Raw genomic sequence first — 57164 nt, 5'->3', positions numbered from 1 at the left:
ACGACACACGCACGACTCTCGGCGCGAAGCACGTCCTCAACACCGTCGTCCTGGCCCAGGACCCCCACACCTCCGTGCTGGTCATCGCACCTTCGTTTGGAAGCTGCGCGGACCTGGAGGAAGAGTGCAGAGCAGCAGGCAATGCGCTAATCCTGCCGATGGACGCGCTGCAGCTGCACCGGCATCGGATCTTGCGCCCGTTCATTGCGATCCTTACCGGGCATCCCGACGAGACGAATGCGATTCCGGGCGCCTTCCGCGTGATCGAGATCGAAATCCATAGCGCCAAGGTGGAATGCCGGCTCGGAACGGGTGAAGACGGCTCTCCGATGCTTCGCTGGAACACCATCAGCGATCTCGATGACCTCAAATCTGCCGCTCAAACCTACGCGCGCGATGAGATGCCGCTGAACAATTGGCTCGGCCAAACGCGGGACATCGGGACCCGCTTGTTCAAGAGCTTCGTTGTAAAAGCGATCGGCGAACATCTGTTCTCGCAGATCGAAAAGTCGGCAGGCGGGCTGGTGGGACTGTCGTTCCGGTTCGTCATCAGCGATGCCGGCTTTTATTCGGTGCCCTTCGAGGCGAGTGTACGTTATCTCTCGGAGGAAAATGGGCCATTCGTGCTGCTTTATGCGCCGATCGTCCGGCGCATTCCATCCTTTGTCCGCGGAAGGGCCAGTGAGCGCGCGCGGATCAAACCGGGCGCAAAACTGATGTTCGTTCGTTCTCAGATCGGTGAACATCCCGATCTGAAGCTCGACAGCGCGATCTGCGATGGCAAGAAATTCGACAAGCTTGGCAATATCGATACCGAACTGAAGCACGTGACGGAGCTGGGTGCCGCGGGCTGCTTCGATTTGAAGATCGTCAACTTGTCGGACGCCCCTCCGGGCGAAGCCGCCCCCTATCTGCTGAAGCAGCTCGATGCATTTAGGCCGACCATTCTCCACTACGCCGGTCACGCCTGGAGCGATGGCCAGCAAACCGCGACCCTCGTCCTTCCCGGACTGCAGCCGGAGCAAGCGGTCGGCTTGAAGCTCGACAGGGTGGCGGCATCCGACGGGCTTTCAACGACGACACTGGTCTACCTCTCGGCCTGCCGCGGCATCTCGAAGGGCTGCGTTCAGCAACTGGTGATGAACGGAATCCCCTACGCCTTGGGCTTCCGCTGGAATGTCGAGGACGAACGCGCGCCGCAGTTCGCCAGGGAGTTCTATGACGAACTCCACAAGACGCGGTCCGTTTGCGTCGCGTTCCGCAAGGCCTGTCGCGCATCATGGGAAAGTCTGAACTACGACGAAGAAAGTCCGATCTGGCTCTCACCGATCTTGCTTGCGCAATCGACCGATTGGGCGGCTCGCTGCCAGTGAGCAGCTTGGAGTGGAAGGATGTCATGACAGTCTGGACCACACTCAAGAACGTCGTGGAGCACTGGGCGAGCCGCGAGTTGCGGCGCCCATATGTCGGTTATGTCGCATCGAGCGGTGGCAATGCGATGACAGCGGGACAGACCTTCCTGCCCGAAGCGAGCTATTTCGGCGTGCGCATGGTCGAAATGGGCTTGCAAGAGGGCGGCAAGTTTTTCAACTCGTTCCTTCCGCTCGGCGTCGTGCTCACCGAGTTCAGCTTCGGCGACGGGCGTCAGCGCCGACCCACGATCCTGAGCAATGACGAGATCGCCGCTCAGCTGAAGGCGGCCGGTGCCGCCCCGGGTTATGTCGACTTCAAGAATATCTACGCGGTCAGGCGCGCGCCCATGAAGCAGGACAATTTGTCCCTGTTCGTCGGGCTATTCCGCCTTCCGTTTCACGACGTCGCGCAACAGGTCCTGCAATTGGCCGCCGACCTGACCACACAGACCGGGCTCGCGCCGGGTGTTTCCGACGGGTTGCGTGTGGCTGAAAAGATCTACGACCGGGTCTCCGGCCTGTTCGGGCTCAACATCGTCACGCCCTTGTTCTCCTATGCCGACGGCAACGCGCTCGGCCGCAGCGCCTATCTCCTGGTTGCCGGTTCCGATCTCGACGAAGCGGTTGCCAAGCGACTGGTGGTGACCGACGACAGATTGCTGCTGGACGGTCAGCGTGTGTCCGGATTGGACTATTGCCTCCTGGCCATAGAGTTCACGGCCAGCCTGTTGCCTGAGGGGCCTGATACGATCAACCCTCTCACGCAGCTCGGATTTCATCGACACTGGCAGGGTGTTGCAAGCAGCATCATGAAGCGGGAGCTGGAGCGTGCGGACGAACAGATGCTGACGCTGCGCTCCGAGGTGATCACTTCGCCTGAACTCGCCGAGAACGATCGTCTCGTGGCCATCGGCGCCTACCAGACCAGCTACGACAAGCTCGTGGAGCGCGTGACGCCGAAAAATACTCACCGCGGCTGGGAAGAGGCACTCCTGGCCGCCCCCAACGACAAGACAATCGCCAACCCGGCCGTGACAGAGCTCCTGAAGGGCATGCAAATCCGCCTGCTCACCGGCATCAAGGACGCCCCTGATGATCCGGACAAGCTTTTTGCGTCCGAGGCGTTCGCACTGCGAAAGACAGTCGGCAAGGCCCCTCTGGTCGATACAAACTCCGCCGTCTCGCTGGCGCGCGTGATCAATCGCACCGCGAAAGCAAGGTGATGGCGCGAACGCCTGCTTTCACGCCTCTGCCAGACCGATGCGGCGACGCTAGGACACGATCGCGTTGGACCGTCCGACCGCATCCGTGACACCCCTCACATCGGTCCGCCCCGCGTCGTGACACGATTTCCCCCAGGTTCAGCCAATGGGGCGTGTCATGCGACTTCTTTGCAAGGGTATCTTTGCCGCGATCTCGGCCATCGCCCTGCTCTGCGGACAGGCAAATGCAGCTTCGACCAGCTTCGACGGCGCCTGGAACGTGCGGATCTCGTCCTCGAGCGAGACCTGCGGCAACGGCGCCACCGTCGCGATCGGTATCAACAATGGGCAGATTGCATCGACCAGCGCCGCGGTGACGGCATCGGGCCGTGTGGCGGACGCCGGAAGCATCAACGTCACCTTGAGCACCGGCATCAAGCGCGCTGTCGGCTTCGGCCGGCTCAGCGGCACCTCGGGCTCCGGCACCTGGCGCGGTGCGCTCTGCACGGGCACCTGGACGGCGGAACGGATGTAGGGCTTGTGTCCCGGACAAGCAGCAGCGCGAAGCGTTGCTGCGCCGAGCCGGGACCCAGCTTCCTTGCTCGTTCGGCAGTTCTGGGTCCCGGATCGGCGACGCATCGCCTTCGGGCGATGCGTCTTGTCCGGGACTCGAATGCCTCAACCCAGCGCCGCGCCGTACTCCGCGTCGGTCACCGGCTCCAGCCAGGTCGAGTAGACGCCGTCGAGCGCTTCCTGCATGGCGATGTGGCACATGCCGTTGGTCGGCGAGGCCCCGTGCCAGTGCAGCTCCCCCGGCGGAATCCAGACGGTGTCGCCGGGGCGGATTTCCCTGACCGGACCGCCCTTGGTCTGGACGCGGCCGACGCCGGAAATGACATACAGCGTCTGCCCGAGCGGATGGTGATGCCAGTTGGTGCGCGCCCCCGGCTCGAACGCGACGCGCGAGCAGTTCAGCCGTGCCGGCGCGGGCGCCATGATCACGGGGTCCTGCCACACGGTGCCGGTGAAGTTTTCGTTGGGCGCGCGGCGGGTCGGTCGCGTGCCTGCTACAGTGATCTCCATGGGGATGACCTCGCTTCTTTCCCGATTACTTCTTGCTGGCGGCGTAACGCGCCTTGGTTTCGGCGTTCATGGGATAGAGGCCCGGCAGCACCGCGCCATTGTTCACCTCGTTGACGATCCAGGCCTCCATCCGCTCCTGCTCGACCCCCTCGTTGAGCACGTGCTCGAGCATCGCCTGCGGGATCAGCACGCAGCCGTCCTGGTCGGCGACCACGATGTCGTTCGGAAAAACGGCAACCCCGCCGCAGCCGATCGGCTCGCCCCAGCCGACGAAGGTGAGGCCGGCAACGGAGGGCGGCGCGGCATAGCCGTCGCACCACACCGGCAGGTTGGTGCCGAGCGTGCCCTCGACGTCACGCACGACGCCATCGGTGACGAGCGCGGTGACGCCGCGCTTCATCATGCGGGCGCAGAGGATGTCGCCGAAGATGCCGGCATCGGTGATGCCCATGGCATCGACCACGGCGATGCAGCCTTCCGGCATCGCCTCGATCGCGGTGCGGGTCGAGATCGGCGAGGACCAGGATTCCGGGGTCGCCAGATCCTCGCGCGCCGGCACGAAGCGCAGCGTGAAGGCCGGCCCCACCAGACGCGGCAGGCCGGGGCGCAGCGGCCGCGCGCCCCGCATCCACACATTGCGCAGGCCCTTTTTCAGCAGGACCGTGGTGATGGTGGCAGTGGTGATGCCGGCGAGGATCTTGCGGGCTTCGGGGGACAGCGACATGGAAACAGACGAGCTCCGGATGGGCGGGAAAGAACGGGAGCATCTTGCGAGCCGGGCGCTTTGCGTCAAGGGCCAAGAGGCTATCAATAATGCAGGGCCGGTGGGCTGTTATGCGACGCGATAACAAAGCCTTATCGTGGCCTCCTGCATTAATTTATTGGACTTGCGGGCGCATTTACGCGAAGCAGGGGTGAGGCGGAACTTCGAGCCCGCTCCTGCAAAAGCCCGATTTCGACAGCTCTTCGACAGCTCAATGGCCGCGACGCTCCCCCCGCCCCGCCTTCTGCCCAGTGGCGACAGCGCCGTTACGGTCGAGTTCAGCCGCACCATCGACGACGACGCAAACCAGCGCGTGCTGGCGCTGGACAAGGCGCTCGCAGCAAATCCTATCGATGGCATCACCGAGACCGTGCCGACCTATCGCTCGCTGCTGGTGCACTACGATCCCGGCAAGATCGGTTTCGACGCGCTCGGCGACAAGCTGCTGCCGATCGCCATTCAGCCGCCGCCGCCGGTGACCAAGGCGCGGCGCTGGCGCGTCCCCGTCGCCTATGGTGGCGAGCATGGCATCGACCTCGAGGATGTCGCCAAGGCGCTGAACACCACGCCCGACGACATCGTCGCCCGGCATGCGGGCGGCGACTACAAGGTCGCCATGATCGGCTTCACGCCGGGCTGGTCCTATCTCAGCGGCCTCGACAAATCCCTGCACATGTCGCGCCGGCAAAATCCGCGACTGTTGACGCCCGCCGGCACGATCTCGATCGGCGGCGTTCAGGCCGGGATCCAGTGCCTCGCCGCCCCCAGCGGCTGGCATCTGCTCGGCCGCACGCCGGTCAGAACCTATCAGCTCCACCGCAATCCGACCTTCCTCACCGAACCCGGTGACCGCGTGACGTTCTTCCCCATCGACCACAAGACCTTCGAGGAGCTGGACCGCGCTGCGGAAGCCGGAGAGATCGTGGCCGAGCAGGTGGACGCATGAGCCGGCTCGTCGTCGCCAGCATCGGCCCCGCAAGCTCCGTGCAGGATGGCGGGCGCCTGGGGGCGCAGCGCTACGGCCTGACGGTCAGCGGGGCGATGGACCGGCTGTCGCTGGCGGCTGCGAATACGCTTCTCGGCAACGAACCGTTCGCAGCCAGCGTCGAGATCGGTCCGTTCGGCGCCGCCTTCACCGCGCGCGATGGCGCCGTGCGCGTGGCGATTTCAGGCGCGCCGCGCAATGCGGACATCGCTGGAAACCCGGTTGCGATGGACACATCGGTGACGGTGAAGGACGGCGAGACGCTGACGTTGGGCTTTGCCCGCGGCGGCGCGTTTACGTATCTCGCCATCGAAGGCGCCATCAAAGGCGAGCCTGTGTTCGGCAGTCTCGCGGTGAATGCCCGCGCCGGCCTCGGCAGCCCCTACTCGCGCCCGCTCCAGGCGGGTGACGAATTTTCGGTCGATGCCGCGAGCGGCGCGGGCGAACTGCGCATCGAACTGCCCAAGCCCATGAGCGGTCCGATCCGCGTCGTGCTGGGTCCGCAGGACGACGAGTTCGACGACGCCAACAAGGCGCTGTTCCTGGGCAGCGAGTGGAAGATCTCGGCGACCTCCGACCGCATGGGCTACCGGCTCGAGGGCCCCGCCATCAAGCATCTGCACGGCCACAACATCGTCTCCGACGGCACCGTCAACGGCAGCATCCAGGTGCCCGGCAACGGCTCGCCGATCGCGTTGATGATGGACCGCGGCACCTCCGGCGGCTATCCGAAGATCGCAACCGTGATCACGGCCGATGTCGGCCGCCTCGCCCAGACCTCGGCGGGAACCGCGTTCCGCTTCAGGGCGGTCAGCATGGCCGAGGCGCAGGACGAGGCGAGGAAGTTTGCGCAACTGATCCGCAACCTGCCCGACCGTCTGCGCTCTGCCGACAGCGTCGCGCTCAACATCGAGGCGCTCAGCGATGCCAACGTCGCGGGCTATGCTGTGAGCGCCATGGATGCCGGAACCTGGCAGGTGACGGCGGAGCCATAAACGACACGACGACCAGAGGCGGAGAGCAACCCATGAAGACGATCGATCTCAATTGCGACCTCGGCGAAGGTTTTGGCGCGTGGGAGATGGGCAACGACCCCGCGATGATCGAGCTGGCAAGCTCGGTCAACGTCGCCTGCGGCTTCCATGCCGGCGACCCCGACATCATGCGCCGGACGGTGGAATTGGCGAAGGCGCGCGGCGTCTCGGTCGGCGCCCATCCCGGATATCGCGACCTGCACGGTTTTGGCCGCCATCCGATCGCAGGCCTGAAGGCGTCCGAGATCGAGAACCTCGTCGCCTACCAGATCGGCGCATTGCAGGCGATTGCGACCGCGGCCGGCCACAAGGTCACCCATGTGAAGGCGCACGGCGCGCTCTCCAACGTCGCCTGCGAGGACGACATGACGGCAAAGGCGATCGCCGCCGGCATCCGGGCGGTCGACCCCAGCCTGATCTTCGTCGTGCTCGCCAATTCGAAGCTGGTGAAGGCTGGTGAAGACGCCAATCTGCCGATGGTGCACGAGGTGTTCGCAGACCGCGCCTATGAGGACGACGGCAACCTCGTCTCGCGCAAGAAGCCCGGCGCGGTGCTGCACGATGCCAAGGCGATCGCCGACCGCGTGGTGCGCATGGTGCAGGACGGCGCGGTGGTTTCGGTGACGGGCAAGGTGATCAAGATGCGGACGGACACGGTGTGCATCCACGGCGACACGCACGGCGCCGTCGAGATCGCGCGGACCTTGCGTCAGGCCCTGAAGGATGCGGGGATCGAAGTGGCGCCGTTCAAGCGCGGGTGAAGCAGGCTCGGTGCCGTAGGGTGGGCAAAGGCGCATAGCGCCGTGCCCACGATCTCTGGATGATTGAGACAGGCGGTGGGCACGCTTCGCTTTGCCCGCCCTACGAGACCGAGCAAGATCTTAGAACGGGTGTATCGACAACGTGCCGAACACGATCGCCGCGATCACGGCAAACGCGCTGTAGAGCGCGAAATGATGCATGCTCGCCCCGGTCCGCCGCGAGAGCGAGCGCGCGTAAAAGTGCAGCCTGGCTTCCGCCGATAGTTCGCGCATGGTCGATCTCCAACGCCCCATTTGCGGGATTATGAGGGATCAACCAGGGCGGGAGGCAAGATGCCGGAGGAAATAGCGATGCGCCTCCTTTGAGGAGGCCGCATCGCAGACGTAAATTCTCTCCAGGCTCAGGTTCCGAGAATCTTATTCGTTCAAATCCGAGCCAGTTGGAACTGGCTCGGATGACGGTAGCGTGACGATAGACCTAGTACACGTCAGCCTGGAAGCGGCCGGTCTTCTTGAGCTCGGCGACGAAACTGACGGCTTCGTCGGTCGAGCGCGCCCCGAACTGGGCGACGATGTCGACCAGCGCGCGCTCGACGTCTTTGGCCATGCGCTTGGCATCGCCGCAGATGTAGAGATGCGCGCCTTCGGCGAGCCAGGTCCAGACCTCGCGGCCGACTTCGCGCATGCGGTCCTGCACATAGAACTTCTTCTCGCCGTCGCGCGACCAGGCCAGCGACATGCGCGTCAGCAGGCCCGAGGTCTTCATCGCATTGAGCTCCTCCTGGTAGAAGAAGTCGCAATCGCTGCGCTGATGGCCGAAGAACAGCCAGTTCTTGCCGGGCGCGCCGGTCGCCTTGCGATCGAGCAGGAAAGCGCGGAACGGCGCGATGCCGGTGCCGGGACCGATCATGATCACGGGCGTCTTCGGGTCCTGCGGCAGGCCGAAACCGTGCGCCTTCTGCACATAGACCTTGAGATTCTCGCCTTCACCAATGCGCTCGCCGAGGAAGGTCGAGGCGACACCGAGGCGCTTGCGCTTGCCGACGACGTAGCGCACGGAATCGACCGTCAGCGACAGCTTTCCGGGCGTCGCATTGTGCGAGGACGAGATCGAATAGAGCCGCGGCTGGAGCGGCTCCAGCGCCTCGACGAAGGCCTCCGGATGCGGCCGCGTGCCGGAAAACTTCTGCAGCGCCGCCATGACGTCGAGCGTGGCGGCATCGCCGTCGGGATCCTCGCCCTGCGCCAGCGCCCGCGCCTTCTCGCGCTGCGCGCCGCCGGTGATGAAGGAGATCAACTCGAACAAAGTGTCGGGCGCCGGCGACAGCGAGACGTCGTCGATCAGCACCTCGCGCAGCGTCTTGCCGTTGACTTTGGTGGTGTGGGAGGCGCCGAGCAGCGCGATAATCTGGTCGACGAGGCCGACCTCGTTGCGCGCAAACACGCCAAAACTGTCGCCGACGACGTAGTCGAGCTTGCTCTCGGAGAGATCGAACTCGACGTGATAGGTCTCCTTCTCGGACTTGCCCTTGTTGAGAAGACGGCGCGACAGGAAAGTCGCGGCAACCGGATTGTCGCGCGAGCGGCCCGGCTCTGCGATCGTCACGGTCACGGCCGGCGCGGCCACCGCGTCCGTCTTGTCAGACGCCTTGGCCGCCGGAGCCTTGTCCAGCTCCTCATACAGCGACTTCAGCATCCGCGCGGTTTCCTTGCCGCCGGGAACGCAGAGATTGAGTCGGGCTTCGCTGCGGCCCGCGATCGCTTCCGAATAGTCGTGGCAATTGTAGCCGCACTGCCCGCAATCCTGCTGCGCCATCGCCGCCATCATCTTGCGACGCACCGGGCGACCCTCGGCGAGCTTCATGCGGTCGGCAATCGGCATGGTCTGGTCGTGCCAGGGCGCCTCGCCGTCGTCACCGTCGCCGGCTGCGCCTTGCATGACGGCGGCGCCCTGCTCCGCCGACAGCGGCGCGGCGACATCAGGCGACAGCAGCCCGGCAAAGAAGCCGTTCAGCCAGGAGCGCTGCGCATCGGAAAACGGTGCGCTGGCGGGAATGATATCGAGTTTCGGCGGAGGCGTGATCTGGTTCATGCGGACACCTGTGCATCGGCAAGCTTGCGCAGCGTCTCGCCGTCGTGGCGGCGCGCAAAGGACAGGAAGGTTTCGTCAGGCGACGAGCGATGGGCGATATAGGCCTTGAGCAGTCCTTCGACCGTCTTTGGCGCGTCCTCGGCCTTGAGGTCGTGATAAACCTCCTGCCCGACATCGGCGTCGGGGCCGAACCCGCCACCAGTGAAGAGGTGATAGCCCTCGACCGTGTCGTCCTCATTCACAGGCACGCGCGCACCGATCAGTCCGATATCGCTGATGTAATGCTGTGCGCAGGAATGGTGGCAGCCGGTGACGTGGATGTTGACCGGCTTGTCCATGGCGACGCGCGGCTCGCACCAATCACCGATCTCGGCCGCGCTGCGCTTGGTGTTGGACGCCGCGAAACGGCAGCCGGCATTGCCGGTGCAGGCGATCAGGCCGGCACGGATGTGCGAGACCTCGACCGCGAGCCCGATCTGCTTGATCGCCGCGATGGCGAGTTCGACGTTCTCATCGCGCACCCCCGATATCAGCAGGTTCTGCCAGACCGTCAGGCGGATCTCGCCGTCGCCGAGGTCGCGCGAGACCTTGGCAAGACCGCGCATCTGATCGCAGCTGAGCTTGCCGAGCGGTAGCGAGACGCCGATCCAGTTGAGGCCGTCCTGCTTCTGCTTGTGCACGCCGACATGCGCCATGCGGTCCGCCGCAGGCCGAGGCGTGAACGCCTCCTCCGGCACGCGCGTGAACGGCGTCTTCAGCCGTTCCTCGACGAGCTTGAGAAAGCCGTCATGGCCCATGGCGTCGAGCACGTATTTCAGCCGCGCCTTGTTGCGGTTGGTGCGGTCGCCATGGTCGATGAACACGCGCACGATGGCGTCGGCGACGGCCGTCGCCTGTTCCGGCTTGACGATGATGCCGGAATATTTCGCAAAGTCCTTGTGGCCGGTAATGCCGCCGAGGCCGAGGCGGAACCAGATTCCGGGCTCGACGCCGAAGCCCTCCTTCACCTCATACGCCGTGAAGGCGATGTCGTTGGTCTCCTCGAGCACCGCGATCCTGCCGGCACCGTCGAAGGCGACGTTGAACTTGCGCGGCAAGCCGTAGAGCGAGCGATCGTTGAGGATGTGGTAGTGCCATTCGCGAGCATAGGGCCGCGTGTCGATGATTTCCTGCGGATCGACGCCCGCGGTCGGCGTGCCCGTCACGTTGCGGATGTTGTCGGCGCCGGAGCCGCGCGAGCACAGGCCGAGGTCCTGGATACCCTCGATCAGCTTCACGGCGTTCTTCGGCGGGATCTCGCGAAGCTGGAGATTGGCACGCGTCGTGACGTGGCTGTAGGGACCGCAGAGCTCGTCGGCGAGATCGGCAAGGCCCGACATCTGCCAATGCTTCATGATGCCGTTCGGAATCCGCAGGCGGCTCATGTAGGAGTCCTGCGTCGGCGCGACATAGAAGATGCCGTAATAGCGCCAGCGGAAATTATCCGCCGGGCTCGGCGGCGTGTTGTCGAGCGCTTGCTGGCGAAGCCGCGGATAAGCATCGAAGGGATGCTCGTCGCGCTTGAACTTCTCCTGGTCGGCGAGCTTCTTGCCCGACGCGATCACCTTGTCCTGCGCCTTGATGTGCAAGGCATCGGGACCAACAGGCTCGGCGTTCGCCTTGCCGGCGCTGCCTCCACCGCCGAGACCACGACCGACCCGGCTGATCTGCAGACCGGTCGTAAAACCTTCGAGATAGCGTTTCTGCTCGTCGGTAAAGTCGACTGCGAGCGTATCGATTTTCATGGTCGGTAACGAAGCTCCTGCGGCCACCTGGGTGGCATCGACGGACATTGGCGCGACCCGCGAGGAACTGGGCTGGCCCTTAGGAGCCGGCTTCGTTACCCGACGGTCCGATCAGCTTCGTTGCTGCGGGACTCGGCTCAGCAGGCACCTGTGACAAGCTGGCCGCACTGCAAGATTCAAGTTGCGTGCCAAAATGGAAAATGTCGCTATTTCAGATGATTAGGCGCTCCCCCGGGAAATCCCGGGCGGCGCACTCTAACGAAATTCGGGCAGCCGGACCAAACTTTGGGCAATGAGATGGATTGCCTAAAAAAGGCGCAGTCTCGAATCAGGCCTTCCAACGCCCGACCTCGAAGGCCTCGAGATGTCCCCGGATGTTGTCGGGATCGAAGACGGGCCCGGCGAATGCCCCGAACGCGGCGGGAGCCTGCTCGGGCGGCCGGCGGCCGAGGGCCGCATCGTAGAGGTCGGGCCTGAACACGGCCATCGCCGTCTTGACGCCCTCCGGATTGAGCGCCGTCTGCCCCCAACGCACCATCTGCGCATAGAGCCAGGCGGCCTGGACCGGATCGGGCCGCCCCGCCTCTTCCCGCCCCACCAGGAGATAGCGGCCGCTTTCGCGCACCTCGCCCTCGGGCGAGATCTTCAGGCGGCCGACGAGCGAGCGCTGGATCACCTCGGCATCGACACCGATCCGCTCGGGCTGCGCCAGGATCTGTGCCGCCTCGGTCAGGTTCGCAGGGCTCTCGATGAACTCGGCGGCCTTCACCGCTGCGCGCACCAGCGCAGCGACCACATCCGGATTCTTGTCGGCCCAGGTCTGGCGCACCGCGAGCACCTTCTCCGCCGCGCGCACCAGAATGTCGGAGACGAAATGCAGGATGTGACCGATGCCGAGATCGACCGCAATCGAATTCCAGGGCGCGCCGACGCAGAACGCATCGACATGGCCGCTCTTGAGGCTGTCGACCATGTAGGGCGGCGGCAGCACCACGAGGCGCACGTCCTCGTCGGGATCGACGCCGGCCGCCGCCATCCAGAACCGAAGCTGATAATTGTGGGTCGAGAACGGAAAGGTCATGCCGAAGGTCAGCGGTTCGGCACCTAGCTTGCGCCGCTTGGCAACCACCTTCGCCAGCGCCTTCGCCGTGGCCATCGGATCAAAACGGTCGCCGTCGATCTCCTCCATCAGCGCGGCATGAAGCGCCGGCGACACCGTAATCGCGTTGCCGTTGATGCCGAGACTGAAGGGCGCGGCGATCGGCACCTTGACGTGACCGAGCCCGAGCGAGGACGCGATCGCCACGGGCGCGAGCAGATGAGCCGCGTCGAACAGGCCGATATTGAGCTTGTCGCGGACGTTGGACCAGGAGACCTCGCGCACGAGCTCGACCTCGAGCCCTTCGGCGGCGGCAAATCCCTTGTCGACGGCGACGATCAGCGCGGCGGCATCGACCAGCGGGATGAACCCGATGCGGAGGGGAGCAGTCATTTCAGCATCTCCGACGCGGTGATGATCGACTGCGCGATCTCGCCGATTTTCTTCTTCTCGCGCATCGCGGTGGAGCGCAGCAGCACGTAGGCCTCGTCCTCGGTGAGGCCCTTCACCTTCATCAGGATGCCCTTGGCGCGTTCGATGATCTTACGGTCCTCGAGCTGCGACTTGGTGCGCTCGAGCTCCTCCTGGAGCTTGGCAAAGGCGTTGAAGCGGGACACGCAGAGGTCGAGGATCGGCTTGATGCGCTCCTTCTTCAGTCCGTCGACAATGTAGGCGGATACCCCCGCCTCGACCGAGGCCTGGATCGAGGCTGAATCGCTCTGGTCGACGAACATCGCGATCGGCCGCTTCACGGCGCGGCTGACCTGGAACATCGCCTCCAGCACGTCGCGGCTGGGGTTTTCGAGATCGATCAGGATGATATCGGGGTCGACCGCATAAATACGGGCGAGCAGGCTCTGCATCTCGCGGATATGGACCACTTGCGTGAATCCGGCCTCCCGCAATCCTTCCTCTAGGATCGCAGCGCGGATCGGGCTTTCGTCGACGATCACGATTTTGGGCGACTGTTCGGCGCTCATAGCTCACTCACGACAGGTGATTCATCCATAGCACGCCGGAACGCCCTGCAAAGGGTTGTAATTGTGGGCAATTGGGACTAGCTCAGGCCGGTCAATCAGGCAGATCAGATATGGATCAGACGGCTGCGCCCAAGGTCAGCTTCGTGTCGCTCGGGTGCTCCTGAGACAACGAATGTAGACTTTTCGAGCCGCGCTGCTCCCCAAAGAAAAAGCCGCCCGAAGGCGGCTGTCATCTGGGCTTGTGCCGTCACGGAATCTTCGCGCCAACGATCATCTTGTCGAGAAGTGGCACGGCAGCCAGCACCGCCGTCTCGTTGAGGCCGGAGACCGCTAGCCGCACGACGTAAGAATTGCCGTCCTTGTCGAGATCGGCGTAATGCGCGATTACTTCGATCGGCTGGTCCTTCAGGGACGGATTGTCGTAGCGGTTGATGATGACCTTCGGGTTGACCGAGGGAAGCGTGGTGATCTTGGCATTTTTGCCGGATGTCGCCGTCCAATCCCGATCGCTGGCTGCGACCCATTGAACCAATTCGGTCCGATCCTTGTTGTAGCGGCCTTCGGCATAGATGATTGATTCTGCTTTTCCGAATTTCCTCCCGTTAGGCACGAACATTGAGGCGCCATACTTGAGACTCGCGGCCTCGTCCCTCGCCCACCCATCAGGTGCTTTCACGCGTGGCCTGAATTCCGGACACAATCGTTCTTGCCGATCGCAGACGTGGATGATCTTGTCGACTTCAGCTCGCGCCGGAAACATCGCGCCATAAGAAAGGGTAACGAAAGCCAAGCCGAAGATGAAACGGCGCATCGCAATTAAGCTCCGTGGATTGAAGCAAATCAGAATAACAACCAAAACGGGTACGTTCGACCAATTCACCTCGGATCCTCCACTCGCTCGATCCCGAATGAGTTTCCAGATTAGGAACCCTCAGTCAGTCCATACCGTCCTAGTGACTGGCCGATCACGCCAAATACGCGTGAGCACTGCTTTAGTATCGCGCCGCATACGTTAGTTATTGAATTTCGCCATCGGTTCAATTACTTGGATCGCAAATCCAGACAATTCAGATAGGCTCCAGGCGATTATATGGACAGAGCGCCGCGCATTTCATTCACATCACTCGGGTGTCCCAAGGCATTGGTGGATTCCGAGCGCATCATCACGCGCCTGCGCGCGGAGGGTTACGAGCTCGCCCGCAAGCATGACGGGGCCGATATCGTCATCGTCAACACCTGCGGCTTCCTCGACAGCGCCAAGCAGGAATCGCTCTCGGCGATCGGCGAGGCCATGGCCGAAAACGGCAAGGTCATCGTAACGGGCTGCATGGGCGCGGAACCCGAGCAGATCGAGCAGGCCCATCCCGGCGTGCTCTCCATCACCGGTCCGCAGCAATATGAAAGCGTGCTCGACGCCGTGCACCGCGCGCTGCCGCCGGCCCACAATCCGCACATGGACCTGGTGCCGCCGCAGGGCATCAAGCTGACGCCGCGCCACTACGCCTATTTGAAGATCTCCGAAGGCTGCAACAACCGCTGCACGTTCTGCATCATCCCGAAGCTGCGCGGCGACCTCGTCTCGCGCCCGGCCAATGACGTGCTGCGCGAGGCCGAGCGCCTGGTCGGCGCCGGCGTGAAAGAGCTGCTGGTGATCTCGCAGGACACCTCGGCCTATGGCGTCGATCTCAAATATGCCGAGAGCCCGTGGAAGGACCGCCAGGTCCGCGCCAAATTCCTCGATCTCGCGCGCGAGCTCGGCGAGCTCGGCGCATGGGTCCGGCTGCAATATGTCTACCCCTACCCGCATGTCGACGAGGTCATCGCGCTGATGAATGAGGGCAAGGTGCTGCCCTATCTCGACATCCCGTTCCAGCATGCGAGCCCGGAGGTGCTGAAGGCGATGAAGCGTCCGGCGGCGCAGGACAAGACGCTGGCGCGGATCAAGCGCTGGCGCGAGGAATGTCCCGATCTTGCCTTGCGCTCGACCTTCATCGTCGGCTTCCCCGGTGAGACCGATTCCGATTTTGCCTATCTGCTCGACTGGCTGGATGAGGCCGAGATCGATCGGCTCGGCTGCTTCAAATACGAGCCGGTTGCGGGCGCGACATCGAACGCGATCGAGAACCCAGTGCCGGAAGAGGTCAAGCAGGAGCGCTACAACGCGCTGATGGCCCGGCAGCAGAAGATCTCCGCGCGCAGGCTGAAGCGCAAGGTCGGCACGCGCCAGCAGATCATCATCGACGAGGTCGGCCCGACCGTCGCCAAGGGCCGCTCCAAGGCCGATGCGCCGGAGATCGACGGCGCGGTGTACCTGACGAGCCGCCGCCCGTTGCGCGTCGGCGAGATCGTCACCGCCAAGATCGAGCGCGCCGACCAGTATGATCTGCACGGCAGCGTCTCGGGGTTCTGACGGCGTTCGCCAACGGCCTTTAGTCCACGATCGCCCGGTAAACGCCATCCTTGCCGAAATGATAAAGACGCTTTCCGCGGCCCTGCAATCGGCCGGGCGGGCGGCCCGAGCCGTCGGGCATCAACAGGCGTGCTCGCCCGACAAGGATAGTCCCGTCTCGATCCAATCGTCCGATGTAGGCCACATCGGGTGGATCGTCATATTGTCCTGAAAACAGAATCTCCGCCTCGGACATTGCGAACGCGTGGCAGCCGCGAAGTTTCGTGCGCTTCGAGGTCAATTGAAAGTCCGCGCTTATCCTGCAGATCGGGAAATCCGGATAGGAGAAAATGACAACCTCCGCTCCGGACACATTCAGCGCGTAGCAATCATAAATCGCCGGGCCCGCATCGTTCGGAAACTCCCAGATCTTCTCCCCAACAGCCGAGAAGCAGACCAGCCCGGCCTGCCCGACCGGCGCCGGGCCCGGATGCCCCCATCCATAATTTCCAAAAATGCCCTCGTCGAAATACCCCACCCAGATCCGGCCGCGGCCATCGATCTGGAGATCGCTGATGCCGTCGCCGAAGAGGACGCGGTCCGCTTGTCCAGTACGGGGATCAAAGACGACTCCGTTCAGATCGTAGTCCTTCGCGCCCCGCCAGTTGCACCTTGTACCGGCCAGCAGGAGGCGGCCGTCGGGAAACATGTCCACCTTCGGAAACGCGATATCGAGTGGCGGCAAGTCGATCGACTGGACCGACCCGGCGTTTTCCCGCAGGAGTCGAAATCGCTTTAGACCGTCCATTCTTGCTCGCGGAAACGAGCCGATACCACCATGATCGCTCTCGAACAAGGCGTCACGTCCGGCGTCCTCGACGTACAAGAACAGCAGCGATTCGCCCGCAACCCCGCTCGCGGCAAGCGAGAAACCGGGAAACGTCGGCGCAGCGCCAATCCTCTCGAACTGTATTGATCTGCTCAACTGTGCCCCTGGTACCACCGAACTGCCTGAGGCAGCATCACCAAGCGCGCGCCGGGCGCAAGTGCGAAGTCGCGATTAGGCTTACGCCAGCCATTTCGGCACCGAGCGTTCCGGACGCCGGGGCAAGGCGTGCGGGAGGCCGCAATGCCCAGGCTGCCAAGCAGACGGAATGTTTGGCGCAAGTCCGTTACGTCGCGTCTCCCGACGCCTGCTGTCCGTCCTGTGCGGCGAACACCTCCTTGGCCGCGAACAGCCCGTTCACTGCCGCCGGGAAGCCCGCATAGACGGCCATCTGCATCATGATCTCCACGATCTCGTCGCGAGACAGCCCGACGTTCAGCCCCGCCTCGATATGCACTTTGAGCTGAGGCGCGGCATTTCCGAGTGCCGTCAGCGCGGCGATCGTCGCGATCTCTCGATCGCGCAGGCCGAGATCCGGGCGGCAGTAGATGTCGCCGAAGGGAAACTCGATCACGTAGCGTGCGAAATCCGGAGCGATGTCGGCGAGTGAGGCGACGACCTTTTCGCCGGCCTTGCCGTCAATGCGTGACAGGGCCCGCTGGCCGCGATCGAAGCGGCTTTCGGCGTGTGTTGGGGCGTGCGTCATTTTCCTTCGTCCTCTGTTCGTCGCCGGCGTAGCCGGCGATCTTGGTATCAAGGACGAGCAGGCATTCCTGGAGTTCGGCAATCTGCGTGCGAACCTGTTCTCGATGGATTTCCAGCATCTGCCGCCGGGCTGGCCCAGTGGCGTCGCCGTCATCACGAAGCGCCGCGTAACGCAACATGTCCCGGATTGGCATTCCGGTGGTCTTGAGCCGACCGAGGAATTCGATCCATGTGAGGATTGATGCGTCAAAATCACGTTGACCGGAGCGATCCCGGTCAGCGTATGGAAGCAGCCCGATGCGCTCATAGTAGCGCAGCGTGTGAGTCGACAAGCCGGTTCGTCTTGCAAGGTCGCCGATCTTCATTTGTGCCCGTTCTCGTACTGACGCACGTACAGATACCCCTTCGAGCGCGCTCTAAGTCAAGGGGGTTCGAAAGGTGCCGTTCCCGCGAGGTCAAGCAAGAGTTACAACGCACTGATGGTGCGACAGCGGAAGGTCTCGGCGTACCGACTGCACGGCAGCGCCGCGGAATTCCGAGGCTTCAGGCTTCCGTCAGCCATTTCGGCACCCAGCGCTCCGGGCGCGGGGCGCGGGTGAGATCGGCCTGCGCTTCGGACAAGGTCGCCGGCTCGCCGGCGATGGTCGGGCGCACGTCGTACTCGAAATTCGGCATGACGCGGCCGTCGGCATAGAGCCCAAAATTCATCGCGTACCACAGGCCAAGCTCGGGCTGGGCGCGGCGCATCTCCTCGCGCAGGTCGCGCAGCAGGGATTCGATCGAGGCGGCTTCCTCGAACGGCTGTGGTCCGTGCGAGAGCACGCACGCCTCGTATTGCTTGCCGACGATCGCGATCTCGAATCTCGTCCGGTCCCAGGGCTTCTTGCCCTTGGGCAGATGGGCAGCCAGCCGCCAGCCGAGCTCGGCCATCAGGCGGTGATTGGCCCAGTAATCTTCGCGATCCCGGCTCCATTTTTCCATGAAGCCTCGGAAATCGGGCAGTTCCGACGAATTGTCGTCGGGCGTCGCCGGCTCGCCGAGCGGCCGTCCGGCCAGCCATTGCGCGAGCTCGACCGTCTGCGGCTCGACCTCGTCATGCGGCTTGAGATCGCTCCAGGCATTGTCGAATTGTTGCGATGTCAGTTTGGCGAGCAGGCCGTCGAGGCTCGGCGCCAGCAATTCGTAGTCGCCCTCCGAGCCCAGCCCCACGATCGGCGGATTGTCGCGGTCGAGACCGGCGCCGTACCAGCCGCCGACGGCCGAGCCGTCCGGCAGCCGCATGAACAGCGAAAACCTGTCCCGCAAGGGACTGCCGTCGGTGATCGGCGCGTGATCCGAGAATTGCCCCTGCAGCGAGAAGCAGCCGACGCTGCCCCAGGGACGCCCCTTGAGCCAGGTGGCAAAGTCGACAAGCAGCGGCGGCGCTTCGATACCCGGCGGAAATGCGCCGCGAATGCTGTCGAGGTCGATGGGATAAGGCGTATCGGACAAGGCTGAAAACTGTCTGGTTGGTCCCGTCCCCCTTGGTCTCGCCCGAATTGCCTCCGGTTCGAACCAAGTCGCGTCCTTCGATCACAAACGCGCTAGAGGCGCAATGGTTTCGACGCGGTCGCAAATGGAATACGACGAAACATCAGCAATTTGGTTCAAGCTGTCGGCCATCGGCCTTACGATGGCCCTGCTCGCGCTATCCGCCCCCGCTGCGGCGCGATCCCCCTCAGCCGCACAGCTGCGCCAATGGTGCTATGAGGACGACGACGCGGGCCGCGAGGAGCAGCGCATCGAGGGCTGCTCGGCCGTGCTCAAGGCCAATCCCAACGATGTGCATGCGCTCGCCAATCGCGGCGAGATGCTTCGGCGAAAGGGTGACGCCGCGCGTGCGCTGGTGGACTTCGACCGTGCGATCGAGCTCAATCCTCGGCATCCCGACCTCTGGTACAACAGGGGGATTGCCCATGACGATCTCGGCGAGAAAGATCACGCCATTGCCGACTACACGCGCGCCATCCGGCTGAACGCCCGCGACCCGCTCTACTACAACAACCGCGGCAACTCCCTCATCGACAAGAACGACTACGAGCGCGCAATCGCCGACTACGATCAGGCCATCAAGCTCGACCCGAAATTCGCGCTGGCCTATTTCAATCGCGGCACCGCTTATCGCAACCACGGCGAGGACGAGCGCGGGCTTGCGGATTTCGATCTCTCGATCAAGTTCAACCCCAACTACGGCCCGGCTTACGGCAACCGCGCACGCGTCTACCGCGATCGCGGCGACCGGGTCCGCGCGCTGGCTGACTTCGCCAAGTCGCTGCAGCTCAGCCCGAACAACGACCGCGATTTCTATGCGCGCGCGAACATGTATTTCGATGCGCACGATTATGCGCTGGCGCTGGAGGATTACGATCGGTCGATCAAGGCCAATGCGAGCGATCCCGGCGCATTCAATTCGCGCTGCATGACGCGCGCGATCCTCGGCCGTCTGCAGGAGGCGCTGGCCGACTGCGATCAGTCGCTGAAGATGGCCCCCAACGATCCCTATACGCTGGACAGCCGCGCCCTCACCTACCTCAAGCTCGGCAATCTCGACGCGGCGATTGCGGACTACGACGCGGCACTGAGCACCAAGCCCGCGTACGACAGCTCGCTCTACGGCCGTGGGCTCGCAAAGCGGAAGAAGGGCGACAACGAAGGCGCCGAGCGCGACATCGCGGCAGCGAAAGCGATCAACGCTGGGATCGCCGATGAGTTCGCACATTACGGCGTCGAGTAGGCCTCTTGGGGCGACGAAGATGCCGAGGAAGCGCCGCACCTGACCTGATCGATGCACGCCAGGCGGGTGTTTTGCAAAACGACCGCTTGACAAGCCCTGCCATTCGGCTGTAGTGACCCGCCCCATGATCAATTCCCGGACCAACCTGCGCACCGAAATGCTCCGTCGTCGCTCCCGCGACGATGAGAGGGTGCGCCATGTCCGACGACGCCGCTGAACCACTGAATTCAGCTGAGGTTTTCGAGAAGGCCGCACCCGCAAGGTGCGGCCTTTCTGCTTTTTGCGCCCGTTTTCCACCCGCCTCCAGAGGAGTTCGACATGACCACGCATCCGTATGACGCGCTGATGGACATCACCGCTCGGCCCAAGGCCGTGTTCGTCCGCGGTGCGGGCTCCTACCTCTGGGACGATGGCCGCAAGCGCTATCTCGATTTCGTGCAGGGCTGGGCCGTGAACTGCCTCGGCCACTCCCCGTCCGTGATCGCCGACGCGCTTTCCGCACAGGCCAGGCGGCTGCTGACGCCGAGCCCGGCCTTCTACAACGAGCCGAGCCTGAAGCTTGGCGAAGCGCTGGTCGCGAACAGCGCCTTCGACCAGGTGTTCTTTGCCAATTCCGGCGCGGAAGCCAACGAGGGCGCGATCAAGCTCGCGCGCAAATATGGCACCCTGCACAAAGGCGGCGCGTTCGAGATCATCAGCTTCGAAGGCGGCTTCCATGGCCGAACGCTGGCGACGATGTCGGCGTCGGGCAAGAAGGCGTTCGAGCCGCTGTTCGAGCCGAAGGTCGCAGGCTTCAAGAAGGCGAAGCTCAACGACATCGCTTCGGTCGAGAGTCTGATCAACGACAACACCGTCGCGGTCATGCTCGAACCGATCCAGGGTGAATCAGGCGTGTGGCCAGCGACCGATCAGTTCCTGCAAGCGCTGCGCGCGCTCACCCAGGCGCATGGCCTGCTGCTGATCTTCGACGAGATCCAGACCGGCATGGGCCGGACCGGAAAACTCTTCCACTACGAGCACACCGGGATTGCGCCCGACATCATGACGCTCGGCAAGGGCATCGGCGGCGGCGTGCCGCTCGCCGCCTTGCTTGCCACCGAACATGCCTCCTGCTTCGAGCACGGCGACCAGGGCGGCACGTTCAACGGCAACCCGATCATGTGCGCGGCGGGGCTCGCGGTGCTCGAGGAGGTTAGCAAGCCCGACTTCCTGAAACAGGTCACCGAGACCGGCCTGCTGCTCGAAAGCGAGCTGCAGAAGGTCTCGGCCCGGCACGGGCTCGGCGGCGTGCGGGGACGCGGGCTGCTGCTCGCGCTCGACCTCAAGCTGCCGATCGCGCCCGGCATCGTCGCGCAGGCGTTCGAGGAAGGCGTGCTCCTCAACGCGCCGCAGCTCGACACGCTGCGCTTCATGCCGGCGCTGAACGTCGCGAAGGCAGAGATCGCCGAAATGATCGATTGTCTCGACGGGATCTTGACCAAGGCCGGCGCGGCACGGCGCGTGGCGTAAGGCGAGTTTCGGGCCCCCGAGGCAGCGCCGTAGGGTGGGCAAAGCGGAGCGTGCCCACCACTCAGAAATGGTGGGCACGGCGCTTCGCGCCTTTGCCCACCCTACGCGAGCAGCATCCGCGAAGGCAGTTCTGGATTTCTTCGCTTCGCTCGCAATGACGGGAAGTTACGGCTTCAAGATAGAAGCCCCCGTGGTCTTGCGGCTCTCGAGATCGATATGCGCCTTCGCGGCGTCCTTCAGCGCGTAGGCGTGGTTGATCGGCACGTGCAGCTTGCCGTTGATGACGGCGGCGAACAGCGTGTCGGCGCCTTCGAGCAATTCCTTGCGCGTGCCGACGTAATCGTTGAGCTTCGGCCGCGTCGCAAACAGCGAGCCGTGATTGTTGAGCTCGGCGATCGAGAACTGCGGCACCGGGCCGGAGGCGTTGCCGAAGGAGACGAACATGCCGCGCGGCTTCAGGCAGGACAGCGAGCCCGGGAAGGTCGCCTTGCCGACGCCGTCATAGACGACGTCGCAGCCTTCGTTGCGGCTGATCTGCTTGACGCGCGCGACGAAGTCCTCCTCGTTGTAGAGGATGACGTGATCGCAGCCATTGGCCTCGGCGAGCTCGGCCTTTTCGCGTGAGCCGACCGTGCCGATGACGTGGGCTCCGAGCGCCCTCGCCCATTGGCAGGCCAAGAGGCCGATGCCGCCGGCGGCGGCATGGATCAGCACGCGGTGATGCGGCTCGACCTTGAAGGTCTTGTGCAGGAGATACCAGACGGTCAGGCCCTTGAGCATCAGCACGGCGCCCTGCTCGTGGGTGATGTGATCGGGCAGCTTGACCAGCTTCTCCCAGGGAAGATTGCGCTCGCCGGTATAGGCTCCGAGATTGTGGTAGTAGGCGACGCGATCGCCGGGATGGAAATGCGTCACGCCGGGCCCGACGGCGATGACCTCGCCCGAGGCCTCGTTGCCGGCAATGAAGGGCAGCCCCGGCGCCTTGTAGAGGCCGGTGCGGTAATAGACGTCGATGAAGTTCAGGCCGACCGCATGCTGGCGGATGCGCACCTCGCCGGGGCCGGGCGCCGGGACATCGACGCTCTCGTAGACCAGGGCTTCGGGGCCTCCGACCTTGTGCACACGGACCGCTTTGGTCATCACCTGACCTCCTCTTCTCAAAGGCCAGCGAAAGACATCGCGCCCGCCTTGTCAACTCGATGTAACTGAAACGTCTAAACCGACGACTTGCTGGTCTTCCTGCGGTTGCGCTTGGCCAGCACGTTGAAGAATTCGACGGCCGCCGAGAACGCAATTGCAAAATAGATGTAGCCGCGCGGAATGTGGAATTGGAATCCGTCCGCGACCAGCGCGACGCCGATCAGCACCAGGAAGGCCAGCGCCAGCATTTTCGTGGTCGGATGCTCCGCGACGAAGCGCGACACCGGGCCCGACGAAATGTACATGATCAGGCAGGCGATCACGACCGCCGCGACCATGATCTCGATGTCCTGCGCCATGCCGATCGCGGTGATGATCGAATCCAGCGAGAACACGATGTCGATGACGATGATCTGGATGATCACCCAGAAGAAGGCGCTGCCGCCGGATTTCTGATCGCCCTCGCCGTCATCGGCCTCGACCTCGGCGTGGATCTCGTGCGTCGCCTTCGCGATCAGGAACAGGCCGCCGCCGATCAGGATGAGGTCGCGCCAGGAGAAGTCCGAACCCTTGAATGAAAAGACCGGCGCGGTCAGGCCGATCAGCCAGACCAGGACGCTGAGCAGCATGATGCGGAAGACCAGCGCGAGAGCGAGTCCGATCTTGCGGGCGCGGTCCGCCTGCTGCTGGGGGATGCGCGAGACGATCACCGACAGGAAGATGACGTTGTCGATGCCGAGCACGATCTCGAGCGCGGTCAGGGTGAGCAACGCGGCCCAGGCTTCGGGACTGGTCAACAGATGCATCATGCGAAGGATCTTACCAATCGTATTAATGCATCGCTGAAGCTGATCCAGAGCGCGATCGCGCAGAGCGCGACGGTGACGCCGGCGCCGACGCGGAAATCCATCTCCAGCACGTAGAGGGCGAGCAGCGCCCAGATCGCGATCAGCGACATCGTCAGCCAGCGCAGCCGCACGACGCGGACCGGATGCAGCACGTGGAATGGCACGAAGGTCAGCACGACGAGCGCGGCCACCAGCAGCGTCGACCACAGCGGCGGCCAGTGCAGCAGGAACAGATAGAACGCAGCCGCATTCCACAGTGCCGGGAATCCGCGGAAATGATTGTCGTCCGCCTTCATGCGCAGATCGGCGAAATATAGTGCGCTGGTGACGATGATGGCGACGCCGAGCAAGGGAGCCGCGACCGGCAGCAGCAGGCCGCTCGCCACGATCGCGTAGGCCGGCACGAAGACATAGGTGACGAAGTCGACCACGAGATCGAGCACGTCGCCCGACCAGTTCGGCTGCACGTTCTTGACGTCGAGCCGGCGCGCGATCGGCCCGTCGATCGCGTCGATGATCAGGGCGATGCCCAGCCATTGAAACATCGCCGCCCAGTGCTCGCGCACGGCCTCCAGCATCGCCAATAGCGCGACCGCCGCGCCGAACGCGGTAAAGATGTGCACCGAGAAGGCCGCGGCGCGGATCGCCGGTTTCGGCTTCAGGGAATCCTGCTGGGTATCCATGGCTTCTGCTATCAGAATGAGGCCGGTTTGCACATCCGCCATTGCGGCGCCCGGTCGCACAATCCGTCATAAAATCAGGCACGATCAGCGGGCTTGAATTTGCCGCAAGGCGTGTCATTTGTCGTTCCATGACAGACGCATCGACACCCCATGACGCCGCTGTGATCGGCGGCGGACCGGCCGGACTTGCCGCAGCGATTGCGCTGGCACAGGCGGGTGCCCGGACCGCGCTGGTGGCGCGGCGCGTTCCCTATGCCGACAATCGCACCACCGCGCTGCTCGGCGCCTCCGTCGAGCTGTTGGAGACGCTCGACGTATGGTCCCGCTGCAGGGACAAGGCCGCCGCGCTGGAGGTCATGCGCCTCGTCGACGACACCGGCAGGCTGTTCCGCGCGCCGGAGGTCCGGTTCTCCTGTCACGAAATCGCGCTCGACGCCTTCGGCTACAATATCGACAACCGCTCGCTGATGCTGGCGCTGGAAGCGCGTGCGGCTGAGCTGCCCAATCTCGTCCGTTTCGACGACGAGGCCGAAAGCGTCGTCATCGAAGCCGACGACGTCGCGGTCCGCACGGCCTCCGCGCAATTTCTCTCGGCCCGCCTGGTGGTCGGCGCCGACGGCCGGCATTCGCTGTGCCGCGAGGCCGCCGGCATCGAGGTGACGCGGCGCGCGCTGAACCAGACCGCACTGAGCTTCAACGTCGGTCACACGCGGCCGCATCGCAATGTCTCGACCGAGTTCCACACGCCGCACGGTCCCTGCGTGTTCGTGCCGCTGCCCGGCGACCGCTCCAGCATCGTCTGGGTCTCGGCGCCTGCGGAGGCGGAGCGGCTCCGCGGCCTCAGCGATGCCGAGCTGTCGAACGCGGTCGAGAAGCAGTCGCATTCGATCCTGGGACGTATGACGGTCGAGCCCGGCCGCAACCTGTTCCCGCTCGCGATCGAACGTCCGAAATCCTTCGGCCGCGACCGCATCGCGCTCGTGGGCGAAGCCGCCCATGTGGTTCCGCCGATCGGCGCCCAGGGCCTCAATCTCGGCCTGCGCGATGCCGCCGACATTGCCAGGCTGGCGGGCGAGGTCATCGCAGCCGGCCAGGATCCCGGCGCGCCCGACGTGCTCAAGCGCTACGACCGCGCGCGGCGTCCTGACGTTTTGAGCCGCACCTTTGCGATCGACATCGCCAACCGCTCGCTGCTCAACGATTTCCTGCCGCTTCAGCCGGTCCGTGCCGTCGGCATGCACCTGCTCGGCGCCATCGGCCCGCTCCGGCGTTTTGCCATGCGCGAAGGCCTGACGCCGACATGGCGAAGGTAGTTCTCAGGCGCGATAGCGCGCGATGAATTGGATTAAGTTCGATCGAGCCGCGGGCTCGGTGCAACCTCTCCCGCTTGCGGGGGAGGTCGGCGCGAAGCGCCGGGTGGGGGCTCTCTCCTTTTAGGGATTTTCTCTGCAGACTTCAGACAATCCCAATGCGGAGATACCCCCTCCCCAACCCTCCCCCGCAAGCGGGAGAGGGGGCGCACCGTTCGTATCGCCAGCAGTTCTGGCCCTCACGGAAACACCAGCCGTCCGCTCTGAAGCAGCCACATCACACTGGTCAGCGTGACCACGGACGCAAAGGTGCCGAGCAGCACCGCGACGGACGCCGATTCGATCCAGGCATCGTTCTGCCGGGCGATCACGAACACGTTCAGCGCCGGCGGCAGCGAGGCCATCAGAACGGCGGTCGCAGCCCAGGGCTGCGCGAAGGGGCCGAACGCCAGCATCAGGCCGAATGCCGCCAGCGGATGGATCAGGAGCTTGACCGCGATCACGCCCGGCACTTCCCACGGCACCCGGTCGAACGGACGCAGCGCCACGGTCACGCCGAGCACGAACAGCGCTGTCGGTGCGGCGGCGTTCTGGAGGAAGGTGATGGTGCGGTCGAGCGCGACCGGCATCTCGATATGCAGCGCTGCGACCGCGGCACCGAAGCAGGCCGACATGATCAGCGGGTTGAGCACGATCTGCTTCAGCACGACGCCGAAGGCGTGCACGATCGAGGGATGGTCGCGGTCGGACAGCTCGATCAAGAGCGGCACGATCGTGAACAGGAAGATGCTGTCGCAGCAGAAGATCAGCGCGGTCGGCGCCGCAGCCTTGGTCCCGAGTACGGCGAGCGCCAGCCCAGGCCCCATGTAGCCGATATTGCCGTAGCCGCCGGAGAGACCTGCGAGCGTCGCCTCGCGCAATGTCAGCCGTCCCAGAACCTTGCCCACGACCAGCGCCAGGGTGAACGCCGCAACGGTCGACAGTGTGGTCGCGACCAGGAACGGCGGGTTGTTCAATTCTGCGAACGGCGTCTTCGACATGATCGCAAACAGCAGCGCCGGCAGCGACACGTAGAGCAGGAAGAAGTTCATCCAGGCGAGGCCCGATTCCGGCAAGGACTTGGCCTTGCCGCAGGCAAAACCGACGAAGATCAAGCCGAAATAAGGTAGCGCCAAATTGAGGATATCGAGCATTGGTGAAGTGTTTTCTGAAGACTTGGGGGCTATCTGCCCCCAAAGTGAACGTTAATTCCAGATGAGGCCACTAGCATCGGCCACAATCCTGGTCTATCGACGGGGAATGATTAAAGCGCGGACCGCCAAATTCCAGATCGGACAGGTCGTGCGCCACCGGATCTTCTCGTTCCGGGGCGTGATCTTCGACATCGATCCGGAATTCAACAACACCGAGGAGTGGTGGCTGTCGATCCCCGAGGAGGTGCGGCCCCACAAGGACCAGCCGTTCTACCACCTGCTCGCGGAGAACGCGGAATCCGAATACGTCGCCTATGTCTCGGAGCAGAACCTTCTGCCCGACGACTCCGGCGAGCCGGTCCGGCATTCCCAGGTTGCCGAGATCTTCATCAAGGACAAGGCCGGCGGCTATCGCCCGCGCAACCCGTCGCTGAACTAGGTTTTCACCACCAGCACCCAGCCAGCAAAAAAGGCGCTCGAGATGAGCGCCTTCTTCGTATCTGGACGTCGTGCGCCCGATTACTTCTGGCCGGCCGGAGCCGCGCCCGGGGCAGCACCGCTCTGCTCGAGCTTCTTGCGCTGCTCGTCAGCCTTCTTCTGAAGCTCTTCCTGGAGCTTCTTCTGATTTTCCTCGAACACCTTCGGATCGGTCGGCGGACCGTCATAGGCCTTCTGGAATTCGCCGGCGAGCGGCAGCGGCAGGGTCAGCGGCGCGCCGTTGGCGTTGATCGCCTGGACAACGAGATTCTGGCCCTTCTTCATGCTGTTGATGAGCTCGGGCGTCGCCTCGTAATCGGACATGCAGCCGTTCTGGAAGCAGATCACATAGGGCTGCTGCAGCGGCGCGTTGCTGTCGACGATGATGCGGGTGCCGTGCACGAGCTGCATGCCGAGCGGCAGCGTCACGCGCAGGATCTTCTTGGGCTCGCCTTCCGGCTCGATGATCACGGCGGCGATGACCGGCTGGCCCGATTCGATGCGACCGTCCTTGCCGGTGAAGCAGACCTGCTTGGCGTTGGCGTCCTGGCCCTTCAGGCAGAACTTGGTCCAGGGGGCGTAGATCAGCTGGATCTGCTGATCGGCCGGCTGTGCCGCGCCCTGCTGCGCCGGAGCGCCCTGGGCGGGAGCCTGCTGGGCGGGGGCCTGAGCGGCCGGTGCCGGAGCCTTGGGAGCGGCCTTGGGAGGCGCTTTCGGGGCCGGAGCGGCCTTGGGCGCACCCGGGGCCGGCGCCGGGGTCTGGGCCTCGGCGGCAAACGGAACGGCCAATGCCGTCGCCGTCAACAGGGCGAGAAGTCGCCCACGCGGCCGGACGGACGCGGCCAAGTAACGGAAATTCATTGCGGAAAACCCTTTCTGAACGGGAAGCGCCCGAACCGCTCCGAAGCGCCGAACCAAGCCGCCTTGGGCGCGGCTCTCTTCCCGTCAATTGAGGCAGATAAGTGACGGGCTCGGCGCTCTTGCGCGATTGCCCGCCTTCTTAACGTGGCCGACGAAAAGATCAATGCCGACAACCGTCTTTGGCCACATCCGCGGCTGCGCCCGGTGAAATTCCCTGTGATAGGATTCAAGGCTAGCCGGTCCTCGAATCAACGTGTGCCGATGTTCAAGTTCCAGCGCCTTTTCGAGGGCCCCGGTCTCCGCCTTTGCGTCCTTGCCTCTGTGCTCGCGGTTGGGCTGTCCGCTGGCGGCGCGCGGGCCGAGGAAGCCCATGCCATCGCCATGCACGGCAAGCCGACCATGCCGGCCGATTTCATCCACATGCCCTACGCCAATCCCGATGCCCCCAAGGGCGGCCGCTTGATCTGGGGCATTCTGGGCACCTTCGACAGCCTCAATCCCTTCATCGTGAGGGGATTAGCCGTGCAGCAGATGCGGGGCTACGTGGTCGAGAGCCTGCTCGCGCGCGGCAATGACGAGCCGTTCACGCTCTATGGCCTGCTCGCCAGGAGCGTCGAAACCGACGACGAGCGAAGCTTCATCACGTTCCGTCTCGATCCGCGCGCCCGTTTCTCCGACGGCAAGCAGGTCACGGCCGAAGACGTGCTGTTCTCCTGGCAGCTGCTGCGCGATCGCGGCCGCCCCAACCACCGGCAGTACTACGCCAAAGTCGCCAAGGCCCAGGCGACCGATCCCCTCACCGTCCGCTTCGACCTCGCGGGCGCCAACGACCGCGAGCTGCCGCTGATCCTCGGCCTGATGCCGATCCTGTCGAAGCAAGCGGTCGACGTCGCGACCTTCGAGGAGACGACGCTGACGAGCCCGATTGGCTCCGGCCCCTATCGCGTCACGGCGGTGAAGCCCGGGGCCAGCGTGACGCTCACCCGCAATCCCGACTATTGGAGCCGCGACCTGCCCATCAACCGCGGGCTCTACAATTTCGACGAGATACGGCTCGACTATTTTCGCGAGGCCAACGGCCAGTTCGAAGCCTTCAAGCGCGGCCTCTATGATTTTCGCGTTGAGCACGAGCCGCTGCGCTGGCACGACGGCTACGATTTTCCGGCCGTCAAAAGCGGCGAGGTGATCCGCGACACCGTCAAGCCGGGCCTGCCGCAACCCTCCGAATTCCTGGTGTTCAACACCCGCCGACCGATCTTCGCCGACATCCGCGTCCGTCAGGCTCTGACGCTTCTGTTCGATTTCGAGCTGGTCAACCGCAATTACTTTTTCGGGCTTTATTCGCGCGTTGCCGGCTATTTCGCCGGCTCCGACCTTTCGGCCTATGGCCGACCTGCGGACGCGCGCGAGCGCGAGCTGCTCAAACCCTTCGCCGCTCAAATTCGGCCCGATGTCATGGACGGCAGCTACCGCCTGCCGGTGACCGACGGATCGGGACGCGACCGCACCACGCTACGCGCGGCGCTGAAGCTGTTGTCGGAAGCCGGCTACGAGCTCGACGGCACCGTGCTGCGCAATCGCAAGACCAAGGCGCCCTTCACCTTCGAGATACTGGTCACGACCCGCGACCAGGAACGCATCGCGCTCGCCTTCCAGCGCGACCTCAAGCGCGCCGGCATCGAGCCGAGCGTGCGAACGGTAGACCCCGTGCAGTTCGACCAGCGCCGGCTCGCTTACGAATTCGACATGATCCAGAACCGCTGGGACCAGTCGCTGTCGCCCGGCAACGAGCAATATTTCTACTGGGGCAGCGCTGCCGCGGACAATCCGGGGACCCGCAACTACATGGGCGCCAGGGATGGCGCGGTCGATGCCATGATCGCCGCCCTGCTCGCGGCCCGTGAACATACGGATTTCGTCTCGTCGGTGCGGGCGCTCGACCGCGCCCTGATCGCGGGCTTCTACACAATCCCCCTGTTTAACGTATCCGAGCAATGGATCGCGCGCTGGAATCGGATAGAACGGCCCAAGGCCACCTCGCTCTCAGGCTATTTGCCGGAGACTTGGTGGTCGAAGGGGCAGCCGCAAGCTCATCAAGCAAAGTGACGCCGTGAACCAGCCAGCCGTATCGCCGACGCTCGACACGTTGTTTCAGCGCACGCTGATGCGGCAGCCGCACGCGCCCGCCCTGCTCGACCCCCTCAACAAGGCCCGCGTGACCGGGCACCAGCCGCGGCGGATGACCTATGCCGAGGCTGACACGGCCATCGAGGCGCTGTCGGCCTATTTCGTCGAATCAGGCCTCCCGGCCAATTCCGTCATCGCAATCCAATTGCCTGCCACGGTCGAGTTCGTGCTCACCGTGCTCGCCGCCCATCGCGCCGGCCTCGTCGTCGCGGTGCTGCCGCTGCTCTGGCGCCACGCGGAACTGACCGCGGCGCTGAACCGCACCGCGGCGCGCGCCATCGTCACCATGAGCACGGTCGACGGCGTCAGCTATGCCGATCTGGCGATGCATGCGGCCGCCGAAGCCTTCTCGATCCGTCACGTCTGCGGCTTCGGAGGCGACCTGCCCGAAGGCATGGCTTCGCTCGACGATGTGCTGGCCCGCCCGCCCGGCACCACGCGCGCCGTGATCCAGGACGGCCGCAAGGCGGCGATGATCTCCTTCGACGTCACAGCGGAAGGCTTTCGCCCGGTGCCGCGACCGCATTTCAGCGTGATCGCCGGTGGCCTTGCGATGTCGCTGGAAGCCGACATCCGGCAGGGCGCGACCGTGATGGCGGCGTTCACACCGATGTCGTTCGCAGGGCTCGCCTCCTCGCTCGCAGTGTGGCTGCTCTCCGGCGGCGCGCTGGCGCTGCATCATCCGTTCGAGAACGATGTGCTGGAGCAGCAGATCAACGAGCATGAATGCGAGGTGCTGATCGCGCCGGCGCAGCTTGCCTTGCGGCTCGGCGATGCCGACCTCGCGGCGCGGATGCCGACCTTGCGCAACGTCATCGGCCTGTGGCGCGCGCCCGAGCAGGTGGCGGCAAGCGATGCCTGGATCGCCCCCCATGCGCCGCTGACCGACGTCTACCTGTTCGGCGAGGCCGGGCTGTTCGGCGCCCGCCGCGGCGAGGACGGCATGCCCGTTGCGGTGATGCCCGGGCCGCACGGCGCCCCGCGCGAGCAATCCGGCTCGTCCATTGCCGGCGAGATCCTGCTGACGCCGAAGGGCACGCTCGGCCTGCGCGGCGCGATGGTGCCGATCGCGGCCTATGCTCCGCCGCAGCCGGTCGGCGACACGCTGATCGCGCAGCCGCCGCGAGACTATGTCGACACCGGCTATGCCGCCCGGCTTGACCGTCCGAGCGGTGCCATCTGCATCACCGCGCCCCCCTCCGGCATCATGGCCGTCGGCGGCTACCGCTTCCTCTCCAACGACCTCCAGGAATGGGCGCGCCGGCTCGGCCAGGGCGCCCTGCTCACCGCGCTGCCCGACCGGCTTTCCGGCCACCGGCTGGCCGGACGCGCCCAGGACAATACCCGGGCCCGCGAGGCGCTCAGCGAGCTCGGGCTTAACCCCCTGATGGTCGAGGCTTTTCGCGACCGCTCCGGCCCGGTCTAGGCGCAGTTTCGCCTGGTACGTTGACGCTGCATTAAGGCGGCCAAACTAGATTGCGCGGTATCTGTCGCGTGATCAGAGTTTTGCGAATGTCCCAGGCGGGCCCGATCCTGTTTGTGTCCAATGCCGAGCGGCCGCCCTTCATTGCGGCGCTGGACGAGGCCCGGCTCTTTCCCGTCGTCGACACCGACTGGGCCAGCGCAGCGCGCGCGGTCGAGCAAGTCCAGCCGGCCGCGGTTCTCGCCCAGATGTCCGGCGGTCATGAGCCGCATATTGCGCCACTCGCCAAGAAGATCGCCGACCAGTCGCTCTACCTTCCCTTCGTGGCCCTCGATGCGATGGGCATGCTGCCCCACAACGCCCTGCCCTTCTCCTCGCGCGGCGGCAATTCCGATCGCCTGATCGCGCGGCTTCGCGCCGCTTTGCGCGTGCGCACCCTGCACGCCACGGTGCTGCGCCGGCTGCCGGAAGTGAAGGTCGCGCTGCCGGAGGGCGATCCCGCCCGCGATGCCACTGTGCTCCTGATCGGCAGGGGCTCGGCCTATCCCGCACTCTCCGTCGCGTTCGGCGAACGCGCCGGCGTCGTCGGCGCGCTCTCGATCGAGGCCGCCGCCAAACACCTCAACACCCGCGACCTCGACGGTGTCGTGCTCGCCGAAGGTTTTACCGCGCGCGTCACCGACGCCTTTCTCACGGTGCTCGCCGAGGACACCCGCTTCCGCAGCCTGCCCGTCGTCGTCACCGCGCATCAGCTGACGCAGACCTACGACCTGCCCAACCTCGAGCTGATTCCGGGCGAGCCGGCGAAGGTCGCGGCCAATGCGCTGCCCCTGATCCGCCAGCATGCGATGGAAGCACAATTGAGCCGCACGCTGCGCTCGATCGATGCCGGCGGCTGGCTCGATCCGCGCAGCGGCCTGCTCACCGTGGAAGCCTTCGCCCGCGATTTCTCCAAGGCGGTCGAGCAGACGCTGGCCCGCGGCGGCGGCCTGTCGGTCGCGCGCTTCGCTTTCGATCCCGGCAATTCCCGCGCCCAGCTCGATGCCGCCCGCATCCTCAGCCGGCTGATGCGGCAGATGGATTTCGGCGCGGCGCAGAAGGACGGCTCGGTCATCGTCGTGTTCGCGGAAACCGACTTCCGTACCGCCCACATGATCGCCCGCCGCCTCTCGGCGGTGATGCGGCACACCTCCAACGGCAAGCACGAGATGCGCAGCGAGCCCGTCGTCAGCGTGGACTCGCTGTCGCCGTCCGATACGGCACGCTCGCTGCTCGGACGACTGTCGGCCGATGCGTCGAGGGCGGCGTCGTAAGGTCTCGTGCCCCGGGCGCAGCGCAGCGCCCTTCGCGGTGCGCTGCTGAACCGGGGCCCACCATTGCCTCCAAGAACTAGGTCCCGGCTCTGCGCTCCGCTTCGCTGCGCTTGTCCGGGACACGATAATCTTCACGCCGCCTTCTTGCTCTCCGCGAGCTGCGCCAGCTGGCGCATGATCTCCGTCGTCCCAACGAGACGCTCCTCCGGCGTCTCCCAATCCTGCAGGAACACCACCTTCATGTCGGGCCGCACCTTGGCGGCCTGGCCGTAGCTGCGGATGAACGACACCAGGCGGTCGGGATAGGCGAAGGAATTGTCGCGGAAGGCGATGACGGCGCCCTTCGGGCCGGCATCGATCTTCCCGACGTTGGCGCGGCGGCAGAACGCTTTGATCGCGGCGACCTTGAACAGATAGCGCACCTCGTCCGGCAGCACGCCGAAGCGATCGCGCATCTCCGCGCCAAAGTTCTCGATCTCCTCCTCGGTGTCGAGATCGGCCAGGCGCCGGTACAGCGACAGCCGCACCGAGAGATCGCCGACATAGTCCTCCGGAATGAGCACGGGCATGCCGATGGTGATCGACGGCGACCAGCGGTCGGCGGCGGGCTCGGAGACGCCGGCCTTGAGGTTGACGATCGCCTCCTCCAGCATCGACTGATAGAGCTCGAAGCCGACCTCCTTGATGTGGCCCGACTGCTCCTCGCCAAGCAAATTGCCGGCACCACGGATGTCGAGATCGTGCGAGGCGAGCTGGAAGCCCGCGCCCAGCGTCTCCAGCGATTGCAGCACCGTGAGACGGCGCTCGGCCTGCGCGGTGATCTTCTGCTGCGCCGGCAGCGTGAACAGCGCATAGGCCCGCAGCTTGGAGCGGCCGACGCGGCCGCGCAGCTGATAGAGCTGGGCCAGGCCGAACATGTCGGCGCGGTGCACGATCAGCGTGTTGGCGTTGGGAATGTCGAGGCCGGACTCGACGATCGTGGTGGACAGCAGGATGTCGAACTTGCCGTCGTAGAACACGGTCATGATGTCCTCGATCACCGCGGGCGGCATCTGCCCGTGCGCGACCGCGACCTTCATCTCCGGCACGTTCTTGTCGAGGAAATCCTTGACCTCGGCGAGGTCGTCGATGCGCGGCACCACATAGAACGCCTGGCCGCCGCGATAGCGCTCACGCAGCAGCGCCTCGCGGATCATCAAGGGATCGTGCGGGGCGACGAAGGTGCGCACCGCGAGGCGATCGACCGGCGGCGAGGCAATGATCGAGAGCTCTCGGACGCCCGTCAGTGCCAGTTGCAGCGTGCGCGGAATCGGCGTTGCCGACAGCGTCAGCACGTGCACCTCGGAGCGCAGCGCCTTCAGCCGCTCCTTGTGAGTGACGCCAAAATGCTGCTCCTCGTCGACGATGACGAGGCCGAGATCGCGGAACTTGATCGCCTTGCCCAGCAACGCGTGGGTGCCGACGACGATGTCGACCGAACCGTCGGCGATGCCCTTCTTGACCAAATTGAGTTCCTTGGTCGCGACCAGGCGCGAGGCCTGCGCCACGTTGACCGGAAAGCCCTTGAAGCGCTCGGTGAAGGTCTTTGCGTGCTGGCGCGCCAGCAGCGTGGTCGGCACCACGACCGCGACCTGCTTGCCTTCGAGCGCAACGGCAAAGGCCGCGCGCAACGCCACCTCGGTCTTGCCGAAACCGACGTCCCCGCAGATCAGCCGATCCATGGGACGGCCGAGTTCGAGATCCTTCAGCGTGGATTCGATCGCGCCTAGCTGGTCCTCAGTCTCGTCATACGGGAAGCGCGCGCAGAACTCGTCGTACAGGCCCTGCTGCACCGGCAGCTTGGGCGCTTCGTGCAGATGGCGCGCGGCGGCGATCTTGATCAATTCGCCCGCGATCTCGCGGATGCGATTCTTGAGCTTGGCCTTGCGGGTCTGCCAGCCGCCGCCGCCGAGGCGATCAAGCTCGACCGTGGTCTGGTCGGAGCCGTAGCGCGACAGAAGCTCGATGTTTTCGACCGGCAGGAACAGTTTTGTTTCGGCCGCATAGTGCAGTTCGAGACAGTCATGCGGCGCGCCCGCGACGTCCAGCGTTTGCAGGCCGACGAAGCGGCCAATGCCGTGATCGACGTGGACGACGATGTCGCCGGCGGCAAGGCTCGTGATCTCCGAGATGAAATTGTCGAGCTTGCGGCTGGCCTTGCGCGGCCGCACCAGGCGGTCGCCCAAAATATCCTGCTCGCTGATGAGCGCGATCTCGTCGGTCTCGAAACCGCTTTCGAGGCCGAGCACCGCGAGCATGGTCTCGTTGCGCGGGGTGGCCTGCACCGTTCGCCAGCTGTTGACGCTGGTGGTGTGGGCCAACTTGTGGTCGCGCAACATCGAATTCATGCGGTCGCGCGAGCCTTCGCTCCAGAGCGCGATCACGACCTTCTTGCGCTGGGCGTGCAGCGCCATCACATGGCTGACCACGGTTTCGAATACGTTGACTGTCGTGTCGTTGCGTTCCGGCGCGAAATCACGGCCCTTGCGGGCACCGGCGTCGATGACACTGGTCCCGTCAGCCGGAACCGAGAACTGCGTCAGCCGCAGCAGCGGCATGTCGCTCTCGCGCTTGGTCCATTCCTCGCCGGTCAAATAGAGCCGGTCCGGCGGCAGCGGCTTGTAGATGGCGCCGCCGCCGGGATGCTCCATCGCATCGCGGCGCGCCTCGTAGTAGTCCTGGATCTGCTTGAAGCGCTCGCGGACGGCGTCCTCGGCCTGCGGCTCGATCGCGATGGGCGCGCCTTGCAGATAGTCGAACAGCGTGTCCATCCGGTCCTGGAACAGCGGCAGCCAGTGCTCCATGCCGGGATGGCGGCGGCCTTCACTGACGGCCTCGTACAGCGCATCGTCGCGCTCGGGCGCGCCGAACTCGGCGACATAGCCCATGCGGAAGCGGCGGATCGTGTCGGTGACGAGCTGGAATTCCGAGATCGGCACCAGATCGAGCGAGCGCATGTCGAGCAGCGTGCGCTGGGTCTCGGCGTCGAAGGAGCGGATTGATTCCAGGCTGTCGCCGAAGAAGTCGAAGCGGACGGGCTGATCGAGGCCGGCCGGAAACAGGTCCAGAATGCCGCCGCGCACGGCGTATTCGCCGGGCTCGCGCACGGTCGAGGAACGGTTGTAGCCGTTGTGTTCGAGCCAGGCGACGATGGTGTCCATCGGCACCACGTTGCCGGGCGCGACCGAGAGCGCCTGCGCCGCGACGAGCTCGCGCGCCGGCACGCGCTGCACCACCGCATTCACCGTGGTAAGCACGATCAGCGGCTTGTCGCTGCCGGTGAGCGAGGCCAGCCGCGCCAGCGTGGTCAGGCGTTGTGCCAAAATGCCGCCATGCGGCGAGACGCGGTCATAGGGCTGGCAGTCCCAGGCCGGGAACTGGAGTACCGGCAGATCGGGAGCGAAGAACTGCAGCGCGCGTTCGAGCTGCTGCATGCGCGGGCCGTCGCGACAGACCACGGCAAGGCTGACGGCCGGTTTCTTCGGCCGCGCCGCGATGGCGCGGGCGAGATCGGAGACGACCAGGCCTTCGGCGCCTTCCGCGACATTGGCAAGCGTCAGCACACGGCCGGGCGCAAGCAGCTCGGCCGGAGATTTCATCCCCTGCTTCATGCGTCGCGGTCCGCGATCGGATAGGCCTTGATGCGGGCAAACAGCGCCCCGGTGACATCAGCCGGCAGCACCTTGTCACCGGTGATGGCGGCATAGAGATCGGGATCGTTGACCTCGAGCAGGGCCTCGAGCTCATCGAGCTCGGCGTCGGACAAATTGCCGATCTCGGCATCCGCAAAGCGGCCGAGGATCAGGTCCATCTCGCGCGTGCCGCGGTGCCAGCAGCGGAACAAAAGCCGTTTGCGGCGATAGTCCAGCCCGCTGCTCGATCGTGTCGTTCCCGTCATGTCTCAAATCCAGTCAAACGCAGAAAGCCCGGACGTGCCGGGCGGGGCTGATATAGCCATTCGAACCGGTCGTGTCAGCCCTTTGTTATTGCAATTGTTTGGGGACCGTCATTGCCGGGCTTGACCCGGCAATCCATCGTCATTGAAAAGATGGATGCGCGGGTCAAGCCCGCGCATGACGAATGTTGCGAGAATGCGCCCCAGCCTGCTCAATCCGATGTTTGCTCCCGTGACCAGCCTGCCCGGCGTCGGTCCGAAGCAGGACAAGCTGCTGCAGTACCTGCTCAGCCGCAGCGAGACGCCGCGGCTGGTCGACCTGCTGCTGCATCTGCCGAGCCAGGTCATCGACCGCCGCGCCCGGCCGAAGATCCGCGACGCCGCGGTCGGAACCATGGTGACGCTGGAGGTCACCGTCGACCGCCACCGCCCGCCTCCACCGCGCAACGCGCGCGCCCCCTATCTCGTCTATGCCAGCGACGACACCGGCGACGTCGTGCTGACCTTCTTCCGCGCCAAGCCCGGCTATGTCGAAAAACTGCTGCCAATGGGGGAGAAGCGCTACGTCTCCGGCACGCTGCAGATGTACGACGGCATCCCGCAGATCGTGCATCCCGACCGCGTGCTGGACGAGGAGGCGATCTCGAAACTCTCAGGGATCGATCCGGTCTATCCGCTGACGGAAGGCCTGGCGCTCGGCTCGCTCCGCCGCGCGATCGCCCAGGCGCTGCAGAAGCTGCCGGCCTTGCCGGAGTGGATCAGTCCGGAGGTAATGCGCCGCTGCAATTTTCCTGCGATCACCGAGGCGCTCAACCGCGTGCACCAGCCGGTTGAGCTCACGGACATTTTGCCTGACCAGCCGTTCTGGTCGCGTCTCGCCTTTGACGAGCTTTTGGCCGGCCAGCTCGCGCTCGCTCTGATCCGCGCGCAATTGCGCCGGCCAGCCGGCGTGCGCAACGCCGGCGATGGTCACCTGCGCAGCAAGATCATCGACGCCCTGCCCTATGCATTGACGCTGTCCCAGCGTGACGCGGCCGCGGCGATCGCCAGCGATCTGCAACAACCCGTACGCATGTTGCGCCTGCTCCAGGGCGACGTCGGCTCCGGCAAGACCGTGGTCGCGCTGCTCGCGGCCGCCGCCGTTGCCGAAGTGGGCAAGCAGGCGGCGCTAATGGCGCCGACCGAAATCCTGGCGCGCCAGCACATCAAGACCATCGCCCCGCTCGCCGAACGGGCCGGCATGCGGGTCGCGATCCTCACCGGCCGGGAAAAAGGTAAGGAGCGGCGCGAACTTCTGGCGCAGCTCGAAGCCGGCGAGATCGACCTCCTGGTCGGCACCCATGCGCTGATCCAGGACGACGTGATCTTCCACGATCTCGCCCTCGCCATCGTCGACGAGCAGCATCGCTTTGGCGTGCGCGAACGCCTCGCGCTGACGTCCAAGGGCGAAGCGGTCGACGTGCTTGTGCTGAGCGCGACGCCGATCCCGCGCACGCTGGTGCTGACCTATTTCGGCGACATGGACATTTCCGAGCTGCGCGAAAAGCCGGCCGGCCGCCAGCCGATCGAAACCCGCACCATCTCGATCAGCCGCCTCGCCGAGGTCACGGATAGCATCGGCCGCGCGCTGCAGGCGGGCAAGCTGGTCTACTGGATCTGCCCGCTGGTCGAGGAATCCGAGGCGGAGGGCACCGAGCACCTCACCAATGCGACGAAGCGTTTCGAGAGCCTGCAGCAGCGGTTCGGCGAGCGCGTCGGCCTCGTCCACGGCCAGATGAAGGGCGTCGAGAAGGACCGCGTGATGGGCCAGTTCGCCGCCCACGAGATCGGCCTTCTGGTCGCGACCACCGTGGTCGAGGTCGGCGTCGATGTGCCGGCGGCGACCATCATGGTGATCGAGAATGCCGAGCGTTTTGGCCTCGCCCAGCTGCACCAGCTGCGCGGCCGGATCGGACGCGGCTCGGAGGCCTCGACCTGCCTGCTGCTCTACTCCGAGCCGCTCGGCGAGATGTCGAAGGCGCGGCTGAAGGTGATCCGGGAGACCACCGACGGTTTTCGTATCGCCGAGGAAGATCTCAAGCTGCGCGGCGAAGGCGACGTGCTTGGCGTGCGCCAGAGCGGCCTGCCCGGCTACCGCATCGCGCGCTCGGAGGTCCACGGCCAGCTCATCACCCAGGCGCGAGACGAGGCACTGCGCATCCTCAAGGACGATCCAAAGCTGAAGGGCGAGCGCGGCGAAGCGCTGCGGTGCCTGCTGTATCTGTATGAGCGCGACGAGGCAATCCCGCTGATTGGGGCGGGCTGAGGTTCAGCGCGACGTCTCCTCCTCGTCATTGCGAGCGCAGCGAAGCAATCCAGGCCGTCTCCATGGAACTGGATTGCTCCGCTGCGCTCGCAATGGCGCATGGACACAGACCCGCGCATTTCGACCAAACTGTGGGAGCGACGGTGCGGGCGACTAGGGTTTCTTCTTCGCGATCCCCGCAGCAAACGCCTTCATCAGCGCCGCATCCGCCGCCTCGCCATTTGCATCCTCGGCGAGATGCTCGAACCATCTTGCAAAACCTTCATAGATCTGGCTGGCCGGATGATCGGGGCCGAGGAAGCCGGAAATCTCGCGCATCTCGGCAACCCAGCGATAGGCCTTCGGGATCATGTCGGGCAGCGCGACTTCGAGCCGCGCCAGGACCGCCGGCTGGCTCAGCGCCAGTTCGTCACGCAACGCGTCCGCTGCGCCCGCTTTCGTCGCCGCAACCACCATGGCCGAGCCGATGCCGGCGAGGCCCTTGACGATGCCGGCGTAGGACATTTTCAGAGCGGACGCCGCGCCGACCGGGCCCTCGACGATGCGCACGTCGAGGCCGAAATCCTTCAGTACCGCAACATCCTTGGCGTGCTCCCCGGACAGGTAGAAGGCCGGGCTCTTACCGCCGGGCTGCGGCGGAAAGCCGATGATGCCGCCATCGACGAACGGCGCCTGCGCCGAGCCGATGATCTCCTCAATTCTCTGCACGGTATCGACGTTGACGGCGTTGCAATCGACCACGATTGGCTTCTTCTCGCGCCTGACGATCAGCGCGGCCAGCCGTTCAGCCAGCGCGACGCCTTCGCCCGGCGGCACGATCGAGAGGATGATGTCGACGCCCGCAATTTGATTGTCATCGGCGCCGACCATGCCGGCATCCGCCGCGCGTTTCCGCGTCGCCTCGCTCCGCCCTTCCAAAGACGTCAGCACGCGCGCGCCGTGCTCACTAAGGCGGCGGGCGACGGCGCTGCCCATGGCGCCGGGTGCGAGGATCGCAATGGTCTTGGACATCATGTACTCCAGATCGAATTCCGAGCGAAGCGCTCAGGCGAACCGGAGTCTATCAGAGGATGCGAACGCGCGCGTGACCGGCGGCCATCCCGCAGCGGAATGGCCCTACTCCACCTTCGCAGGCTCGGGCTGAAGCGCCGACGCGTTGGCGATGCGCGCAGCATTGGCCATGCCCGCAAGTGCCGCGGCCTTTTTGGGGTCGGGTGCCGAGCCCGGCTGCACCACGCCGGCCGACATGATCAGCGTCGCCGCATCCTCGGCGGTGAGATCGACCTCGATGATCTTGCTCTTGGGGACATAGAAGAAGAAGCCGGTGGTCGGGTTCGGCGAGCACGGCAGGAACACCGAGACGTGCTCCTCCTGCCCCGGCAGGTTGCGCGCGATGTCCTCGTTCGGCGATTGCGAGATCAGCACGATCGACCACATGCCCGGCGAGGGAAACTCGACCAGCCCGACTTTGCGGAAGCTCGAGCCCTTGCCCGAGAACAGCGTCTCGAACACCTGTTTCAGGCCGCGATAGATGGCGCGCACCGCCGGGATCCGGCCGAGGAAGGTTTCGCCGACATCGACCAGCGTGCGGCCGATCAGATTGGCTGCGAGGAAACCGACCAGCGTCAGCGTGAAAAATGCGACGACCAGGCCCCAGCCGGGAACGACATACGGCAGGTAGGTTTCCGGCCGATAGGCCAGCGGCACGAACGGCCGCACCACGCCGTCGACCCAGGTGACGAACCACCAGACCAGATACAAGGTGATGGCGATCGGCCCCGTCACCACGAGGCCAGTCAGAAAATAGTTGCGGAAGCGGCCCATCAGCCCGGTATGCGGTTCCGGCAGGGGATCAAGAGGCGCAGGCGCGTCGTCGCGGGGGGTCATTCGGGTTCCAGGTCGGTCGCAGCACACAAACTAGGGTCTTCTAGCAGGTTTTGGAAGACCGCGACCGCCTGATATCCCTTCTGCCTATTCCACGGTGACCGATTTCGCGAGGTTGCGAGGTTGGTCGACGTCGGTCCCCATGACGACAGCCGTGTGATAGGCGAGCAGCTGCACGGGAATGGCATAGACCATCGGGGTGAAGGCCGCCGCCATGTCGGGCATGACGATGGTGACGAGGGACTCGACGGTCGCCTCTTCCGCGCCCTTCGCGTCCGTCATCAGGATGATGTTGCCGCCGCGCGCGGCGACCTCCTGCATGTTGGAGACCGTCTTTTCGAACACCCGGTCGTGAGGCGCGATGACGACGACAGGCATCGTCTCGTCGATCAGCGCGATCGGCCCGTGCTTGAGCTCGCCGGCGGCATAGCCTTCGGCGTGGATGTAGGAGATCTCCTTCAGCTTCAGCGCGCCTTCGAGCGCGAGCGGGAAGCTGGTGCCGCGGCCGAGATAGAGCACGTCGCGCGACTTGGCGATCCTGTGCGCGAGCTTTTCGATCTGCAGCTCGGTGGTGAGCGCATCCGCCATCAGGCGCGGGACCTCGACGAGGCCGTGGACCAGCTTGGTCTCGTCCTCGTCGGACAATTCGCCTCGAGCCTTGCCGGCCGCGATCGCAAGGTTTGCCAGCACCATGAGCTGGCAGGTGAAGGCCTTGGTCGAGGCGACGCCGATCTCGGGTCCCGCGAGTGTCTGCAGCACGGTCTCGCTCTCGCGTGCGATCGTCGAGGTCGGCACGTTGACGACGGCGACCGTGTGCACGCCCTCGGCCTTGGCATAGCGCAGTGCCGCCAGCGTGTCGGCGGTCTCGCCCGACTGCGAGATGAAGATGGCGAGATCGCCTTTGCGCAAGGGCGCCTCGCGGTAGCGGAATTCGGAGGCGACGTCGACCTCGACAGGCACGCGCGCAAAGCGCTCGAACCAGTATTTTGCGACGTAGCCGGCATAGCTCGCGGTGCCGCACGCTGTAATGTTGATGCGCTGGATGTTCTTGAAGTTGAACGGCAGCTTGACCGGCAGCGCGACACGTTCGGTCGCCATGTCGACGTATCGCGCCAGGGTATGGCCGACCACTTCCGGCTGCTCGTGGATCTCCTTCGCCATGAAGTGGCGATAGTTCGCCTTGTCGACCAGCGAAGTCGAGGCGGCATGCTTGATCTTGTCGCGCTGGACGGCATTACCGTCCTTGTCGAAAATCGACGCGCTCTTGCGGGTCAGCACCACCCAGTCGCCGTCCTCGAGATAGCTGATCGTGTCGGTGAACGGGCCGAGCGCGATGGCGTCGGAGCCGAGATACATCTCGCCGTCGCCATAGCCGATCGCCAGCGGCGGCCCGTTGCGGGCGCCGATCATCAGGTCGCCGTCGCCGGCGAAGATGAAGCCGAGCGCGAAGGCGCCGCGGAGCCGCCCCAGCGCCAGCTTGACGGCTTCGACCGGCTTGTTGCCGCGCGTGAGCAAATCGTCGACCAGATGCAGCACGATCTCAGTGTCGGTCTCGGTGTGGAACACCGTGCCCTTCTTCTCGAGCTCCTCGCGCAGCTCGCGGAAATTCTCGATGATGCCGTTGTGGACCACGGCGACGCGTTCGGTCGCGTGCGGATGGGCGTTGTTGACGGTGGGCTTGCCGTGGGTGGCCCAGCGGGTGTGGCCGATGCCGGTGGTGCCCTGGAGCGGCTCGGCTTCCAGCCGCTTCTCCAGGTTCTTCAGCTTGCCCTCGGCGCGACGGCGCTCGAGGTGCTTGCCTTCGAGCGTGGCGACGCCCGCCGAGTCATAGCCGCGATATTCAAGACGTTTGAGCGAATCCACCAGCTGCTCTGCAACCGGATCGCGCCCGAGAATGCCGACAATCCCGCACATGCGGATCACTATCCCCCAAATCGTCGAAAAATCGCCTAAACGACACGCCCGGTTTTTAGCGAAAATCCCAGGGAACCATATACTCAATATTTATTGCGGATTGAGACAGCATGGACCGCAACCTGAGCTTCGCCTGCGTCGAATTGGCCGGCCTTAAACCGCGCACGTTAACTTGTTGTCAATATGTTTGACCAACGATTCCGGTGCAGGAGAGCAAAGCCATGAAAGGCTCGTCCGACCGCAAAGGTCTATCATCGATCTACTTGCGTGCCAGCGAGACCACGGGCACGCATTTGGCGCATTGGCCGCCGCCCCAGCGCGGCAAGGAAAGCAAGCCGGTCTTCCTGAAGCACGCCGAAGGCGAGCCGGCCAAACGCGCCAAGCCGCGCGGCTGGCGCCTGACCCGCGCGATCTTCTCTGAATTCGCCGACGACGAATAGCGCCTATGTACGAAGACCCCCATGGTGAGGAGCGCGAGCGCGTCTCGAACCATGAAGGTCTGCATCTCGCCCGCGGCCCTCCTTCGAGACGCCCGCTCCAGCGGGCCCTCAAGGATGAGGGCGGAGTGTGCTGAGACACAACAGAATAGTGCCTATTTCTCCGGCTTCTTGCCGCCCGTCTTCAGCTCGCGATAGCGCGCAGCGCCGCCTTCCCGGATGGTCTGCTGGTTGCGCTCCAGCGCCATGGCGTCGTCAGGCACGTCGCGGGTGATGACCGAGCCCGAGCCGATATAGGCGCCATTGCCGATTTTGACCGGGGCGACCAGCGAGGAATTGGTACCGACGAAGGCGCCCTGCCCGATGACAGTCTTGTGCTTCTTGAAGCCGTCGTAGTTGCAGGTGATGGTGCCGGCGCCGATGTTGGAATTGGCGCCGACGGTGGCGTCACCGATGTAGGAGAGATGATTGACCTTGACGCCGGCCTCCAGCGTCGCCGCCTTGGTCTCCACGAAATTGCCGATGCGCGCGCCGTCGCCGAGCGAGGTGCCCGGCCTTAAGCGCGCATAGGGGCCGATCGAAACGTTCTTGCCGAGCGTCGTCTGCACGATGTGCGAAAAGGAATGGATCACGGTGCCGTCGGCGATCGACACGCCGGGGCCGATCACCACAAAAGGCTCGATCGTCACGTCCTTGCCGAACGCCGTATCGGCGGCGAGATAAACGGTCTCGGGTGCGATCAGCGTGACGCCGGCCTCCATCGCCGCCTTCCGCAAACGCGCCTGCATCACGCTTTCCGCTTCGGCAAGCTGCGCCTTGGTGTTGATGCCGCGCACTTCATCCTCGCTGGTCTCGATCACCACGGACTCCCATCCCTGTTCGCGGACGACGCCGACGGCGTCGGTCAGATAATATTCGCCCTTGGAATTCGCATTGCCGATTTTGTCCAGGATCGCGAGCGCCCGGCGACCGTCGATCGCCATCACGCCGGCATTGCACAAATCGATCTTGCGCTCCTCTGCGCTGGCATCGGCCTGCTCGCGGATCGCGACCAGGCGTTCGCCCTCGACGATGAAGCGGCCATAGCCGGTGGGATCGGCGGCGCGAAAGCCGAGCGCGGCAATCGCGGCGCCCTTGGCGAGCGGCGCGCGCAGCCGCGCAAAGGTCTCGGCCGAGATCAGCGGCGTATCGCCGAAGGCAACAAGGAGATCGTCCACGCCCCGCGCGATCGCCTCGCGCGCCGCCAGCACCGCATGCGCGGTGCCGAGCCGCTCGGCCTGCACGAAGGTGAGCGCGTCGGGGCGGATGCGCTTTGCCTCATCCGCGACGGCCTGGTGATCGGGGCCAATCACGACCGTGAGCGAGGTGCCGGTTCCCTGTGGTGCCGCGGCGAGCACGTGGGCGAGCAGCGTCTGGTGGGCTACCGGATGCAGCACTTTCGGCAGGCTCGATCGCATGCGCGTGCCTTCGCCGGCGGCGAGCACGATCGTGAGGCTGGAACGGGCGGTCATCGAAATCCTGTCAGATAAGGCCGAATCAATTGGCGCGACGGGCGGGCAGCCCCCTCAAAAGCTCTTCCTTGCTACCCCCGCAAACGCCCGGAATTCAAGTGCGACACGCTTTTCCTGTTAATGTTCCCTGATTGATTCGAGGAAGCCGGACAGGGCTGGGCACTTAACGTTCATGGCAAAGGATTCCGATCCACTGGCGGATGCCTTCGGCACCAAGGAGACCGGCGGGCTGTTCTCCGGACTTGTGGCCGAGGAAAGCGCGTTCGACCGCCGCATGATGTGGCGGCTTGGCTCCTGGGGTGTGGCGGCGGTAGGCGCCGTCGTCATCGCGGTGATGGCCAACCAGGCCCAGCTTGGATGGCGGCGCGACCAGGTCGCGTCCGCCGATCTCGCGCGCCAGGCAGAGCGGCTCCAGGCGCTGGCCAAGGAGAGCCAGAATGAGGCCCGCCGGCTCGCGGCCGCCATCGAGACGCTGAACACGGATCGCGACCGGCTCTATTCGCGTGTCACCGTGGTCGAGCAAGGGCTCGATTCCGTCACCGGCGCCATCGCCAAGCAGCCCACCACACCACCGCAGCCCGGCAAGCCGCAGGATGCCGCGCCGACGGCGCCCAGCGTCGCGCCGGTCGCCTCGACCCCCGCCTCCGCCGGCGACAAGCCCCGCACCGAGGCCGCCAAGGACACGCCCAAGGAAACGCTCAAGGAAACTGCAAAGGAGCCGTTGAGCCTGCCGGCGCAGACTGCCGCCGCCGCCTCGCTCGTGCAGCAGCCGCTGGCAACGACTTCGGCGCTGCCGACCATACCGCTGGTGCCGTCCAAGTCGATCATGGCGCCGCCTGATCCGGCCGCATCGAAATTGATTCAACCCGAGACAAACGAGAAGGCCGCCGAGAAGAAGGTAGAGCCAGCGCCCGCCCCGACCGAAGCCGTCGCGACGGCCGCGAAGGCACCAGAGGCAGCCGAGAGCGAATCCCCCGCCATCGCGGTCCAGCAGACGCGTTTTGCGATCGACCTCGGCGGCGCCAATTCGATCGACGGCCTGCGCGCGCTCTGGCGCGGCCTGAGCAAATCCAATCCGGAGATCGCAACGCTGCGACCGATCATCATGATCAAGGAAGGCAACACCGGGCTCGGCATGCAGCTTCGCCTGGGTGCCGGTCCGCTGGTCAACGCCGCCGCCGCCGCAAAATTCTGCGCGAGCCTCGCGGAGAACGATCGTCACTGCGAGACCACCGTCTTCGACGGCCAGCGCCTGTCGATGCGCGGTGGTTCGGAGAAGGGACAGGAGAAGTCCCAGGACAGAGTTCAAGAGAAGAACGCCGAGAAGAACCAGGACGCGGTCCCGCAAGCCGAAACCGCGCCCGCGCCGACCGCAAAGCCCGAAAAGCCGCAGCGCCGCCGCAACTACTCCTCCAAGCGCTCGTCGAAGCGCGAAGAGCCCGCGCCCCCGCCTGCGGCACAGCCGGCGCCGGCGAAGCCGGAGACCGCGTCGGCGTCCGCGGGATCGACGCTGTCGTCGTTCTTCAGGCGGTAAACATTGCGCCTGAACGGGCGGTGAATGCCGGCGTGTTTTTGCGCGCGCCGATGAACCTAAATTTCGGTCCGAGAAGCGAAACCACCCGCCAATTGCCAAGTTGTCCCGGTCGTGAACCGGAGCGGCCGATGTGAGAAATCACGCGCGCCCGCCTCCATGACCTCGGGAGAAACCCACGTGAAGACATTGATCATCGCAACGGCCGCGCTTCTGGCGGCAGCTCCGGCGCTTGCGCAAACGACGAAATCGCCGGGCGCTTCGAGCAACGCACCGGGTCAGCAAATGCACAACACAAAGAAGCCTTCGACGGGACCCGGCGCGTCCGAATACGCCCCTGGTCACCAGACGAATACCACCAAGGGACCGGGCCACTCGGAAAGCGCACCGGGACAGAAGATGCAGAACACCACGGGCTCGAACACCAGCAAGAAGTGATGGTGCGCTCGAGTTCAACTCTGACAGATGGCGTCGACCGGACTGGTCGGCGCCATCGCCTTGTCGAACGCGGCTCGCGCTGCCTGATCGTCGATGATCGCTCCGAGTTGCGCGAGCATGCGACCATCGGACGCTCGGATCTCAGCGGCTCTTTCGCACCAAGCGGACGTTTAGTCCCGATCTGCCGGGCGCACGCCAAGCGCCGTCCATCTCCCGAAACCCACGAGCTTCGATGAACGAACTGGATGATGTGCTGAGGCTTCTCGTCGCGGCGGGAACAGGACTGCTGATCGGCATCGACCGCGACATGAACGACAAGCCGGTGGGAATGCGCACCCTGGCGCTGGTGGCTCTCGGCTCCGCGCTGGTCTCGATCTCCGTGATCGAGTTCCAGAATCTGCGCGACCACCCCGATGCGATCTCCCGGGTCATTCAGGGCGTCGTTGCCGGTGTGCTGACCGGCGTCGGCTTCATCGGCGCCGGCGTCATCCTGCACGACGCCAAGGCGAAGACCGTGCACGGCCTCACGACCGCGGCAACCGTCTGGATTGCGGCGGGCCTTGGAATTGCCTGCGCGCTCGGAGCCTGGCTGCTGGTCGCCGCAGCGATCGCCGTCACGTTGCTCGTGCTGTTCGTTCTCGGTTGGGTCGAGCGCCGGCTGGGATTGAAATAGCGGACATACCAAATGATACGGAAGAGCTCCGCGCAAGGCGGCAGTATCCGCGACGAATTTGATTCGGAGCGGAGATGACGGACGCGAATTTTCTGCGGGAGCAACTCGCGTTGATCCGCGAGCTGGCCGAGCAGGCGGATCCCTATATCAGGAAACGCCTGCTCGCATTGGCTGAGAAATACGAGCGACGGCTCGCGGACCAGAATCGGGCGACACAAGGCCGGCTTTGACGGCCCCTCGCGCACGCCTTGGGCGAGCCGGATCAACAGAAACATCGCCTGCCCTGTTGCCTGCCCGCGCCATCGCGACCATATTGCCGCCATGACAAAAAAGCCCTTCCGCCTCTCGCCCTACCAGGTGCAGTTCCTGATCGTCGTCGGCTTCGCGTCCGTCGGCTATGCGCTCTATCTGCGCTACCTCGCGATCGAGCTGTCGCAGGTCGCTCTCGCCTGCGACGCCGGGCTGCAGACGATGATCTGCAAGGCGCGGTCGGTCTCGACGGTGCTGTTCAAGAATTCGGTGTTCGGCATCGTCGCGCTGGTGGTTGCGACGCTGAACCTGATGCGGCCGTCGATCGTGCTGCTCACCGTCGGCATCATCGCCGCCGGCCTCGGCATCGTACTCTACAATGTCGTGCTGTCGGGCCTGGCGATCGGCCTGTTCATTCTTGGGTTTGCTCGGCCCGCGCCCGCCACAGCGTAAGCGCGAACAACAGGTAGATCGTGCAAGTCCACAGCGACTGCCAATTGTCGCGGCCTTCGTTGAAGAGCACGAAAACCGCCGACAGCGCCAGCACACCCGCGAACACCGATTCCGCGATCGGACGCTGGCCGATCTGCGGCCGGTTCAGCATCAAAAGCGCGAACGGCACCACCGCCATCGTCAGCGCGGCGTAGGGGAAATCCTTGTAGCGCGGGTCGAACACGAAGCCGAGCGCGGTCGCCGCCGCGATCACCGCCGTCACCGCGAGCGTCAGACCTAGCACGGCGGTGAGCTTCGACCATTTGCGGCCCTCGCGCGGACCGAGCAGATCGAGGAAGGTCGGAAGGCTGCGGCCGATCACCATCGCCTGCGCGCAGAAGATCGGCGACAGGATGCCGGCCGCGAGGAGCGCCCCCCAGAGCAGCCAGCCGCCGATGCCGTAGCTCTCATAATAAAGCTTGTCGGTGCCGATCCCGAGCAGGCTCCCTGCCGTCGTCGCCGAGATGGCGACGCCGAGCCAGGCCGAGAAACGCGGCGTCCACGGCCGCCGGCGCAGTGTGATGAGCGCGACCGCGAACACCAGCACGGAAAGGCCCATGCCGGTGCCCATGTACCATTTCCAGTACGGGAAATTGCTGATCGGCTCGCCCGGCGGATATTTCAAGCTGCGGCGCACCGAGTCGTACAGGCCCCAATAGCCGCCGACGGTGCCTTCCAGCTTGCGCTTCCACGGCTGGTCGTAGGACTCGATCAGGTTGACGCGAAACTTCTGCGCCTTCGCTAAGCTGAGGATTTCCGAGACCACCCGCGCCTGGTTGGTGCGTGAGGGCAGCGCGCCGTCGCGCATGCGCCCTTCGCTCGGCCAGCCGGTCTCGCCGATCAGGATTTCCTTGCCCGGAAACGCCACCGCCATGCGCTCGCGGATCGCCTCGACATGGGCGGCGGCGAACTTCGCCTTCACCGGCATATCCTCCCAATAAGGCAGGATGTGAATGGTGACGAAGTCGACGGCGTCATAGACCTCGCGGTTCTTCAGCCAGAATTCCCAGACGTCGGCATAGGTGACGGGCACGCTGACCTGCGTCTTCACCATGCGGATGATCGCGACGAGGTCCGCCGTCGTCATCTCACCGCGCAGCAGCACCTCGTTGCCGACGATGACGGCGGTGATGATGGCGGGGAATTCCTTGGTGAGACGAATGGCGAGCGCGGCCTGCTCAAAATTCTTGCTGCGGTTGCTGGAAAGCCAGATGCCCTGCAGCACTTTCAGCCCGCCGACCTTGGCAGCGATCGCCGGCACCTGGTCGAGCCCGTTCTCCATCGAATAGGTGCGGACGCAGTCGGTGATTTCCTTGAGCTGGCGCAGATCCTGCTCGATCTGCTCGGCGTCGATATGAGTCCACGCGTTCAGCGGCGTCTGCTCGCCGCGGAACGGCGCGTAGGAGACGCATTGGACCTTCTCGGCGGGATCGATCGGGGCGCGCGCGAGCGTGATCGGCGTCGCCAACCACCACCACACGGCAGCAATCGCACCCAGTGAAACGAGCAGAAGCGCCAGTGGCGTACGAAGAGAAATCGGTTCCGTCCTCCGCGAAGGGTCCGTCGATTACCTGCTTGCACGCCGTCTGCCAAGGGGGTGTCCAAAGAGGGTGTCCAAGCGGGTGTCCAAATGCCGATCCACACTTAAGGATCCGCGCCTGCCCCAAAGGAATTGGGCTGCGGCCGTTCGACCGGGGCCTAGCATCGTGACTTTGCTGGACAAAATTCCAAATACAGGTCATGGACTCCGAAAGACTTTTCCGCCGCATTGGAGACCCATTTGGACGCCATCACCGGCGCGTCCGCGGGATCCTGACGCGGACGGCCAGCGGATACATTGGGGAATTCATGCGGCAACGGGTGTTCGAGTCACGAAATGCGGTCCTGCGGCAGTTCGCCGCCACCTTGACCGTCTCCTGCCTTCTCGTTCTCGCCGGTCTCGGTGGCGCCTCCGCCCAGAGCGGCACGCCCGCACCGGACCAGGGCAAGGCCGCCGCCCAGCCCGCCGACGCCGCCAAGGATGCGGCCCAGAACCAGCGCCGTACCGACGAATTCGCCGAAGCCGCCCAGGTCATCAGCGGCCCGGCCGGCAACCCCGAATGCGTCTGGCTCGGCCGGCGCGTGGTGCGCCTGATGTGGCGGGATGACCTCGATACCGCGTTCCGCCATCTCGACCTCTACGACCGCTTCGGCTGTCCCGGCGGCCACATCCAGGCCGCCTTCCGCTGCCTGACCCGCTTCGGCGGCCAGATCGATCCCAAGGTCGCCGAGACCCTGGACAGCCGCGTGCACGCCTGCTGGATCAACCCGGCGGCCCAGCCGCAGCAGGCGGCGGCGAGCGCCTCGCAGCCGGCGGCGCCGGCATCAGGCAATGCGCCGTCCCCGCAGCCGGCCGCCAGCCCCTCGCCCGCGGCAAGCCCGACGCCGGCGCCCCAGAAATAGCCGCGATCGTTTCAGCTGTCGTTCAGGAACGATCGGCCATAGACGCGGTTGGCACCGCCGCGCGTCGTTCGAAAAAGGCCATGCCCTCATAAGGACATGAGGCCATGACAGTTGTGAAACCGTGCGGCGGAGATATGCTCCCTTTGCCGCGGACTTGGTCGGATCTCGGGGTCGGATCCGCTTCCCTGCCCCCTCAGCCCCTTTTGGTTTAGCCGCGATGCGCGTTGTCGCCGCCGTTCTGTTGCTCGTGTCTGCGCTTCACGCCGGGCTATGGGGAGTCTTGCGCGACAAGGAACCCGCGCCTGATTTCAGGGGCCTGTTGCCCAGCGTCTCCTACGCGCCGTTCGAAGGCTCGGCCCACCCCGACATCGACAACATCCCGACGGTCGAGAAAATCCGCGCCGACCTGAAGACGCTGTCGACCATGACGCGCGCGATCCGCCTCTATTCGTCGACCGGCGGCGTCGAACTGGTGCCGCCGATCGCGGCCGAGTTCGGCCTCAAGGTCACCGTCGGCGCCTGGATCGACAAGGACAAGGATCGCAACGAGCGCGAGATCAAGGCCGCCATCGAGCTCGCCCGCAAGAACAGCAACGTCGTCGGCGTCGTCGTCGGCAACGAAGTGATCTACCGCGGCGAGCAGAAGGTCGAAGACCTCATCGACATGATCAAGAAGGTGAAGGGCTCGGTCCGCGTGCCCGTCACCACCGGCGAGATCTGGAACATCTGGCGCGACAATCCCGACCTCGGCTCCAGCGTCGATTTCATCGCCGCCCACGTGCTGCCCTACTGGGAAAACTTCCGCTCCGACCAGGCAGTCGACCAGGCCGTCGACCGCTACAATCTCTTGCGCAACCTGTTCCCCGGCAAGCGCATCGTGATCGCCGAGTTCGGCTGGCCGAGCCAGGGCTACAATTTGCGCAACGCCGACCCGGGTGCGTTCCAGCAGGCGCTGATCCTGCGCAACTTCGTCAGCCGCGCCGAAGCCATCGGCATGGAATACAACATCGTCGAAGCCATCGATCAGCCCTGGAAATTCTTCGAAGGCGGCGTCGGTCCGTACTGGGGCATCCTCAATGCCAGCCGCGAGCCGAAATTCGCCTGGACCGGTCCGGTCGAGAACCCCGACTATTGGAAGCTGATGGGCATCGCGCTCCTGGTCGGCATCCTGCTGTCGCTTCCGATCCTGCGGATTGAAAAGCCGACCGCGAAGCAGGCCTTCCTGCTGTCGGCGACCGCCAACGGCGTCGGCGCCTGGGCCGCGACCGTGTTCGCGTTCTGGAACAGCCATTACTTCATCTTCGGCTCGGCCTTCGCGCTGACGCTCGGCATGATCCTGCTTGTTCCGCTCGTCCTCATTGCGATGGCGCGCATCGACGAGATCGCAGCGGTCGCCTTCGGCCGGTCGCCGCAGCGGCTGCTCAGCAAGGGCAAGCCGGTCGATAACGTTCCCGAGAATTACTGCCCGAAGGTCTCGATCCACATCCCCGCTTATTTCGAGCCGGTCGAGATGCTCAAGCAGACGCTGGATGCGCTGTCGCGGCTGAACTATCCGAACTACGAATGCGTGGTCATCATCAACAACACGCCGGACCCCGCCTTCTGGCAGCCGATTCAGGACCATTGCCGCGCGCTTGGCGAACGCTTCAAGTTCATCAACGCCGAGAAAGTCCAGGGCTTCAAGGCCGGCGCTCTTCGGATTGCGATGGACCGCACAGCCGCCGATGCCGAGATCATCGGCATCCTCGACGCCGACTATGCCGTCGATCCCGACTGGCTGAAGGATCTCGTGCCTGCCTTCGCAGATGCGCGTGTCGGCCTCGTGCAGGCGCCGCAGGAACATCGCGACGGCGATCTGTCGATCATGCACTACATCATGAACGGCGAATATGCCGGCTTCTTCGACATCGGCATGGTCCAGCGCAACGAGGCCAACGCCATCATCGTGCACGGCACGATGTGCCTGATCCGCCGCGCGGCGATGGACATGGCCGGCGGCTGGTCGTCCGACACGATCTGCGAGGATTCAGATCTCGGCCTTGCGATCCAGGAGCTCGGCTGGACCACGCACTACACGAACCACCGCTACGGCCAGGGCCTCCTCCCCGACACCTACGAGGCCTTCAAGAAGCAGCGTCACCGCTGGGCCTATGGCGGCCTCCAGATCGTGAAGAAGCACTGGCGCTACTTCCTGCCCGGCAAAAGCCGGCTGACGCCCGACCAGAAACGCGAATATGGCCTGGGCTGGCTGAACTGGCTGGGCGCGGAAAGCCTCGGCGTGGTCGTGGCGCTGCTCAACCTCGTCTGGGTGCCGATCGTCGCCTTCGCCGACATCGCCATCCCCGACAAGATCCTGACGCTGCCGATCATCGGCGCCTTCATCGTCTCGCTGGCGCACTTCCTGTCGATGTACCGCGCCCGCGTCGCCATCAAGCCCGGCCAGATGCTGGGCGCCATGATCGCGGCCATGAGCGTGCAGTGGACGGTGTCGCGCGCGGTGGCGCAGGGCCTCATCACCGAGCACATCGCCTTCGCCCGCACCTCCAAGGGCGGTCTGTCCAGGATGTCGATCGAGTTCCAGGCGTTCTGGGAGGCCGTGATCGGCACCCTGCTGCTGATCGGCGCCGGCGTGCTGATCGCCTCCAACAGCTACCGCCAGATCACGGAGATCTACATCTTCGCCGGCGTGCTGGTGCTGCAAAGCCTGCCGTTCCTGGCCGCCGTCGCCATCGCCATCCTCGAGCTCAGCCGCATCAACTCGTTCCAGTTCTGGCGCGACAGCGCGATCCGCACCGCCGAGCTGATCGGCCTGCGTCCGGTCGCGCTGCCGGCCCCCGGCACGCCGCAGCCCGTGCCGAACGAGGTGCGGCGGGAAACCCAGTGACGGGCTGAGGTCCGCCTGCGGCCATCCTTCGAGACGTCCGCCTCCGGCGGGCCCTCACGATGAGGTCGAGCCCGCGGCGAGATTGTCAAACCCTCATGGTGAGGAGCCCGCCAAAACGGGCGTCTCGAACCATGCAGGCCGAACTCTTCCGGCGACCTCCCGCAGTTCAGCGTGGATGACGGCCCGCCATTCAGGTTGAAACTCCCCGCCTAACCAGCGGAGGGAGCAACCAAATCCCCGCTCCTGCCAAGTCTTTCAGCAACCACCCAAGCTATTGACCTCAGCGCCCCATCCCCCTACACAGCGCGGGCCGAAAGCATGATCCGGAAACAGCCGGTTTTTCCCCGCGACGCCAGCTTAAGCGTAGCGGCAAGACATGCTTCTCGAATGTCCGACCACGATGGCGATCTCTGCGTGCCATCAGCGGCCATGGGAGCGCGTAGCTCAGCCGGTAGAGCACGTGACTTTTAATCACGGGGTCCTGGGTTCGAGCCCCAGCGCGCTCACCAAAAAAATCAATGACTTGTGCCGAAACCGGTGCGATCGACGGGATGCCCGAGATTAGGTCTAGATTAGGTCGGGGTCGATTAGGCGAGGCCCGTGAAATGGTTGATACGGGTCGGCTGGAGCAAATAGGAATCTGTCTCTGATTGCGTCTCCGAAGCTGTCGACCAATCGGCTGGCCACAGTAGGAAGTTCGCTGCTCGCTCTCACGTAATCATCCAAGTCGATAGGCTTTTCCTTCTGCGTGGGCGGCGGAGCATTTACGCGCATCAATTGATCTCGACCGATCAAAAGTCCAGCCTGTCCGATGGCGTTCTGACTTTGCAGATGCATCGCCGACATGATGATCTCTTTCCAATCCCAAAGCCCCCCATGGAGAAGCTGCCCCTTTGTAAAAGGCATTTCGGTGTCGCCTGTACCTAGCGACAAGATATGCACCTGACGCCGTTGAAGCTGATAACAGACAAGGGCATCGACGAGGCCGATCATGACCGGATTGTTCGCCCAGACGCCTCCATCTGCGAACATCCGCTCTCCGCTCCGATACACAGGAAAGAAGGTCGGCGCAGCCGCCGTCGCCATTGCGACCGTGAGCATGCTCTCCCTCCAGTCTAAGCGGTAATCTTTGTGGTGAGGCGTCTTAAAGACATTCACCTCGGTAAAGCCATCAAAGGAGGGAATGCAAAGCCGTCGCAATGCATTCCCGACCGTCAATGAACCAAATACGGAATCGAGGAGGGCTTTGAGGATGTCTGGATCATACCGATGGTTCTGAACCGCTTGCGTCCATCTCCACGCAGAACGTATCTTGAGAAAATTCCAGAAAGTCGGCGGAAATACTTTACTGCCGTTGAGCATATACAAATCTAGGATCGTGCTCGCGGCTTTACCGATGGACAACCCGAGGGCAATGATGCCGCCGGTTGATGTGCCGACGATCATGTCGAAGAAGTCTCCGATACTGCGGCCTTGGAGATATCGTTCTTCAAGCTGCGTCAGGATTGCAGCAGGCAGTATCCCTCGGATTCCTCCGCCGTCGATTGAAAGAATGCGAAAGGGTTTATCCTCTGGCCACGGCAGAGGATCACGCAAGCCCGGATGTGTTCCGCTAGACCGCCTCGCTTGGCTCAAGCCGCTTTTCCTCGTCGTCTGGACCTATGTGCCGGCCACCACCACGCCATTTCTTGGTGACCAGCCAGCCCTCGTAGAAATAGAGCCACTCGGCAGCCCAGAATATCGTCGTGTGCGCGATAAGGTCGTTCATACTCCATTCGCGCATGCTGGGACTGAATAGGCACAAGTACGGCAAAGAGGGTTCGACCTTACTAGCGTAGACGTGCGGTATAGGCCCCTCCTCATAGTCTAGATGACGCTCAAGAAGGGGCTTCAGAACTTGAACGCGCGGCTGCGCATCTCGCAACGAAATGTTCTCCAGCACCATCGGAATTCGATGCCTGACGCGAACCAGATGTTCGCGCTTGTCTGGGGCTAAAATGCCCTGCCATTCCACATGTGATGAGTCGTGCTCTATCACCTTGAAATCAGGCCACTGCGATGCCATCGCCTCGATCTGTTCCGGGATAGACTTCATTCCGAGAGGGCTCCTCCTCCCTCGCGTGTCGCCGAGCGAGCTGCGGTGGAAGTCGCCAAGACAGCGGGAGCGGCTGCACTAAACACCTTCCCGTTGTTGCCCATTCGCAGCTTGTTAGCCTCCATCTCACGCCGAGAGGCATCGAGGCTGCTTTCAATAGCGTACGTCGCGGCCGTCTCACCAAACAACTGCTTGAGGAGATCGCGCTTCTCTTCGAGGCTGAGATTATCGTTTCGCAGCTTGTGCAAATTGACGATCAGACGACGGAGGTCGCCGTCTAACAAGTCTTGGGCGGTCTTGTTTTCGGGCCATCGATCGGTGAACTCGTCCAGCGGGTAAGCCGGGTTCAGTACTTGAACAGTGCCCCGCACGCCGTTCGTCTCAGTCAACCGCAATCTGATGTGCGTCGCGATGCCAATGACTTCGTCCAACAAACTCGGCTTCACCGGTCCGGCTCCCAGTGCCATCGCGGCCAGCACGACAGAGGGAGGCTTGCGGAGGCCATTGCGACTAGATGATCGGTAAGCGATATCCCTCGCACGCTTGATGAGCTGCAACGCCACGACGCGGGCGGATTTCTCCTCGATAGGCACGTGGTCCGGCATGGGCTGCGTGTCAGCCTTCTCGACGATTTTACCCTCGACGAGCAGCCGCCTTCCCTCGAACAGATCATGGAACGCCGGGTCGAAATCAACGTGATTGTTGAAGTGTGTGGCAAACCCCCACGGATTGACCTTCTTGTGATAGCTCTCACCAGTCTCTTTCTTGTGGTGGAAAAGATGCCCGGCCCGATCTGGTCCGTTGATGCGGGCGATCGGCATGAGATCGACGGTGGTCCCATCAGCATATTTGACGGTCACGCAACGACTGTTGAGAGTGACCATCCCATGATAGCTGCTGCCCGGCTCGCCATTGATCGCTTCGAAGAGAAGCTGGAGGATACGTTGGGGCGACGTAGTGGGATCGACCTTAAGCTCCATCACAACGTCGACATCATGCTGTGCCTTTTTGACACGAGAAGCGATAGCCGTGCCGGTGGCGAAGCTCCCGCTGGGGTAGCATTCAATCACGCAATCTTCGAGTGGACTGCCTTTGCGGTCGACATGATTGCAAAGCGCGCCAAAATTTCTTTCGGCCGTCTCGTGCTTCGTCCTCGTCAGCTGAATGCGACGAGCGATGTCCATCAAGAGGGCGTCATATTCCGCAATGGTGGGCCAAGGCCCAGGGTGCAACACGTTCAATTGAAATCTCCAGACCTACTGGGTTCGATATTTGTTCCAAGTAGGTAGCGGGGAGAGTTCCAGCAAGATTTGTTCAAACAGATTCTTTTTTCCGCAATATCTTGACTCTTTCCAAGGATTTCTGGCCACTAATAGGTGATTCGCGTTAAACTGGAGCTACTCCCGAATGCACGCGACTATTTCGCAGTTGCAAAATCGGTGATTAGCGATGATCGCGGGAACTGCCCCCTTTTTGGTGCCTC

Annotated in this window: 50 protein-coding genes and 1 tRNA gene (1 of these 51 cut by a window edge); 24 read left to right on the top strand and 27 right to left on the bottom strand. The window is 64.3% G+C overall.

All coding sequences use genetic code 11. The features are described 5' to 3' along the window. From GA0061098_RS26685 to GA0061098_RS26675, 3 genes are all read left to right on the top strand, one after another. Positions 1–1373, top strand: the 3' portion of a protein-coding gene (locus GA0061098_RS26685; RefSeq protein WP_165637619.1) for a CHAT domain-containing protein. 205 nt of this gene lie to the left of the window's left edge; the window shows 1373 of its 1578 coding nt (coding positions 206–1578); the start codon falls outside the window, past its left edge; its stop codon occupies positions 1371–1373. 23 nt (positions 1374–1396) lie between these two features. Continuing rightward, entirely contained in the window at positions 1397–2635 is a 1239-nt protein-coding gene (locus GA0061098_RS45675; protein WP_208610683.1) for a hypothetical protein, read from the top strand. A 157-nt stretch (positions 2636–2792) separates the two neighbouring features. Beyond that, positions 2793–3149 (top strand): hypothetical protein, encoded by a 357-nt coding sequence (locus GA0061098_RS26675; protein WP_091963561.1) that lies wholly within the window; start codon positions 2793–2795, stop codon positions 3147–3149. Between the two features lie 143 nt (positions 3150–3292). On the opposite strand, the gene GA0061098_RS26670 is transcribed toward GA0061098_RS26675, so the two are convergent. After that, positions 3293–3697: a (R)-mandelonitrile lyase gene (locus GA0061098_RS26670; RefSeq protein WP_091963559.1), complete on the bottom strand. Its 405-nt coding sequence runs from the start codon at positions 3695–3697 to the stop codon at positions 3293–3295. A gap of 25 nt (positions 3698–3722) precedes the next feature. Continuing rightward, positions 3723–4421, bottom strand: a complete 699-nt coding sequence (locus GA0061098_RS26665; protein WP_091963557.1) for a ribonuclease activity regulator RraA — start codon at positions 4419–4421, stop codon at positions 3723–3725. 253 nt (positions 4422–4674) lie between these two features. Here GA0061098_RS26665 and pxpB point away from each other — a divergent pair, with 253 nt between their 5' ends. The 3 genes from pxpB to GA0061098_RS26650 are packed head-to-tail and all read left to right on the top strand — an operon-like array spanning position 4675 to position 7240. Then, positions 4675–5406 (top strand): 5-oxoprolinase subunit PxpB, encoded by a 732-nt coding sequence (gene pxpB / locus GA0061098_RS26660; RefSeq protein WP_091963555.1) that lies wholly within the window; start codon positions 4675–4677, stop codon positions 5404–5406. Continuing rightward, positions 5403–6440: a 5-oxoprolinase subunit C family protein gene (locus GA0061098_RS26655; RefSeq protein WP_091963553.1), complete on the top strand. Its 1038-nt coding sequence runs from the start codon at positions 5403–5405 to the stop codon at positions 6438–6440. Before pxpB ends, GA0061098_RS26655 begins: the two co-directional genes overlap by 4 nt. Positions 6441–6472: 32 nt before the next feature. After that, positions 6473–7240 (top strand): LamB/YcsF family protein, encoded by a 768-nt coding sequence (locus tag GA0061098_RS26650; protein WP_028144574.1) that lies wholly within the window; start codon positions 6473–6475, stop codon positions 7238–7240. 120 nt (positions 7241–7360) lie between these two features. Here GA0061098_RS26650 and GA0061098_RS26645 read toward each other — a convergent pair whose 3' ends face one another. From GA0061098_RS26645 to GA0061098_RS26620, 6 genes are all read right to left on the bottom strand, one after another. Continuing rightward, positions 7361–7513, bottom strand: coding sequence for a hypothetical protein (locus tag GA0061098_RS26645; protein ID WP_165637618.1), 153 nt, complete (start codon positions 7511–7513; stop codon positions 7361–7363). Positions 7514–7718: 205 nt separating this feature from the next. Next, positions 7719–9332: a sulfite reductase subunit alpha gene (locus GA0061098_RS26640; protein WP_091963551.1), complete on the bottom strand. Its 1614-nt coding sequence runs from the start codon at positions 9330–9332 to the stop codon at positions 7719–7721. Continuing rightward, complete coding sequence (locus GA0061098_RS26635; RefSeq protein WP_165637617.1) at positions 9329–11116, bottom strand: NirA family protein; 1788 nt, start codon at positions 11114–11116, stop codon at positions 9329–9331. The genes GA0061098_RS26640 and GA0061098_RS26635 overlap by 4 nt, the downstream gene beginning before the upstream one ends. Before the next feature lie 328 nt (positions 11117–11444). Beyond that, positions 11445–12608 (bottom strand): CmpA/NrtA family ABC transporter substrate-binding protein, encoded by a 1164-nt coding sequence (locus GA0061098_RS26630; protein ID WP_091963547.1) that lies wholly within the window; start codon positions 12606–12608, stop codon positions 11445–11447. Continuing rightward, positions 12605–13195, bottom strand: a complete 591-nt coding sequence (locus GA0061098_RS26625; protein ID WP_008564898.1) for an ANTAR domain-containing response regulator — start codon at positions 13193–13195, stop codon at positions 12605–12607. Before GA0061098_RS26625 ends, GA0061098_RS26630 begins: the two co-directional genes overlap by 4 nt. A gap of 247 nt (positions 13196–13442) precedes the next feature. Beyond that, positions 13443–14006: a hypothetical protein gene (locus GA0061098_RS26620; protein WP_091963544.1), complete on the bottom strand. Its 564-nt coding sequence runs from the start codon at positions 14004–14006 to the stop codon at positions 13443–13445. Positions 14007–14285: 279 nt separating this feature from the next. On the opposite strand from GA0061098_RS26620, the gene rimO reads away from it, so the two are divergent. Continuing rightward, complete coding sequence (rimO, locus tag GA0061098_RS26615; RefSeq protein WP_091963542.1) at positions 14286–15605, top strand: 30S ribosomal protein S12 methylthiotransferase RimO; 1320 nt, start codon at positions 14286–14288, stop codon at positions 15603–15605. A 19-nt stretch (positions 15606–15624) separates the two neighbouring features. Here rimO and GA0061098_RS26610 read toward each other — a convergent pair whose 3' ends face one another. The 4 genes from GA0061098_RS26610 to GA0061098_RS26595 form a co-directional block, all read right to left on the bottom strand. Further along, a complete protein-coding gene (locus tag GA0061098_RS26610) occupies positions 15625–16569 on the bottom strand; it encodes a hypothetical protein (RefSeq protein ID WP_245323591.1) in 945 nt (314 codons plus the stop codon). A 187-nt stretch (positions 16570–16756) separates the two neighbouring features. Then, a complete protein-coding gene (locus GA0061098_RS26605) occupies positions 16757–17176 on the bottom strand; it encodes a carboxymuconolactone decarboxylase family protein (protein ID WP_091963539.1) in 420 nt (139 codons plus the stop codon). Then, complete coding sequence (locus tag GA0061098_RS26600; protein WP_091963536.1) at positions 17109–17540, bottom strand: MerR family transcriptional regulator; 432 nt, start codon at positions 17538–17540, stop codon at positions 17109–17111. Before GA0061098_RS26600 ends, GA0061098_RS26605 begins: the two co-directional genes overlap by 68 nt. 178 nt (positions 17541–17718) lie before the next feature. Then, positions 17719–18666 (bottom strand): hypothetical protein, encoded by a 948-nt coding sequence (locus GA0061098_RS26595; protein ID WP_091963533.1) that lies wholly within the window; start codon positions 18664–18666, stop codon positions 17719–17721. A gap of 124 nt (positions 18667–18790) precedes the next feature. Between GA0061098_RS26595 and GA0061098_RS26590 the strand changes: the two genes are divergently transcribed. Further along, the gene (locus GA0061098_RS26590; protein ID WP_245323588.1) at positions 18791–19948 is read left to right on the top strand and encodes a tetratricopeptide repeat protein; all 1158 of its coding nucleotides are present in this window, start codon (positions 18791–18793) and stop codon (positions 19946–19948) included. A 318-nt stretch (positions 19949–20266) separates the two neighbouring features. Then, positions 20267–21457: an acetylornithine transaminase gene (locus GA0061098_RS26585; protein ID WP_091963526.1), complete on the top strand. Its 1191-nt coding sequence runs from the start codon at positions 20267–20269 to the stop codon at positions 21455–21457. 165 nt (positions 21458–21622) lie between these two features. Here the strand turns inward: GA0061098_RS26585 and GA0061098_RS26580 are convergent, their stop codons facing one another. From GA0061098_RS26580 to pcsA, 3 genes are all read right to left on the bottom strand, one after another. Continuing rightward, positions 21623–22597, bottom strand: coding sequence for a quinone oxidoreductase family protein (locus tag GA0061098_RS26580; RefSeq protein ID WP_091963524.1), 975 nt, complete (start codon positions 22595–22597; stop codon positions 21623–21625). Positions 22598–22671: 74 nt separating this feature from the next. Beyond that, positions 22672–23406: a TerC family protein gene (locus GA0061098_RS26575; RefSeq protein WP_091963521.1), complete on the bottom strand. Its 735-nt coding sequence runs from the start codon at positions 23404–23406 to the stop codon at positions 22672–22674. After that, the gene (gene pcsA, locus GA0061098_RS26570) at positions 23403–24170 is read right to left on the bottom strand and encodes a phosphatidylcholine synthase (RefSeq protein ID WP_091963518.1); all 768 of its coding nucleotides are present in this window, start codon (positions 24168–24170) and stop codon (positions 23403–23405) included. Before pcsA ends, GA0061098_RS26575 begins: the two co-directional genes overlap by 4 nt. An 86-nt stretch (positions 24171–24256) precedes the next feature. On the opposite strand from pcsA, the gene GA0061098_RS26565 reads away from it, so the two are divergent. Then, positions 24257–25441 (top strand): UbiH/UbiF family hydroxylase, encoded by a 1185-nt coding sequence (locus GA0061098_RS26565; protein WP_091963515.1) that lies wholly within the window; start codon positions 24257–24259, stop codon positions 25439–25441. Positions 25442–25677: 236 nt separating this feature from the next. Here GA0061098_RS26565 and GA0061098_RS26555 read toward each other — a convergent pair whose 3' ends face one another. Further along, positions 25678–26631: an AEC family transporter gene (locus GA0061098_RS26555; RefSeq protein WP_091963512.1), complete on the bottom strand. Its 954-nt coding sequence runs from the start codon at positions 26629–26631 to the stop codon at positions 25678–25680. 106 nt (positions 26632–26737) lie between these two features. On the opposite strand from GA0061098_RS26555, the gene hspQ reads away from it, so the two are divergent. After that, a complete protein-coding gene (gene hspQ / locus GA0061098_RS26550) occupies positions 26738–27070 on the top strand; it encodes a heat shock protein HspQ (protein ID WP_008564941.1) in 333 nt (110 codons plus the stop codon). 80 nt (positions 27071–27150) lie between these two features. Here the strand turns inward: hspQ and GA0061098_RS26545 are convergent, their stop codons facing one another. After that, the gene (locus GA0061098_RS26545; protein ID WP_091963509.1) at positions 27151–27969 is read right to left on the bottom strand and encodes an invasion associated locus B family protein; all 819 of its coding nucleotides are present in this window, start codon (positions 27967–27969) and stop codon (positions 27151–27153) included. A gap of 261 nt (positions 27970–28230) precedes the next feature. On the opposite strand from GA0061098_RS26545, the gene GA0061098_RS26540 reads away from it, so the two are divergent. The 3 genes from GA0061098_RS26540 (at position 28231) to GA0061098_RS26530 (ending at position 32892) form a co-directional block, all read left to right on the top strand. Next, the gene (locus GA0061098_RS26540) at positions 28231–30075 is read left to right on the top strand and encodes an extracellular solute-binding protein (RefSeq protein WP_165637616.1); all 1845 of its coding nucleotides are present in this window, start codon (positions 28231–28233) and stop codon (positions 30073–30075) included. A gap of 4 nt (positions 30076–30079) precedes the next feature. Further along, entirely contained in the window at positions 30080–31582 is a 1503-nt protein-coding gene (locus GA0061098_RS26535; RefSeq protein ID WP_091963505.1) for a class I adenylate-forming enzyme family protein, read from the top strand. Positions 31583–31668: 86 nt separating this feature from the next. Next, positions 31669–32892: a hypothetical protein gene (locus tag GA0061098_RS26530; RefSeq protein WP_091963502.1), complete on the top strand. Its 1224-nt coding sequence runs from the start codon at positions 31669–31671 to the stop codon at positions 32890–32892. A 131-nt stretch (positions 32893–33023) separates the two neighbouring features. On the opposite strand, the gene mfd is transcribed toward GA0061098_RS26530, so the two are convergent. Together mfd and GA0061098_RS26520 are read right to left on the bottom strand one after the other, a co-directional pair. After that, positions 33024–36542: a transcription-repair coupling factor gene (gene mfd, locus GA0061098_RS26525; RefSeq protein ID WP_091963499.1), complete on the bottom strand. Its 3519-nt coding sequence runs from the start codon at positions 36540–36542 to the stop codon at positions 33024–33026. Further along, on the bottom strand, positions 36539–36829 hold the full coding sequence (locus GA0061098_RS26520; RefSeq protein WP_091963496.1) for an FAD assembly factor SdhE: 291 nt from the start codon (positions 36827–36829) through the stop codon (positions 36539–36541). Before GA0061098_RS26520 ends, mfd begins: the two co-directional genes overlap by 4 nt. A 193-nt stretch (positions 36830–37022) precedes the next feature. Between GA0061098_RS26520 and recG the strand changes: the two genes are divergently transcribed. Next, complete coding sequence (gene recG, locus GA0061098_RS26515; RefSeq protein WP_091963492.1) at positions 37023–39131, top strand: ATP-dependent DNA helicase RecG; 2109 nt, start codon at positions 37023–37025, stop codon at positions 39129–39131. A gap of 153 nt (positions 39132–39284) precedes the next feature. Here the strand turns inward: recG and GA0061098_RS26510 are convergent, their stop codons facing one another. The 3 genes from GA0061098_RS26510 to glmS all read right to left on the bottom strand — a co-directional run bounded on the left by GA0061098_RS26510 (position 39285) and on the right by glmS (position 42929). Next, positions 39285–40142, bottom strand: coding sequence for an NAD(P)-dependent oxidoreductase (locus tag GA0061098_RS26510; RefSeq protein WP_091963713.1), 858 nt, complete (start codon positions 40140–40142; stop codon positions 39285–39287). Positions 40143–40247: 105 nt separating this feature from the next. Beyond that, positions 40248–41018 (bottom strand): DUF502 domain-containing protein, encoded by a 771-nt coding sequence (locus GA0061098_RS26505; protein WP_018317964.1) that lies wholly within the window; start codon positions 41016–41018, stop codon positions 40248–40250. Positions 41019–41102: 84 nt separating this feature from the next. Beyond that, positions 41103–42929: a glutamine--fructose-6-phosphate transaminase (isomerizing) gene (gene glmS, locus GA0061098_RS26500; protein WP_091963489.1), complete on the bottom strand. Its 1827-nt coding sequence runs from the start codon at positions 42927–42929 to the stop codon at positions 41103–41105. A gap of 221 nt (positions 42930–43150) precedes the next feature. On the opposite strand from glmS, the gene GA0061098_RS26495 reads away from it, so the two are divergent. After that, on the top strand, positions 43151–43369 hold the full coding sequence (locus GA0061098_RS26495) for a hypothetical protein (protein ID WP_091963711.1): 219 nt from the start codon (positions 43151–43153) through the stop codon (positions 43367–43369). Positions 43370–43521: 152 nt separating this feature from the next. On the opposite strand, the gene glmU is transcribed toward GA0061098_RS26495, so the two are convergent. Then, positions 43522–44877, bottom strand: a complete 1356-nt coding sequence (gene glmU, locus GA0061098_RS26490; RefSeq protein ID WP_091963486.1) for a bifunctional UDP-N-acetylglucosamine diphosphorylase/glucosamine-1-phosphate N-acetyltransferase GlmU — start codon at positions 44875–44877, stop codon at positions 43522–43524. Positions 44878–45049: 172 nt separating this feature from the next. On the opposite strand from glmU, the gene GA0061098_RS26485 reads away from it, so the two are divergent. From GA0061098_RS26485 to GA0061098_RS26470, 5 genes are all read left to right on the top strand, one after another. Beyond that, positions 45050–46411 (top strand): hypothetical protein, encoded by a 1362-nt coding sequence (locus GA0061098_RS26485; protein ID WP_091963483.1) that lies wholly within the window; start codon positions 45050–45052, stop codon positions 46409–46411. A 177-nt stretch (positions 46412–46588) separates the two neighbouring features. After that, a complete protein-coding gene (locus tag GA0061098_RS26480; protein WP_091963707.1) occupies positions 46589–46846 on the top strand; it encodes a hypothetical protein in 258 nt (85 codons plus the stop codon). A gap of 232 nt (positions 46847–47078) precedes the next feature. Further along, a complete protein-coding gene (locus GA0061098_RS26475) occupies positions 47079–47519 on the top strand; it encodes an MgtC/SapB family protein (protein ID WP_018317958.1) in 441 nt (146 codons plus the stop codon). Positions 47520–47593: 74 nt separating this feature from the next. Continuing rightward, complete coding sequence (locus GA0061098_RS45175) at positions 47594–47749, top strand: hypothetical protein (protein ID WP_165637615.1); 156 nt, start codon at positions 47594–47596, stop codon at positions 47747–47749. A gap of 91 nt (positions 47750–47840) precedes the next feature. Beyond that, positions 47841–48221 carry a hypothetical protein gene (locus tag GA0061098_RS26470; protein WP_018317956.1) on the top strand — a complete coding sequence of 127 codons (381 nt, stop codon included), beginning with the start codon at positions 47841–47843 and terminating at the stop codon, positions 48219–48221. On the opposite strand, the gene GA0061098_RS26465 is transcribed toward GA0061098_RS26470, so the two are convergent. Further along, positions 48181–49740, bottom strand: coding sequence for a glycoside hydrolase family 17 protein (locus GA0061098_RS26465; RefSeq protein WP_165637614.1), 1560 nt, complete (start codon positions 49738–49740; stop codon positions 48181–48183). The genes GA0061098_RS26470 and GA0061098_RS26465 overlap by 41 nt on opposite strands. A 368-nt stretch (positions 49741–50108) precedes the next feature. Between GA0061098_RS26465 and GA0061098_RS26460 the strand changes: the two genes are divergently transcribed. From GA0061098_RS26460 to GA0061098_RS26450, 3 genes are all read left to right on the top strand, one after another. Then, positions 50109–50702, top strand: a complete 594-nt coding sequence (locus tag GA0061098_RS26460) for a beta-1-3, beta-1-6-glucan biosynthesis protein (RefSeq protein WP_091963477.1) — start codon at positions 50109–50111, stop codon at positions 50700–50702. Positions 50703–50919: 217 nt separating this feature from the next. Beyond that, on the top strand, positions 50920–53586 hold the full coding sequence (locus GA0061098_RS26455) for a glycosyltransferase (protein WP_091963475.1): 2667 nt from the start codon (positions 50920–50922) through the stop codon (positions 53584–53586). A 433-nt stretch (positions 53587–54019) separates the two neighbouring features. Continuing rightward, positions 54020–54095, top strand: a tRNA-Lys gene (locus tag GA0061098_RS26450). Positions 54096–54153: 58 nt separating this feature from the next. On the opposite strand, the gene GA0061098_RS26445 is transcribed toward GA0061098_RS26450, so the two are convergent. From GA0061098_RS26445 to GA0061098_RS26435, 3 genes are read right to left on the bottom strand one after another with little or no spacing between them, the layout of a single operon-like run. Further along, complete coding sequence (locus tag GA0061098_RS26445; protein WP_165637613.1) at positions 54154–55182, bottom strand: CBASS cGAMP-activated phospholipase; 1029 nt, start codon at positions 55180–55182, stop codon at positions 54154–54156. A gap of 16 nt (positions 55183–55198) precedes the next feature. Continuing rightward, entirely contained in the window at positions 55199–55681 is a 483-nt protein-coding gene (locus GA0061098_RS26440; protein WP_091963470.1) for a type II CBASS E2 protein, read from the bottom strand. Continuing rightward, on the bottom strand, positions 55678–56916 hold the full coding sequence (locus GA0061098_RS26435) for a nucleotidyltransferase domain-containing protein (RefSeq protein ID WP_245323607.1): 1239 nt from the start codon (positions 56914–56916) through the stop codon (positions 55678–55680). Before GA0061098_RS26435 ends, GA0061098_RS26440 begins: the two co-directional genes overlap by 4 nt. Positions 56917–57164 lie beyond the last annotated feature (248 nt).

Source organism: Bradyrhizobium shewense (genome assembly GCF_900094605.1).
GTDB classification, from domain to species: domain Bacteria; phylum Pseudomonadota; class Alphaproteobacteria; order Rhizobiales; family Xanthobacteraceae; genus Bradyrhizobium; species Bradyrhizobium shewense.
The sequence above is the reverse complement of the archived record's forward strand: the minus strand, read 5'-3'. Positions and strand labels throughout refer to the sequence as shown.

Excerpts from the sequence above, each read along its gene's own strand:
- GA0061098_RS45675 (WP_208610683.1), top strand. The coding sequence starts at position 1,397 with ATGACAGTCTGGACCACACTCAAGAACGTCGTGGAGCACTGGGCGAGC.
- GA0061098_RS26675 (WP_091963561.1), top strand. The coding sequence starts at position 2,793 with ATGCGACTTCTTTGCAAGGGTATCTTTGCCGCGATCTCGGCCATCGCC.
- GA0061098_RS26670 (WP_091963559.1), bottom strand. The coding sequence starts at position 3,697 with ATGGAGATCACTGTAGCAGGCACGCGACCGACCCGCCGCGCGCCCAAC.
- GA0061098_RS26665 (WP_091963557.1), bottom strand. The coding sequence starts at position 4,421 with ATGTCGCTGTCCCCCGAAGCCCGCAAGATCCTCGCCGGCATCACCACT.
- pxpB (WP_091963555.1), top strand. The coding sequence starts at position 4,675 with ATGGCCGCGACGCTCCCCCCGCCCCGCCTTCTGCCCAGTGGCGACAGC.
- GA0061098_RS26655 (WP_091963553.1), top strand. The coding sequence starts at position 5,403 with ATGAGCCGGCTCGTCGTCGCCAGCATCGGCCCCGCAAGCTCCGTGCAG.
- GA0061098_RS26650 (WP_028144574.1), top strand. The coding sequence starts at position 6,473 with ATGAAGACGATCGATCTCAATTGCGACCTCGGCGAAGGTTTTGGCGCG.
- GA0061098_RS26645 (WP_165637618.1), bottom strand. The coding sequence starts at position 7,513 with ATGCGCGAACTATCGGCGGAAGCCAGGCTGCACTTTTACGCGCGCTCG.
- GA0061098_RS26640 (WP_091963551.1), bottom strand. The coding sequence starts at position 9,332 with ATGAACCAGATCACGCCTCCGCCGAAACTCGATATCATTCCCGCCAGC.
- GA0061098_RS26635 (WP_165637617.1), bottom strand. The coding sequence starts at position 11,116 with ATGAAAATCGATACGCTCGCAGTCGACTTTACCGACGAGCAGAAACGC.
- GA0061098_RS26630 (WP_091963547.1), bottom strand. The coding sequence starts at position 12,608 with ATGACTGCTCCCCTCCGCATCGGGTTCATCCCGCTGGTCGATGCCGCC.
- GA0061098_RS26625 (WP_008564898.1), bottom strand. The coding sequence starts at position 13,195 with ATGAGCGCCGAACAGTCGCCCAAAATCGTGATCGTCGACGAAAGCCCG.
- GA0061098_RS26620 (WP_091963544.1), bottom strand. The coding sequence starts at position 14,006 with ATGCGCCGTTTCATCTTCGGCTTGGCTTTCGTTACCCTTTCTTATGGC.
- rimO (WP_091963542.1), top strand. The coding sequence starts at position 14,286 with ATGGACAGAGCGCCGCGCATTTCATTCACATCACTCGGGTGTCCCAAG.
- GA0061098_RS26605 (WP_091963539.1), bottom strand. The coding sequence starts at position 17,176 with ATGACGCACGCCCCAACACACGCCGAAAGCCGCTTCGATCGCGGCCAG.
- GA0061098_RS26600 (WP_091963536.1), bottom strand. The coding sequence starts at position 17,540 with ATGAAGATCGGCGACCTTGCAAGACGAACCGGCTTGTCGACTCACACG.
- GA0061098_RS26590 (WP_245323588.1), top strand. The coding sequence starts at position 18,791 with ATGGAATACGACGAAACATCAGCAATTTGGTTCAAGCTGTCGGCCATC.
- GA0061098_RS26585 (WP_091963526.1), top strand. The coding sequence starts at position 20,267 with ATGACCACGCATCCGTATGACGCGCTGATGGACATCACCGCTCGGCCC.
- GA0061098_RS26580 (WP_091963524.1), bottom strand. The coding sequence starts at position 22,597 with ATGACCAAAGCGGTCCGTGTGCACAAGGTCGGAGGCCCCGAAGCCCTG.
- GA0061098_RS26575 (WP_091963521.1), bottom strand. The coding sequence starts at position 23,406 with ATGATGCATCTGTTGACCAGTCCCGAAGCCTGGGCCGCGTTGCTCACC.
- pcsA (WP_091963518.1), bottom strand. The coding sequence starts at position 24,170 with ATGGCGGATGTGCAAACCGGCCTCATTCTGATAGCAGAAGCCATGGAT.
- GA0061098_RS26565 (WP_091963515.1), top strand. The coding sequence starts at position 24,257 with ATGACAGACGCATCGACACCCCATGACGCCGCTGTGATCGGCGGCGGA.
- GA0061098_RS26555 (WP_091963512.1), bottom strand. The coding sequence starts at position 26,631 with ATGCTCGATATCCTCAATTTGGCGCTACCTTATTTCGGCTTGATCTTC.
- hspQ (WP_008564941.1), top strand. The coding sequence starts at position 26,738 with ATGATTAAAGCGCGGACCGCCAAATTCCAGATCGGACAGGTCGTGCGC.
- GA0061098_RS26545 (WP_091963509.1), bottom strand. The coding sequence starts at position 27,969 with ATGAATTTCCGTTACTTGGCCGCGTCCGTCCGGCCGCGTGGGCGACTT.
- GA0061098_RS26540 (WP_165637616.1), top strand. The coding sequence starts at position 28,231 with ATGTTCAAGTTCCAGCGCCTTTTCGAGGGCCCCGGTCTCCGCCTTTGC.
- GA0061098_RS26530 (WP_091963502.1), top strand. The coding sequence starts at position 31,669 with ATGTCCCAGGCGGGCCCGATCCTGTTTGTGTCCAATGCCGAGCGGCCG.
- mfd (WP_091963499.1), bottom strand. The coding sequence starts at position 36,542 with ATGAAGCAGGGGATGAAATCTCCGGCCGAGCTGCTTGCGCCCGGCCGT.
- GA0061098_RS26520 (WP_091963496.1), bottom strand. The coding sequence starts at position 36,829 with ATGACGGGAACGACACGATCGAGCAGCGGGCTGGACTATCGCCGCAAA.
- recG (WP_091963492.1), top strand. The coding sequence starts at position 37,023 with ATGCGCCCCAGCCTGCTCAATCCGATGTTTGCTCCCGTGACCAGCCTG.
- GA0061098_RS26510 (WP_091963713.1), bottom strand. The coding sequence starts at position 40,142 with ATGTCCAAGACCATTGCGATCCTCGCACCCGGCGCCATGGGCAGCGCC.
- GA0061098_RS26505 (WP_018317964.1), bottom strand. The coding sequence starts at position 41,018 with ATGACCCCCCGCGACGACGCGCCTGCGCCTCTTGATCCCCTGCCGGAA.
- glmS (WP_091963489.1), bottom strand. The coding sequence starts at position 42,929 with ATGTGCGGGATTGTCGGCATTCTCGGGCGCGATCCGGTTGCAGAGCAG.
- GA0061098_RS26495 (WP_091963711.1), top strand. The coding sequence starts at position 43,151 with ATGAAAGGCTCGTCCGACCGCAAAGGTCTATCATCGATCTACTTGCGT.
- glmU (WP_091963486.1), bottom strand. The coding sequence starts at position 44,877 with ATGACCGCCCGTTCCAGCCTCACGATCGTGCTCGCCGCCGGCGAAGGC.
- GA0061098_RS26485 (WP_091963483.1), top strand. The coding sequence starts at position 45,050 with ATGGCAAAGGATTCCGATCCACTGGCGGATGCCTTCGGCACCAAGGAG.
- GA0061098_RS26475 (WP_018317958.1), top strand. The coding sequence starts at position 47,079 with ATGAACGAACTGGATGATGTGCTGAGGCTTCTCGTCGCGGCGGGAACA.
- GA0061098_RS45175 (WP_165637615.1), top strand. The coding sequence starts at position 47,594 with ATGACGGACGCGAATTTTCTGCGGGAGCAACTCGCGTTGATCCGCGAG.
- GA0061098_RS26470 (WP_018317956.1), top strand. The coding sequence starts at position 47,841 with ATGACAAAAAAGCCCTTCCGCCTCTCGCCCTACCAGGTGCAGTTCCTG.
- GA0061098_RS26460 (WP_091963477.1), top strand. The coding sequence starts at position 50,109 with ATGCGGCAACGGGTGTTCGAGTCACGAAATGCGGTCCTGCGGCAGTTC.
- GA0061098_RS26455 (WP_091963475.1), top strand. The coding sequence starts at position 50,920 with ATGCGCGTTGTCGCCGCCGTTCTGTTGCTCGTGTCTGCGCTTCACGCC.
- GA0061098_RS26440 (WP_091963470.1), bottom strand. The coding sequence starts at position 55,681 with ATGAAGTCTATCCCGGAACAGATCGAGGCGATGGCATCGCAGTGGCCT.